General features: G+C 69.2%; 67 protein-coding genes (1 of these 67 cut by a window edge). 23 read left to right on the forward strand and 44 right to left on the reverse strand.

Annotated features, from left to right (window positions below; all coding sequences use genetic code 11):
- The 5 genes in view from EXE42_RS01065 to EXE42_RS01085 are tightly spaced (at most 26 nt apart) and all read left to right on the forward strand, a layout consistent with a single transcriptional unit that may run on beyond the window.
- A protein-coding gene (locus EXE42_RS01065; protein ID WP_092919945.1) for a translation initiation factor IF-2 subunit gamma crosses the window boundary here: on the forward strand, nt 1-132 show its end. The gene continues 1,113 nt to the left of window position 1, outside the view; 132 of the gene's 1,245 nt are visible here — the last part of the coding sequence; the start codon falls outside the window, past its left edge; it ends in the stop codon at nt 130-132.
- Nucleotide 133: 1 nt separating this feature from the next.
- Nucleotides 134-604, forward strand: coding sequence for a PIN domain-containing protein (locus EXE42_RS01070; RefSeq protein WP_137705734.1), 471 nt, complete (start codon nt 134-136; stop codon nt 602-604).
- A 21-nt stretch (nt 605-625) separates the two neighbouring features.
- Nucleotides 626-1,201 carry a DNA-directed RNA polymerase gene (locus tag EXE42_RS01075; protein WP_092919943.1) on the forward strand — a complete coding sequence of 192 codons (576 nt, stop codon included), beginning with the start codon at nt 626-628 and terminating at the stop codon, nt 1,199-1,201.
- Nucleotides 1,201-1,398, forward strand: coding sequence for a transcription elongation factor subunit Spt4 (gene spt4, locus EXE42_RS01080; protein ID WP_092919942.1), 198 nt, complete (start codon nt 1,201-1,203; stop codon nt 1,396-1,398). The genes EXE42_RS01075 and spt4 overlap by 1 nt, the downstream gene beginning before the upstream one ends.
- 26 nt (nt 1,399-1,424) lie before the next feature.
- The gene (locus tag EXE42_RS01085; protein WP_137694750.1) at nt 1,425-2,048 is read left to right on the forward strand and encodes a GTP-dependent dephospho-CoA kinase family protein; all 624 of its coding nucleotides are present in this window, start codon (nt 1,425-1,427) and stop codon (nt 2,046-2,048) included.
- Between the two features lie 17 nt (nt 2,049-2,065).
- On the opposite strand, the gene EXE42_RS01090 is transcribed toward EXE42_RS01085, so the two are convergent.
- Nucleotides 2,066-2,650, reverse strand: coding sequence for a hypothetical protein (locus EXE42_RS01090; RefSeq protein ID WP_092919940.1), 585 nt, complete (start codon nt 2,648-2,650; stop codon nt 2,066-2,068).
- Between the two features lie 149 nt (nt 2,651-2,799).
- Between EXE42_RS01090 and EXE42_RS01095 the strand changes: the two genes are divergently transcribed.
- The 4 genes from EXE42_RS01095 (at nt 2,800) to EXE42_RS20595 (ending at nt 5,534) form a co-directional block, all read left to right on the forward strand.
- A complete protein-coding gene (locus EXE42_RS01095; protein WP_092919939.1) occupies nt 2,800-3,108 on the forward strand; it encodes a 30S ribosomal protein S24e in 309 nt (102 codons plus the stop codon).
- Nucleotides 3,109-3,117: 9 nt separating this feature from the next.
- The gene (locus tag EXE42_RS01100) at nt 3,118-4,893 is read left to right on the forward strand and encodes a bifunctional N(6)-L-threonylcarbamoyladenine synthase/serine/threonine protein kinase (protein ID WP_137705735.1); all 1,776 of its coding nucleotides are present in this window, start codon (nt 3,118-3,120) and stop codon (nt 4,891-4,893) included.
- Nucleotides 4,894-4,988: 95 nt separating this feature from the next.
- Complete coding sequence (locus tag EXE42_RS01105) at nt 4,989-5,288, forward strand: DUF5808 domain-containing protein (protein WP_137705736.1); 300 nt, start codon at nt 4,989-4,991, stop codon at nt 5,286-5,288.
- Between the two features lie 111 nt (nt 5,289-5,399).
- The gene (locus tag EXE42_RS20595; RefSeq protein WP_255510099.1) at nt 5,400-5,534 is read left to right on the forward strand and encodes a hypothetical protein; all 135 of its coding nucleotides are present in this window, start codon (nt 5,400-5,402) and stop codon (nt 5,532-5,534) included.
- Here EXE42_RS20595 and EXE42_RS01110 read toward each other — a convergent pair.
- The 4 genes from EXE42_RS01110 to pyrH all read right to left on the reverse strand — a co-directional run bounded on the left by EXE42_RS01110 (nt 5,518) and on the right by pyrH (nt 9,287).
- Nucleotides 5,518-6,429 (reverse strand): sensor histidine kinase KdpD, encoded by a 912-nt coding sequence (locus EXE42_RS01110; RefSeq protein WP_092919936.1) that lies wholly within the window; start codon nt 6,427-6,429, stop codon nt 5,518-5,520. The genes EXE42_RS20595 and EXE42_RS01110 overlap by 17 nt on opposite strands.
- 105 nt (nt 6,430-6,534) lie before the next feature.
- Nucleotides 6,535-6,789, reverse strand: coding sequence for a zinc ribbon domain-containing protein (locus tag EXE42_RS01115; RefSeq protein ID WP_092919935.1), 255 nt, complete (start codon nt 6,787-6,789; stop codon nt 6,535-6,537).
- On the reverse strand, nt 6,790-8,571 hold the full coding sequence (gene lysS / locus EXE42_RS01120; RefSeq protein WP_137705737.1) for a lysine--tRNA ligase: 1,782 nt from the start codon (nt 8,569-8,571) through the stop codon (nt 6,790-6,792).
- On the reverse strand, nt 8,568-9,287 hold the full coding sequence (pyrH, locus tag EXE42_RS01125; protein ID WP_137694550.1) for a UMP kinase: 720 nt from the start codon (nt 9,285-9,287) through the stop codon (nt 8,568-8,570). Before pyrH ends, lysS begins: the two co-directional genes overlap by 4 nt.
- Before the next feature lie 132 nt (nt 9,288-9,419).
- On the opposite strand from pyrH, the gene EXE42_RS01130 reads away from it, so the two are divergent.
- The 4 genes from EXE42_RS01130 (at nt 9,420) to EXE42_RS01145 (ending at nt 13,105) form a co-directional block, all read left to right on the forward strand.
- Nucleotides 9,420-10,292, forward strand: coding sequence for a molybdopterin synthase (locus EXE42_RS01130; RefSeq protein ID WP_137705738.1), 873 nt, complete (start codon nt 9,420-9,422; stop codon nt 10,290-10,292).
- A gap of 357 nt (nt 10,293-10,649) precedes the next feature.
- The gene (locus EXE42_RS01135; protein WP_004597322.1) at nt 10,650-10,910 is read left to right on the forward strand and encodes a hypothetical protein; all 261 of its coding nucleotides are present in this window, start codon (nt 10,650-10,652) and stop codon (nt 10,908-10,910) included.
- 211 nt (nt 10,911-11,121) lie between these two features.
- Entirely contained in the window at nt 11,122-12,270 is a 1,149-nt protein-coding gene (locus tag EXE42_RS01140; protein ID WP_092919931.1) for a site-2 protease family protein, read from the forward strand.
- Nucleotides 12,271-12,277: 7 nt separating this feature from the next.
- A complete protein-coding gene (locus EXE42_RS01145; protein WP_137705739.1) occupies nt 12,278-13,105 on the forward strand; it encodes an FkbM family methyltransferase in 828 nt (275 codons plus the stop codon).
- A 17-nt stretch (nt 13,106-13,122) separates the two neighbouring features.
- Here the strand turns inward: EXE42_RS01145 and EXE42_RS01150 are convergent, their stop codons facing one another.
- The 4 genes from EXE42_RS01150 to EXE42_RS01165 form a co-directional block, all read right to left on the reverse strand.
- Complete coding sequence (locus EXE42_RS01150; RefSeq protein WP_092919929.1) at nt 13,123-14,796, reverse strand: AarF/ABC1/UbiB kinase family protein; 1,674 nt, start codon at nt 14,794-14,796, stop codon at nt 13,123-13,125.
- A gap of 3 nt (nt 14,797-14,799) precedes the next feature.
- Nucleotides 14,800-15,174: an Hsp20/alpha crystallin family protein gene (locus tag EXE42_RS01155; protein ID WP_092919928.1), complete on the reverse strand. Its 375-nt coding sequence runs from the start codon at nt 15,172-15,174 to the stop codon at nt 14,800-14,802.
- Between the two features lie 98 nt (nt 15,175-15,272).
- Entirely contained in the window at nt 15,273-15,968 is a 696-nt protein-coding gene (locus EXE42_RS01160) for a DUF2391 family protein (RefSeq protein ID WP_137705740.1), read from the reverse strand.
- Nucleotides 15,969-16,058: 90 nt separating this feature from the next.
- A complete protein-coding gene (locus tag EXE42_RS01165) occupies nt 16,059-16,829 on the reverse strand; it encodes an alpha/beta fold hydrolase (RefSeq protein WP_137705741.1) in 771 nt (256 codons plus the stop codon).
- A gap of 201 nt (nt 16,830-17,030) precedes the next feature.
- Here EXE42_RS01165 and EXE42_RS01170 point away from each other — a divergent pair, with 201 nt between their 5' ends.
- Both EXE42_RS01170 and EXE42_RS01175 read left to right on the forward strand, forming a co-directional pair.
- Complete coding sequence (locus EXE42_RS01170) at nt 17,031-17,282, forward strand: Hsp20/alpha crystallin family protein (RefSeq protein WP_092919925.1); 252 nt, start codon at nt 17,031-17,033, stop codon at nt 17,280-17,282.
- Nucleotides 17,279-19,546 carry a CDC48 family AAA ATPase gene (locus tag EXE42_RS01175; protein WP_137694545.1) on the forward strand — a complete coding sequence of 756 codons (2,268 nt, stop codon included), beginning with the start codon at nt 17,279-17,281 and terminating at the stop codon, nt 19,544-19,546. Before EXE42_RS01170 ends, EXE42_RS01175 begins: the two co-directional genes overlap by 4 nt.
- A 25-nt stretch (nt 19,547-19,571) precedes the next feature.
- On the opposite strand, the gene EXE42_RS01180 is transcribed toward EXE42_RS01175, so the two are convergent.
- Nucleotides 19,572-19,814, reverse strand: a complete 243-nt coding sequence (locus tag EXE42_RS01180; RefSeq protein ID WP_092919923.1) for a hypothetical protein — start codon at nt 19,812-19,814, stop codon at nt 19,572-19,574.
- Nucleotides 19,815-20,237: 423 nt separating this feature from the next.
- On the opposite strand from EXE42_RS01180, the gene EXE42_RS01185 reads away from it, so the two are divergent.
- On the forward strand, nt 20,238-23,393 hold the full coding sequence (locus tag EXE42_RS01185) for an adenosylcobalamin-dependent ribonucleoside-diphosphate reductase (RefSeq protein WP_137705742.1): 3,156 nt from the start codon (nt 20,238-20,240) through the stop codon (nt 23,391-23,393).
- 145 nt (nt 23,394-23,538) lie between these two features.
- Here EXE42_RS01185 and EXE42_RS01190 read toward each other — a convergent pair whose 3' ends face one another.
- The 4 genes from EXE42_RS01190 to EXE42_RS01200 form a co-directional block, all read right to left on the reverse strand.
- Nucleotides 23,539-23,988 carry a hypothetical protein gene (locus EXE42_RS01190; RefSeq protein ID WP_092919921.1) on the reverse strand — a complete coding sequence of 150 codons (450 nt, stop codon included), beginning with the start codon at nt 23,986-23,988 and terminating at the stop codon, nt 23,539-23,541.
- Between the two features lie 103 nt (nt 23,989-24,091).
- Nucleotides 24,092-24,247: a hypothetical protein gene (locus EXE42_RS19180; protein WP_167603287.1), complete on the reverse strand. Its 156-nt coding sequence runs from the start codon at nt 24,245-24,247 to the stop codon at nt 24,092-24,094.
- Between the two features lie 94 nt (nt 24,248-24,341).
- Nucleotides 24,342-25,319 carry an aldo/keto reductase gene (locus EXE42_RS01195; RefSeq protein WP_092919920.1) on the reverse strand — a complete coding sequence of 326 codons (978 nt, stop codon included), beginning with the start codon at nt 25,317-25,319 and terminating at the stop codon, nt 24,342-24,344.
- 80 nt (nt 25,320-25,399) lie between these two features.
- Nucleotides 25,400-25,597 carry a hypothetical protein gene (locus EXE42_RS01200; protein ID WP_092919919.1) on the reverse strand — a complete coding sequence of 66 codons (198 nt, stop codon included), beginning with the start codon at nt 25,595-25,597 and terminating at the stop codon, nt 25,400-25,402.
- 132 nt (nt 25,598-25,729) lie between these two features.
- On the opposite strand from EXE42_RS01200, the gene EXE42_RS01205 reads away from it, so the two are divergent.
- Nucleotides 25,730-27,439 carry a cryptochrome/photolyase family protein gene (locus EXE42_RS01205; protein WP_137705752.1) on the forward strand — a complete coding sequence of 570 codons (1,710 nt, stop codon included), beginning with the start codon at nt 25,730-25,732 and terminating at the stop codon, nt 27,437-27,439.
- A gap of 19 nt (nt 27,440-27,458) precedes the next feature.
- Here EXE42_RS01205 and EXE42_RS01210 read toward each other — a convergent pair whose 3' ends face one another.
- On the reverse strand, nt 27,459-27,704 hold the full coding sequence (locus EXE42_RS01210) for a hypothetical protein (RefSeq protein ID WP_092919917.1): 246 nt from the start codon (nt 27,702-27,704) through the stop codon (nt 27,459-27,461).
- 96 nt (nt 27,705-27,800) lie between these two features.
- Entirely contained in the window at nt 27,801-27,980 is a 180-nt protein-coding gene (locus EXE42_RS01215) for a hypothetical protein (protein WP_092919916.1), read from the reverse strand.
- A 122-nt stretch (nt 27,981-28,102) separates the two neighbouring features.
- Between EXE42_RS01215 and eif1A the strand changes: the two genes are divergently transcribed.
- Together eif1A and EXE42_RS01225 are read left to right on the forward strand one after the other, a co-directional pair.
- Entirely contained in the window at nt 28,103-28,393 is a 291-nt protein-coding gene (gene eif1A / locus EXE42_RS01220) for a translation initiation factor eIF-1A (RefSeq protein ID WP_092919915.1), read from the forward strand.
- 473 nt (nt 28,394-28,866) lie between these two features.
- Nucleotides 28,867-29,799: a RimK family alpha-L-glutamate ligase gene (locus EXE42_RS01225; RefSeq protein ID WP_137705743.1), complete on the forward strand. Its 933-nt coding sequence runs from the start codon at nt 28,867-28,869 to the stop codon at nt 29,797-29,799.
- A gap of 39 nt (nt 29,800-29,838) precedes the next feature.
- Here the strand turns inward: EXE42_RS01225 and EXE42_RS01230 are convergent, their stop codons facing one another.
- Nucleotides 29,839-30,219: an Hsp20/alpha crystallin family protein gene (locus EXE42_RS01230; protein WP_092919913.1), complete on the reverse strand. Its 381-nt coding sequence runs from the start codon at nt 30,217-30,219 to the stop codon at nt 29,839-29,841.
- 228 nt (nt 30,220-30,447) lie between these two features.
- Between EXE42_RS01230 and gap the strand changes: the two genes are divergently transcribed.
- A complete protein-coding gene (gene gap / locus EXE42_RS01235) occupies nt 30,448-31,500 on the forward strand; it encodes a type I glyceraldehyde-3-phosphate dehydrogenase (protein ID WP_092919912.1) in 1,053 nt (350 codons plus the stop codon).
- Between the two features lie 101 nt (nt 31,501-31,601).
- The gene (locus EXE42_RS01240; protein WP_137694540.1) at nt 31,602-32,828 is read left to right on the forward strand and encodes a phosphoglycerate kinase; all 1,227 of its coding nucleotides are present in this window, start codon (nt 31,602-31,604) and stop codon (nt 32,826-32,828) included.
- Between the two features lie 54 nt (nt 32,829-32,882).
- Here EXE42_RS01240 and lrp read toward each other — a convergent pair whose 3' ends face one another.
- A complete protein-coding gene (gene lrp, locus EXE42_RS01245; RefSeq protein WP_092919910.1) occupies nt 32,883-33,341 on the reverse strand; it encodes an HTH-type transcriptional regulator Lrp in 459 nt (152 codons plus the stop codon).
- Nucleotides 33,342-33,467: 126 nt separating this feature from the next.
- Between lrp and glnA the strand changes: the two genes are divergently transcribed.
- On the forward strand, nt 33,468-34,835 hold the full coding sequence (gene glnA / locus EXE42_RS01250) for a type I glutamate--ammonia ligase (protein ID WP_137705744.1): 1,368 nt from the start codon (nt 33,468-33,470) through the stop codon (nt 34,833-34,835).
- Nucleotides 34,836-34,871: 36 nt separating this feature from the next.
- Here the strand turns inward: glnA and EXE42_RS01255 are convergent, their stop codons facing one another.
- The 3 genes from EXE42_RS01255 to EXE42_RS01265 all read right to left on the reverse strand — a co-directional run bounded on the left by EXE42_RS01255 (nt 34,872) and on the right by EXE42_RS01265 (nt 38,476).
- On the reverse strand, nt 34,872-35,879 hold the full coding sequence (locus tag EXE42_RS01255) for a phosphatase PAP2 family protein (RefSeq protein ID WP_092919908.1): 1,008 nt from the start codon (nt 35,877-35,879) through the stop codon (nt 34,872-34,874).
- Nucleotides 35,880-35,957: 78 nt separating this feature from the next.
- A complete protein-coding gene (locus EXE42_RS01260; RefSeq protein WP_137705745.1) occupies nt 35,958-37,283 on the reverse strand; it encodes a YihY/virulence factor BrkB family protein in 1,326 nt (441 codons plus the stop codon).
- A 62-nt stretch (nt 37,284-37,345) separates the two neighbouring features.
- The gene (locus EXE42_RS01265; RefSeq protein ID WP_092919906.1) at nt 37,346-38,476 is read right to left on the reverse strand and encodes a tRNA (guanine(26)-N(2))-dimethyltransferase; all 1,131 of its coding nucleotides are present in this window, start codon (nt 38,474-38,476) and stop codon (nt 37,346-37,348) included.
- Nucleotides 38,477-38,668: 192 nt separating this feature from the next.
- Here EXE42_RS01265 and EXE42_RS01270 point away from each other — a divergent pair, with 192 nt between their 5' ends.
- Entirely contained in the window at nt 38,669-39,502 is an 834-nt protein-coding gene (locus tag EXE42_RS01270; RefSeq protein WP_092919905.1) for a hypothetical protein, read from the forward strand.
- A 267-nt stretch (nt 39,503-39,769) separates the two neighbouring features.
- Here EXE42_RS01270 and secY read toward each other — a convergent pair whose 3' ends face one another.
- Genes secY through rpl4p form a run of 23 tightly spaced genes read right to left on the reverse strand, consistent with a single transcriptional unit; the run spans nt 39,770 to nt 52,231 of the window.
- Nucleotides 39,770-41,251 (reverse strand): preprotein translocase subunit SecY, encoded by a 1,482-nt coding sequence (gene secY, locus EXE42_RS01275; protein ID WP_092919904.1) that lies wholly within the window; start codon nt 41,249-41,251, stop codon nt 39,770-39,772.
- 1 nt (nt 41,252) lies between these two features.
- Complete coding sequence (locus tag EXE42_RS01280; RefSeq protein ID WP_092919903.1) at nt 41,253-41,750, reverse strand: uL15m family ribosomal protein; 498 nt, start codon at nt 41,748-41,750, stop codon at nt 41,253-41,255.
- Nucleotides 41,747-42,211, reverse strand: a complete 465-nt coding sequence (locus EXE42_RS01285; RefSeq protein WP_137705746.1) for a 50S ribosomal protein L30 — start codon at nt 42,209-42,211, stop codon at nt 41,747-41,749. Before EXE42_RS01285 ends, EXE42_RS01280 begins: the two co-directional genes overlap by 4 nt.
- Nucleotides 42,211-42,858, reverse strand: coding sequence for a 30S ribosomal protein S5 (locus tag EXE42_RS01290; protein ID WP_092919901.1), 648 nt, complete (start codon nt 42,856-42,858; stop codon nt 42,211-42,213). The genes EXE42_RS01285 and EXE42_RS01290 overlap by 1 nt, the downstream gene beginning before the upstream one ends.
- A complete protein-coding gene (locus tag EXE42_RS01295; RefSeq protein WP_092919900.1) occupies nt 42,851-43,408 on the reverse strand; it encodes a 50S ribosomal protein L18 in 558 nt (185 codons plus the stop codon). The genes EXE42_RS01290 and EXE42_RS01295 overlap by 8 nt, the downstream gene beginning before the upstream one ends.
- Entirely contained in the window at nt 43,408-43,869 is a 462-nt protein-coding gene (locus EXE42_RS01300; RefSeq protein WP_137705747.1) for a 50S ribosomal protein L19e, read from the reverse strand. The genes EXE42_RS01295 and EXE42_RS01300 overlap by 1 nt, the downstream gene beginning before the upstream one ends.
- Nucleotides 43,862-44,569 (reverse strand): 50S ribosomal protein L32e, encoded by a 708-nt coding sequence (locus EXE42_RS01305; RefSeq protein ID WP_137705748.1) that lies wholly within the window; start codon nt 44,567-44,569, stop codon nt 43,862-43,864. Before EXE42_RS01305 ends, EXE42_RS01300 begins: the two co-directional genes overlap by 8 nt.
- A 3-nt stretch (nt 44,570-44,572) precedes the next feature.
- Nucleotides 44,573-45,106 carry a 50S ribosomal protein L6 gene (locus EXE42_RS01310; RefSeq protein ID WP_092919897.1) on the reverse strand — a complete coding sequence of 178 codons (534 nt, stop codon included), beginning with the start codon at nt 45,104-45,106 and terminating at the stop codon, nt 44,573-44,575.
- Between the two features lie 2 nt (nt 45,107-45,108).
- Nucleotides 45,109-45,501, reverse strand: coding sequence for a 30S ribosomal protein S8 (locus EXE42_RS01315; RefSeq protein WP_004047215.1), 393 nt, complete (start codon nt 45,499-45,501; stop codon nt 45,109-45,111).
- A 2-nt stretch (nt 45,502-45,503) separates the two neighbouring features.
- The gene (locus EXE42_RS01320; protein WP_004597423.1) at nt 45,504-45,677 is read right to left on the reverse strand and encodes a 30S ribosomal protein S14; all 174 of its coding nucleotides are present in this window, start codon (nt 45,675-45,677) and stop codon (nt 45,504-45,506) included.
- Nucleotides 45,674-46,198, reverse strand: a complete 525-nt coding sequence (locus EXE42_RS01325; RefSeq protein WP_092920474.1) for a 50S ribosomal protein L5 — start codon at nt 46,196-46,198, stop codon at nt 45,674-45,676. The genes EXE42_RS01320 and EXE42_RS01325 overlap by 4 nt, the downstream gene beginning before the upstream one ends.
- A complete protein-coding gene (locus EXE42_RS01330; RefSeq protein ID WP_092919896.1) occupies nt 46,191-46,916 on the reverse strand; it encodes a 30S ribosomal protein S4e in 726 nt (241 codons plus the stop codon). Before EXE42_RS01330 ends, EXE42_RS01325 begins: the two co-directional genes overlap by 8 nt.
- Nucleotides 46,913-47,269, reverse strand: coding sequence for a 50S ribosomal protein L24 (gene rplX, locus EXE42_RS01335; protein ID WP_092919895.1), 357 nt, complete (start codon nt 47,267-47,269; stop codon nt 46,913-46,915). Before rplX ends, EXE42_RS01330 begins: the two co-directional genes overlap by 4 nt.
- A 2-nt stretch (nt 47,270-47,271) precedes the next feature.
- Entirely contained in the window at nt 47,272-47,670 is a 399-nt protein-coding gene (locus EXE42_RS01340; RefSeq protein ID WP_004597429.1) for a 50S ribosomal protein L14, read from the reverse strand.
- Nucleotides 47,670-48,011 (reverse strand): 30S ribosomal protein S17, encoded by a 342-nt coding sequence (locus EXE42_RS01345; protein WP_092919894.1) that lies wholly within the window; start codon nt 48,009-48,011, stop codon nt 47,670-47,672. The genes EXE42_RS01340 and EXE42_RS01345 overlap by 1 nt, the downstream gene beginning before the upstream one ends.
- Nucleotides 48,002-48,460, reverse strand: coding sequence for a ribonuclease P protein component 1 (locus tag EXE42_RS01350; protein WP_137705749.1), 459 nt, complete (start codon nt 48,458-48,460; stop codon nt 48,002-48,004). Before EXE42_RS01350 ends, EXE42_RS01345 begins: the two co-directional genes overlap by 10 nt.
- Before the next feature lies 1 nt (nt 48,461).
- Nucleotides 48,462-48,680 carry a 50S ribosomal protein L29 gene (rpmC, locus tag EXE42_RS01355; RefSeq protein WP_092919890.1) on the reverse strand — a complete coding sequence of 73 codons (219 nt, stop codon included), beginning with the start codon at nt 48,678-48,680 and terminating at the stop codon, nt 48,462-48,464.
- A 1-nt stretch (nt 48,681) separates the two neighbouring features.
- On the reverse strand, nt 48,682-49,620 hold the full coding sequence (locus EXE42_RS01360; protein WP_092919888.1) for a 30S ribosomal protein S3: 939 nt from the start codon (nt 49,618-49,620) through the stop codon (nt 48,682-48,684).
- A complete protein-coding gene (locus tag EXE42_RS01365; protein ID WP_092919886.1) occupies nt 49,620-50,084 on the reverse strand; it encodes a 50S ribosomal protein L22 in 465 nt (154 codons plus the stop codon). Before EXE42_RS01365 ends, EXE42_RS01360 begins: the two co-directional genes overlap by 1 nt.
- Before the next feature lie 3 nt (nt 50,085-50,087).
- Complete coding sequence (locus EXE42_RS01370) at nt 50,088-50,513, reverse strand: 30S ribosomal protein S19 (protein WP_092919884.1); 426 nt, start codon at nt 50,511-50,513, stop codon at nt 50,088-50,090.
- Nucleotides 50,510-51,232, reverse strand: coding sequence for a 50S ribosomal protein L2 (locus EXE42_RS01375; RefSeq protein ID WP_004047227.1), 723 nt, complete (start codon nt 51,230-51,232; stop codon nt 50,510-50,512). The genes EXE42_RS01370 and EXE42_RS01375 overlap by 4 nt, the downstream gene beginning before the upstream one ends.
- A gap of 1 nt (nt 51,233) precedes the next feature.
- Nucleotides 51,234-51,488: a 50S ribosomal protein L23 gene (locus tag EXE42_RS01380; RefSeq protein ID WP_092919882.1), complete on the reverse strand. Its 255-nt coding sequence runs from the start codon at nt 51,486-51,488 to the stop codon at nt 51,234-51,236.
- Complete coding sequence (rpl4p, locus tag EXE42_RS01385) at nt 51,485-52,231, reverse strand: 50S ribosomal protein L4 (protein ID WP_137694782.1); 747 nt, start codon at nt 52,229-52,231, stop codon at nt 51,485-51,487. The genes EXE42_RS01380 and rpl4p overlap by 4 nt, the downstream gene beginning before the upstream one ends.
- Between the last annotated feature and the right edge of the window lie 2 nt (nt 52,232-52,233).

A 52,233-nucleotide genomic window follows, 5' to 3' on the forward strand; every position in this document is an offset into this window, starting at 1 on the left:
ACGAGCGCGCGCGACGGCGAGTGCGAAGTGAGCCTCAAACGGCCGGTCTGCGCGGAGGCGGGCGCCCAGATCGCGATCAACCGGCGCGTCGGCGCGCGCTGGCGACTCATCGGCGTCGGGACGCTGACGTAGCGTGGCCGACGACGCCCGCGCGGACCGTCCGGAGTCGAGCCCCGCGGGCGACGCGCGCGCCGAGGGCCTCGCGGGAGACGGCTCCGAGGGAATTCCGGTCATCGCGCTCGACGCGAGCGCCCTGATGGCCCCGGTCGAGGCCGATCTCCGACTGTTCGAGGAGTTGGATCGGCTCCTCGGGGGCTACGAAGTCGTCGTTCCGGCGGCGGTGATCGCGGAACTCGACGGCCTCCAGGGCGGCAACGGCGCGGCGGCGACCGCCGCGAGCGTGGGCGCGGACCTCGCGGAGCGGGCGGAGACGGTGGCAACGAACGAATCGTACGCCGACGACGCGCTCGTCGCCCTGGCCGCGGCCGGCCGGGTCGACGGCGTCGTCACGGTCGACGGACCCCTCGCGAACCGGGTGCTGGCCGCGGACGCACCAGTAATCGGTTTAAGGGGTCGGAACACACTGGCGATAACGGAACCCTAGCGGCCGCGGACAACCAACAACATGTACAAACGAGTTCGACTCAAGGACACGGTCGAGGTCCCGCCGAAGCACCTGGCGGACGTCACCGACGAGCGGGTGAAAGCGCTGCTTCAAGACAAGCTGGAAGGACGGATGGACGAGGACGTCGGCAGCGTCGTGAGCGTCATCGAGGTTCACGACATCGGCGATGGCGCGGTGTTACACAACCGCCCCGGCGTCTACTACGAGGCGGAGTTCGACGCGCTCACCTACGACCCCGACATGCAGGAGGTCGCGGACGGCACCGTCGTCGAGACGGTGGAGTTCGGGGCCTTCGTCGGGATCGGCCCGGTGGACGGGCTGCTCCACGTCTCGCAGATCACCGACGAGTACCTCACGTTCGACGGCGCGAACCAGCAGCTCGCCTCGTCGGACTCGGACAAGACGCTCGGCGTCGACGACGCCGTGCGCGTCCGCGTCGTCACCAAGAGCATCGACGAGCGCAACCCGCGCGACTCGAAGATCGGGCTCACGGCGAAACAGCCGGGCCTCGGCAAACACGACTGGCTCGAGGGGCAGCGGAAACACCGCGAACAGACCGGTGAGGAGGCCGACTGATGGCCGAGGACCGCCTGGCGTGTCGCGAGTGTCACCACGTCAACGACCCGGACGCCCAGACCTGCGCGCTCTGCGGGTCGTCGTCGCTGACGGAGGACTGGGCGGGCTACGTCATCATCACCAAGCCCGCGGACAGCCAGATCGCCGAGGAGATGAACGTCTCCGAGGCGGGCGCGTACGCGCTCAAGGTCCGGTAACCCACGCGGCGACGCCGGAGGAACCGATGACCGACGCACCTGACCCGCTTGTCACGCTGCCCGAATCGCTGCGCGACGCATTCAAGGAGCCGCTGGGACCGGTGACGACGGACGCCGCCGCCCTTCTAGATGGCGTCGACGAGACCCGCGAGCGACACGGCTCGCCGGAGGAGGGGCCCCCACAGCTGATCGCGGTCGGCGACGTGGTCACCTACCACCTCCGGGAGGCCGGTCGCGTCCCGGACGTCGCGCTGGTCGACGGGAAGACGGAGCGCGAGGCGGTTCGCGAGGAGATCGAGACCGCGCTCGCGGCCACGGAGGAGCGGCGCATTCCCGTCGGGAACCCGGCTGCCGCGCTGTCGGCGGCGCTGCTCGGCGCGCTCGCCGAGGCGCTCGCGACGGACGAGCCGGTGACGATCGAGGTGGCCGGCGAGGAGGACCTGGCGGCGCTGCCGGCGATGCTGGCGGCGCCGCTCGGGTCGACGGTCGTCTACGGCCAGCCCGGCGAGGGGATGGTCCGGGTCGCGGTCACGTCCGAGGCCCGTCGGCGGGCGCGGGACCTGTTCGAGGGGCTGGCAGGCGACACGGCGGCCGCGTACGACGTTCTCGGCGTCGACCCGGACGGGTTCGACGACGGCGACGGGGGGTAGGGGACGGCCGGTCGGCGTCACTCGCGGTCGACGGCGACGACGGTCGCCGCGAGGACGGCGAGCCCGGCCACCAGCCCGACCCCGGTCACCAGCCGCGGCGTCACCGGGACCGTCGAGACGGAGAGGTACGGCTCGACGCCGCTGCGCCGGAGCCCGGCGAGCGCCTCGACGCCCCAGTGCCCACTCGCCAGCAGGGCGAGGCCGACGCCGACACCGAGGCCGCCGGTGACGAACCCGACCCCCGTGAGCGCGTCCTCCATCGCGAGGAACGACCAGACCGCGTCGTCCGTCGGCTCGGGGCCGCGCGCGAGGCGCCGGTGGAGCGCGACGAGCCCGAGGCCGGCGAGGCCGGCCGCGACGGTGCCGGCGAGCGCGACGGCCGCGACGCCGAGAGAGGTCGTGACCGGCGGCCCCGCGAAGTTCGCCTCCCGGACGGCCGCGGGGAGGGTCGCGACGACCGGGGCGGCGAGCGAGCCGAGGAGCGCCAGCGCGCCGCAGATCCGAGCCTTTCGGAGCGGCGGCATCGGGACGATGACGTTGGCCGACCTGGTGAGCTCGTACTCCGAGCGCTCGGTCGGGTCGAATCGGGGGTCGTCGGACATCCACGTCGTAACGCAACCCACGGCCCGGAGAAGTGAAACCCTGACGCCGAACGGGGCGTTCGGTCGACGGTCGGCGGACGGTTCGGCGGCGACACCCCCGCTTCGAAATCCTTTTACAGCTTTCGGGGGGATATACGCCCAACTGAACCATGGACGTCGATATCATCTCCGAGGACGAGAACCCGATGTTGCACCGAACGGACATCCGTTTCGAGACGACGCACGAGGAGGCCACTCCCTCGCGGCTGTCGGTCCGCGACTCGCTGGCGGCCAAGCTCGACAAGGACTCCGAGGAGGTCGTCGTCCACGAGCTCGACACGAAGTTCGGGATGCGCAAGACGGTCGGCTACGCGAAGGTGTACGACTCGGCCGCCGACGCGCTGGACGTCGAGCAGGACCACATGCTCGAACGCAACAAGATCGGCGACGAGGCCGACGCGGACGCCGAAGAGGCCTAACGCCGCCGGATGCGCGTTCTCGGCATCGAGGGTACCGCGTGGTGCGCGAGCGCCGCGCTGTACGACGCCGAGACCGACGCAGTTCTCATCGAATCCGACCCATACGAACCGGACAGCGGCGGCATTCACCCGCGAGAGGCCGCCGAACACATGTCGGAGGCGATCCCCGAAGTCGTCGACGACGTGTTGACCGCGGCCGAGGCGGAATACGGCCCGAACGCGGTCGACGCGGTCGCCTTCTCTCGCGGCCCGGGACTCGGGCCCTGCCTCCGAATCGTCGGGACAGCGGCGCGGGCACTCGCCGGGACGCTGTCGGTGCCGCTCGTCGGCGTCAACCACATGGTGGCGCACTTAGAGATCGGTCGCCACCGCTCCGGCTTCGACAACCCCGTGTGTCTGAACGCCTCGGGGGCGAACGCGCACCTGCTCGGCTACCACGACGGTCGATACCGCGTGCTCGGTGAGACGATGGACGCCGGCGTGGGCAACGCGCTCGATAAGTTCACCCGCCACGTCGGGTGGAGCCACCCCGGCGGACCGAAGGTGGAGGCGGCGGCCGCGGAGTTCGCGGCGGCCGCGGGCGGACGCGGGGACGGGAGCAGAGACGGGGACGGAGACGGGAGCAGAGACGGGGACGGGAACGGAAATTCCGGCTCGGTCGCCGCCGCCGACCTCCTCGATCTGCCGTACGTCGTCAAGGGGATGGACTTCTCCTTTTCCGGAATCAGCTCGGCCGCCAACGACGCCGCGGACGACGGCGTCCCCGTCGAGGAGATCTGCTTTTCGCTCCAAGAACACGTCTTCGCGATGCTCACGGAGGTGTCGGAGCGCGCGCTGTCGCTGACGGGCGCCGACGAACTCGTGTTGGGCGGCGGCGTCGCGCAGAACGACCGGCTCCGCGAGATGCTGGCCGCGATGTGCGAGGCCCGCGGCGCCGAATTCCACGCGCCGGAGCCGCGCTTCCTCCGCGACAACGCCGGCATGATCGCCGTGTTGGGCGCGAAGATGGCCGCTTCCGGAGACACGATCCCGATCGCGGAGTCGAGGGTCGACCCGGACTTCCGGCCGGATCAGGTGCCGGTGACGTGGCGGTCGGGCGAGTCGGTGGCACGGGAACGCGGGGGGAGCGAACCGGACGGTGCCGAGCGCGACCCGGAGGCGGACCGCCGCGGCGCGGAGGCGACCGTCACGGTCACCGGGACCGGCGACGAGCGCCGCGTGATCAAGCGGCGCGTGGAGAAGGCGTACCGACACCCGGAACTGGACCGGACGCTCAGGCGCGACCGGACCGTCGCGGAGGCGCGGCTGACGAGCGAGGCGCGGCGCGCGGGGGTCCCGACCCCGCTCGTGTACGACGTCGACCTCTCAGACGCGACGCTGACCCTCGGGTACGTCGGGGAGCGCGACCTCGCGGCCGCCCTCGACGAGCGCCCGATCGAGGCGGTCGGCCGCTACCTCGCACGGCTTCACGGCGCCGGGATCGTCCACGGCGACCCGACCACTCGGAACGTGCGGGTGTCGCCCGGCGGCGAGAAGGTGGGGCGGTCCGTGGGAGGGCCGGAGGCGACGCCGGAGACGTACCTCATCGACTTCGGGCTCGGCTACCACACCGGGCACGTCGAGGACCACGCGATGGACCTCCACGTGTTCGAGGGGTCGATCCGAGCGACCGCGACCGATCCGGAGCCGCTGATAGCGGCGTTCGAGGCCGGATACGACGCGGCCGGCGACGGCGAGGTCCTCGACCGGCTTCGAGACGTGGCGGACCGCGGTCGCTATCGCTGACGACGGTCGCGGTCGACGACGGCAGTCGGGCTCCGCGGCGAAATCGGAGAGCGATTGCGCCACGATTTATGGTGCCGGCGGACAGAGGAACGGGTATGGCAGACAAACCGTCGTCCGGAGAGATCCTCGGGGTTCCGTACAACTTCGAGCGTCCGAGCCTCGGGCGGCTGCTTTCGTCGTACTGGCAGCCCGACAAGGGAATGCTCGTCGAGAAGCCGTTCGGCATCGGCTACACCCTGAACCTCGCCAACTGGCGGTCGTGGATCGTCCTCGCGGTCGCGGGCGGGCTCTACTACCAGCAGCAGTCCGCCAGGGGCGCCCCGGCCGGCGACGCCGACGAGGAGGCCACGGAGGACGACGACGGCCCCGTCGAAGTGATCGTCGACGACGACTGACGGCGCCGGCGACCGGGCCGGAATCCGTGGGCCGTGATAGCACGGGAACCGAGTTTCAGCGGTGATTCCTCGTCGGTTTCTTTTAAATATCAGAAGTACATACGTCCGGTAATGGAAGTCCAGTTCGAGTGCTCGTGTTCGGAGGAGATCTCCGAGTTCACCCGCGGCGAGACCAGCCGCGGGGTCCACGTCGAATGCGGGAACTGCGGCGCGGTGTACGCCGTGACGATCACCGAGTTGGACTAGCCGGCTGGCCCGCCGACTCGAACCGGAGGCGGACCGTGGTGCCGTCGTCGTCCGTCTCGAACCGGACGGTGCCGCCCTGCGTCTCACACATCCACTTGACGAGCCACAGCCCGATGCTGCTCGCGTGCGAGAGCGGCGTCTCCTCTTCGGCCTGTAACACCGCGCGCTCGTCCGGCGGGATCCCCGGTCCGTTGTCGGTGACCTCCAGACAGGTGGTCGTTCCGTTCTCGCGGATCGTCGCCTCCACGCGGCGGGTCGAACCGTCGTTGTGGGTGACCGCGTTCTCGAACACCTCGCGGATCGGGAACTCCACGGAGTCGTCCGCACGGATCCACGCCTCCGAGGGCGTCTCGACGGTGACCGCGGCGCCCTCGGCGTCGACGACCCCGATCGCCTCGTGGACCGCGGCGACGAGGTCGACGTGACCGTCCGGACGCTCGGGCGACGCGTCCTCGATCACCCGGAGTTTCTCGCTGATGGCGACGACGTCGTCGGTGGTCTCCCGGATCGTCTCCAGGCACTGTCGGCTCCGCTCGTCGTCGACCCGATCGGACAGCAGGTCGGTGTACCCCTGAATCACGTTGAGGTCGTTGCGGACGTTGTGCCGGAACACGCGGCTCAACACCTGGAGCTGCTGGTTGGAGGTTTCGAGGTCCCGTCGAGCGGTCTCCGCCCGGTTCCGGTGGTGCGTGACCGCGCCGTAAAGCAGTCCGCCGGAGCCGGCGACGAGCAGCCAGTCACTGACGAGACGCGTCGGGGTCCAGACGGCCGCGGATCCGCCCGCGGACGCGACGGCGAAGTCGATGCCCACCGCGAGCAGCGCCCCGACGAGGACGTACACCGCCGTGATCGCTGCCGCCGACCGTCCGTAGAGGTGTTCCGAGATATCCTTCATTTATATTTAACTCAACATCCGACGGATTTTCCTCTCGCTGAACACCTCGACGGCCGATGGCTTAAATTTTGACCGCCGGACTCCGCTGGAGCGCCGATGTCGGACTCACCACGAGGCGCAGTCGGCACAGACGAAGTCGTCGCCGTCGCGCCAGCGACGCTCGACCCGCTGACCGCACTCGGCACACGCCGCGCCGTCGCCGTGCCACGTCGAGGTGGCGGTCGCGGGCTCGACTTCGTCGGAATCGTCGGGACCGGACTCCGTGGTATCGCCGTCAGCGCCGACCGACCCGTCCGTCGGCGCCTCGCCGCTGGCGTCGTCCGCCTCGGCGAAGTCGTCGAGGGAACGGTCCTCCGGCATCTACGCCTCCCGGCGGAGCCGGTCGACGACGTAGTCGCGCTCCAGTTCGCCGAGGAACTCCCCGAGCCGCGGCCCCTGCGTGTCGTCGAAGAACAGCCGGTAGCCCGCCGCGAAGAACTCGCTCACCTCGACGTCGTGGTCGCGGGCGGTCTCGTACATCGCCCCCTGAATCGCCTCGCCGTCGTGGCCCGCGGCGACGAACTCCGCGAGGTCGTCGAGCGCGGCCGCGACCTCGTCGTCGAACTCGACCGCCGGGAGGTCGGTCTGAAGGCGGTAGTCGTACTCGTTTTCGGTCCGCTCGGCCCAGTTTCGAGCCTGGTCCACGCGGGCGAGCGCGGCGTCGACCGCCTCGGGGGAGGCGTCCTCGGGGATGTGCCCCTCGTCGCGGGCGAGCCGCTCGCGGAAGTCGGGGTCGTCGACCATGCCGAGGACCGCCGCGAACGTGTACGGGAGCCGGATCGGCTTCTCGGTCGGCGGGTCGTCCGCGCGCCCGACGACGAACGGGTAGGCGCGCTCGGCGAAGGCGGTGAGGTCCGGGTCGTCGACCTCGCCGAAGTAGGCGCGCTCGAACCGGTCGAACCGGTCGACCAACTGGTCGAGCCGCCCGATATCGAGGTCGCGGGCCTTCTTCGGGTGGAGCGCGAAGAAGTAGCGCAACACCGCGGGCTCGAGCAGCTCTAACAGCTCCTGCACCGTGACGACGTTCCCCTCGGAGGAGGAGAACGCCTCGCCGTTGAGCGTGAACCACTCGTACACCATCGGCACGGGCGGCTCCTCGCCGAAGACGTTCCGCGCGACGTCGACGCCCGAGGGCCACGACCCCTCCGCGTGGTCCTTCCCGAACGGCTCGAAATCGACCCCGAGGACGCCCCACTGGGCGGGCCACTCCAGCCGCCACGGGAGCTTCCCCTCGCGGAACGTCGCGGTGCCCTCGTGGCCGCAGCCCTCGATGGTGTTGCCGCCGGCGTCCATGTCGGTACAGACGTAGTCGACGGTCTCGCTTTCGAGGTCGATCCCCGTCACCGTCTCCGTAATCTTCCCGCACGCCTCACAGACCGGGTTGAAGGGGACGTACTCGTCGTCGACCTTGTCCTGATACGGCGAGAGCACGTCCCGGACGCGGTCGAGGTCACCGAGGACCGTCCGGACCGCGTCGTCGAACGCGCCGTCGGCGTACAGGTCGGTGTTCGAGAGCATCTCGACCGGGACGTTCAGGCGGTCGGCGTCGGCCTTCAGCAGCCCCGCGAAGTGGGCCGCGTACGACTCCGCCTCCCCGAACGGGTCCGGAATCGACGTGTACGGCACCCCGAGGTTGCGGCCGAGCGCGCCCGCGTCGACCTCGCCGAGCCCGACGATCTCGCCGTCCGCGTTCGCCAGCTTCCGCGGCACCTTCCGCAGGGGATCCTTGTCGTCGGAAGTGAACACCTGCCGGACCTCGCGGCCCCGATCGCGGAGCACCTCGGCGACGAAGTAGCCGCGCATGATCTCGTTGAAGTTGCCGAGGTGAGCGACGCCGGAGGGGGAGACGCCGCCCTTGATCACGATCGGTTCCTCGGGGTCGCGCGCCTCGATCTCGTCGGCGACCACGTCCGCCCAGAAGGCGTGGAACGCCTCCGCGGACCCGTCGGCCGCCTCCTCCCGGTCGTCGGACGCGCCCTCGCCCCCGCCGGTCGGTCCATCCCCGAGCGCGGACTGCTCGGAGAGGATGTGCGGGGAGTCGGCGGCGGGCGCGTCGTCAGTCCCGGACTCGGTCGGCTCGTCGGCCGCGCCGTCCGCGCTCATCGCTCCCCCGCCCAGTCGCTCGGTTCGTCACCGTCGATCGGGACCACGTCGGTCCCCGTGTGGTCGCCGCGCAACACGGCGTCGACGACGGCGGTCGGGTCGGTCCCGTCGAGGACGATCGAGCGTATTCCGGCCCGGTCGATCAGCTTCGCCGCGAGCAGGTCGACTGGCGCGGACGCGCCGGCGTCGCGGCTCATCGGGAGGACGACCTCGACGAGTTCGGCCGGCGACAGCGACGCGAACTGGGTCGCGTCGGGGTCGGCGTTGGGGTCGGCGTCGTACACGCCGTCGGCGCTCGTGGCGTAGACGAGCAGGTCGGCGTCGACCGACTCGGCGAAGGCGGCCGCGACCGCGTCGGTGGTCTGTCCCGGCGTCACCCCGCCCATGACCGCTACCTCGTCGCGGCGGAGGGCGGCCGCCGCCTCCTCGTAGTCGGTCGCGGGCGCGAGGCTCGCGTGGTCGCCGAGCGCGGCGATCAGGAGCCGGGCGTTGAGCCGGGTCGTCCCGATGCCGAGCCGGTCGAGCTCGACCTCGTTGGCCCCGATGTCGCGGGCCGTCTGGATGTACTCGCGGGCGACGCCGCCGCCGCCGACGACGACCCCGACCTCGCAGCCGGCGGCGGCCAGCCGTTCGATCGCCTCGGCGTACGCGGCCACGCGCTCGGGGTCGAGGTCCGGCGCGAGCACGCTCCCGCCCACGGAAACGACGACTCTCATTGCCGACGAGTATCCCTGTCGCGGTCTTAAGGATTGTCAAGCCCGGCCGCGACCGAGCCGGCGCCGGGACGCCGATCGGGGACGACGGGCCGACCGGGAAACGCCTAAGCCCGTCGCGCCCCGCCCTCGGGTATGCGACCGATATCGATCGTCGGCGACGGGGCCCCGGAGCTGGCTCGCCGGCTCGCGGCGCGGCTCGACGGCCGGGTCGCCGTCGTCGAGCGGGAGGGCGGTTCGGGCCGGGAGGCTCGGAGCGAGCCGGACGGGAGCGACCCGGCCGCCGACGGCGGGGTCGTCGACGGCGGAGTCACCGACCCCGTACAGCGACCGGACGCCGACACCGAACTCGCGTTCGACGCGGACAGGAACTGGAGCGGCCGAGGGAGCGTCGACGGCTTCGACGACCTGCTCGACGGACTCGCGCCGGATCACGACTATCTGCTAGCCGTCGGGGAGTCGCGACTGCGCGTGTCGGCGGTCCTCCTCGGCGCCGATCCGGATCCCGAAAGCGTACCGGGAACGGTCCTCGCGACCGCGGAACACCCGGACGCGGTCGACCTCGACGACCTCGTCGTCGACCTCGACGCGGCGGAGCCGTGGATCACCCGCGAGACGCTGGTGGACCGCGTCGAGGCGTCTGCGGACGCGGACCGGTCGGGTGCGATCGCGACGTTCACCGGGCGCGTGCGCGCCCGCGACGCCCCGGACGACGACCGGACGACGCACCTCGCGTTCGAGAAGTACGAGGGAGTCGCCGCGGAGCGGATGGACGCCATCGCGGAGGAGCTCGCGGGGCGCGACGGCGTCTTCGACGTGCGGATGCACCACCGCACCGGCGTGATCGAGGCGGGCGAGGACATCGTGTTCGTCGTCGTCCTCGCCGGGCACCGCCGGGAGGCGTTCCGGACGGTCGAGGACGGGATCGACCGCCTGAAAGACGAGGTGCCGATATTCAAGAAGGAGGCGACGGAGTCGGAGACGTTCTGGGTCCACCGCCGGGACTGAACGGCCCGCGGAGAGAGTCCGAGTCGGTGCGCCGCGGAGATTCGAGACCCGGATCGCGACCGCGGACGGCCCGACGCGAGGGGCGCGCCGGCGCTCCGAGGCGGTGTTAATCGGGATATTTTGCCGCTAATCGTCCGACGAGCGCGGCGGGGACGGGTTACTCGCGTACCGAGTTATCGGCGGCAGAAACGCCCTCAGATTCGATTATAAAATATCTACGACGTTTTGAAATCGTTGTAAAGAGTCCGTCAGACACGTTTTAGCTCGGTAGGATCAGTGAAACGCCCTGAAACCCCCTGAACGTCGCCCAACGGTGTTACCTTTATAACATCCTCCGGCAGCAAGCGTGGGGTGTACATGAGCGCGACAGCGAATCCCTCCACGAACGCGAGCGCGAACGACGACCGCAGCAAGGAAGAGCGGCTGAAGCAGTACCTGCTCGACCGGGCGCAGGACGGTGAGATGTACTTCAAGGGGAAGTTCATCTCGGAGGACGTCGACCTCTCGCCGAAGGAGATCGGCGCCCTGATGGTGAAGCTCCGCGACTCCGCGACGGAGCTCACCGTCGAGAAGTGGTCGTACACGGGCGCGACGACCTGGCGCGTCGAGCCCGCCTGAGGGCCCCGTTCCGCCGACCGACGCTCGCAGCACCGCCCGCGACGCGCACCGCCACACCGGATCCCGCGGTTCGGTCCCCGACTCGCGCTTTCTGACCGCACACGCGTCCGCCGCCCGAGGCGAGCGAATGACCGGTCCCCCCGTTTCTCGGTTCCGGTTCGCGCACCCGCCGACGCGGGGTTTATACTCGCCGACCAGTTACGACGTGACGATGCCTGAACACGAGGACGCGGCGGCGGCCGGCGACGGCGCGCCGCGTCCGGAGCCGCTCCGGACGTTCTTCCGGATCGACGAGGTCCGTCGCGAAGACGGTCGCGTGCGGTACCGCGGCGAGTCGTACGTCCCGGAGCGAACGCTGTTACGCAAGCTGACCCCGCACTTCCGAGAGGCGGGCTACGAGGTCGACATCGAGGTCGTCGACGGCGGTCACGTCGTCGTCGCGACGCCGTTCGACCGCGGCCGCGACGGGATCCCCTGGGTGAACGTCGCCATGTTCGCGGCCACCGTGCTGTCGACGCTGTTCGTCGGCGCGTACGGCTGGTACTACGTCCCGCTCGCGGAGATCCAGTCGAACCCGCTGGCGCTGCTCCGGGCGTGGCCGTTCACCGCCGCCGTCCTCGGGGTCCTAATGACCCACGAGCTCGGCCACTACGCCGCCGGGCGCTACCACGGCGTCCCCGTCTCGCTGCCGTACGTCATCCCCTTCATCTTCCCGTTCGGCACGCTCGGTGCGGTGATCCGGATCCGGGGGCGAATGCCCTCGCGGAAGGTCCTCTTCGACATCGGCGCCGCGGGGCCGATCGCGGGACTGATCGCGACGCTCGTCGTGACCGCGATCGGGCTCTCGCTCGACCCGATCCGGGTGCCCGCGGAACTGGCGAACGCGTCCGGGACGATGATCCGTTTCAACAATCCGCCGCTCTTGGACCTCATCGCCCGGGTTCTCGGCGAGCGAACGAGCTACGGCGACTCGGCGCTCACCGCCCACCCGGTCGTGATCGGCGGGTGGGTCGGGATGTTCTTCACGCTCCTGAACCTCCTGCCGGTCGGCCAGCTCGACGGCGGCCACATGGTCCGGGCGATGCTCGGGCCGCGACAGGAGACGGTGGCGGCGCTCGTCCCCGGCGCGCTGTTCGGTATCGCCGCCTACCTCCACTTCTGGCGGGGGCTCGGCCTGAACGAGTCGGTCGGGCTGTGGGCGTTCTGGGGCGTGTTCGCGACGGTGATCGCGTACAACGGCCCGGCGAATCCGACCGACGAGGAGCGGCTGGGGCTCCCTCGGCTCGCGGTCGGCGCCGCCACGTTCGCCGTCGGGGCGCTCTGTTTCCTGCTCGTGCCGATCCAGGTCGTCGGGGCGTGACGCCGCGATGGCCGGACTCCTCTCCCGAATACGCGCGCGAGTCGAGCGCCTCGGCTTCCGGGCGCTGTACCGGCTCGCGGACCTGACGTACGCGCTCGGCGTCGCGACCCCGAAGCGGACGGTCGCGGGGACCTACTGGAGCTACGAGCCGACGAACCCCCACGGCGACGACCCCGGGCTGGCCGCGCTCGACCGGCTTCCGAACGACGCGGTGATCTTCGACGCGGGCGCTCACGCCGGCGAACACGCGATCCCGCTTGCGCGCGACACCGACCGGCGAGTGATCGCGTTCGAACCGAACGGCGAGAGCGCGGATCGGTTAGCCCGGAACGCCGAGCGAAACGGAGTCGGCAGCCGGGTCGATCTCAGGCGGGTCGGCCTCGGGGACGCGAGCGCGACGCTGACGTTCTACCGGTCGACGTTCTCGAAGTGCTCCGCGTTCGACCGCGAGTCAGCGACGAGGTGGGGCGCGAGCGTCGCGGGCACGGAGTCCGTCCCGGTCCGGCGGCTCGACGACCTCGTCGAGGGAGCCGGCGACGGGCGGTCGGACGAGGTGGACCCCGTCCCGCCGCCGGACGCGTTCAAGGTCGACGTCGAGGGGCACGAGGCCGCGGCGCTCCGGGGCGCGACGGAAACGCTCGCGGCCCATCGACCGCTGCTCGTCGTGGAGGTCCACGAGGCGGGAGCGGCGGGCGGGGACTCGCCGGAGGAGACCGCGTCGGACTCCGGGCCCGCCGACCTGCGCGAGTGGCTGGACGCGCGGGGCTACGCGGTCGAGGAGGCGGACGACGTGTGGATCTGCCGGCCGCGGGACGGCGTGCCCCCCGAGGCGTGAGCGGCGCGCGGCCGCCCTCAGTCGTCGCGTCGCTGTTTCATGCCCTGTCGGGTGAACTGCGGCGTGGCCCGGAGCCCGCGCTTCTTCCGGAACGACCGGTACAGGGCGATAGCGAGCGGCGCGGCCAGAACGAGGACGACCGCCGCGAGCCGCCAGTCGTTCGCGAACGAGTAGAGGATCGTCGCCGAGAGGACGCCGACCGCGAGCAGCACCGAGTAGGCGATCCGCATCGCCAGCTTCTCTAAGACCTTCGTCTCGTCCTCCAACACGACGTTCACCGTCAGGTCGTCGCGGTTGGCGCGGTCGAGGAACTCGTCGGCCTTCGGTGGAACCGTGAACAGCGCCTCGGTGGTCTTCTGGACCTGTCTCCCGGCGTCCTCCGCGAGGTCGCGGGCGGTCTGTTCGTAGTACCCCTCCTCGCGGAGGTAGTCGGTCGCCGTCGAGATGAAGTCGAACTCGGGGTCGAGCGTGACGCAGACCCCCTCGACGACGGTGGCGACGCGGAGGACCAAGGCGAGGTTCGGCGGGAGCCGCAGCGGGAACTCGTAGATGGTCGACTCCACCTGCTCGATGATCTGGTTCACCTGGTACTGCTCGATGTCCTCGCCGCTGGCGTCGGCGATGGCCAGCTCCATCACGTTGCCCATCACCTCGCGGTCGGCCTCCGGCGAGAGCGTTCCCATCGAGATCAGCGTGTCGAGGATGGCGTCGATGTCCTGGCGCGCGACCGCGACGTAGAACTCGACGATCTTCTCTTGGATGAACGGGTCCACTCGGCCCGCCATCCCGAAATCGTAGAAGATCACGGTGCCGTCGTCCGCGACGGCGAGGTTTCCCGGGTGCGGGTCGGCGTGGAACACGCCGTCCTCGATGATCATCTGGAGGTACACCTCCTGAAGCGTCTCCGCGATCGCGGTCCGGTCGTGTCCCGCCTCGTCGAGCGCGTCGATGTCGCTGATCTTCGTGCCCGGCACGTACTCCATGGTGAGCACCCGGGGCCCCGAGACCGCCTCGTACGTCTCCGGGATCCGGATCCGGTCCTCGTCCGCGAAGTTGCCGCGGATCTCCTCGAGCATCGTCCGCTCGCGGTCGTAGTCCATCTCCTCGCGGATCGTCTTCGCGAACTCGTCGGCGAGGTTCTCCAGCGAGAACGCTCTGCCGGCGCCGGTGAACCGCTTGATCAGCGGGATCGACCAGCGGATCGTCCGGAGGTCGGCCTCGACGAGCGACTCGATCCCCGGGCGGCGCACCTTCACCGCGACCGGGTCGCCCTCGTACTTCGCGGTGTACACTTGGCCGAGGCTCGCGCCGCTTATCGGGTCGCGGTCGAAGTCGTCGAACGTCCGGTCGACCGGACCGAACTCGTCTTCGAGGACGGCCTTCGACTCCTCCCACGGCGCGGGCGGGACGTCGTCTTGGAGCCCCTCCAGCACGTCGATGTACGCCGGCGGGAGGATGTCGGGGCGCGTCGAGAGGATCTGGCCGAGCTTGATGAACGTCGGGCCGAGCGTGAGCAGGATGTCGAGCAGCACCGCGGCGCGCTCGCGCTGGGTCTCGACGTCGACCTCGCGGCTCCCGCCGAACAGGAAGTATCGGCGGCTGTCACGCCAGTAGGCGACGATGAGCGGCGAGAACTGCCGGAGAACGACGACGAACCGCCAGTAGGCGCGAAGGTTGACCAGCGTGACCACCCGTCAGGCGTCGCCCTCGTCGTCCGCGCCGTCGACGGGGATGGTCCGGGAGACTTCGCTCGCGCGCTTGGGCAGCGAGATCTCGAGGACGCCGCGGTCGATCTCGGCGTCGGCGCCCGCGCCGTCGGCGTCGTTCGGGATCGGGAGTTCCGCGTCGAGGAACAGCGGGCGGTCCTCGCGGACGTACTCGAACCCGTCGGGGACGGCCTTCTCGCGGCGCCCCTCGATGTCGATGCGCCCGTCCTCGACGAGCACCTCGGTCGTCTCGGGGGTCGCGCCCGGGAGGTCGACGACGAGGACGTACCCGTCGTCGGACTCGAGTAGGTCCGCAAACACCGCGTCCGGGAGATCGCGGAGCGCGTCGCGTAGGGCTGACATAACCGTTGGTAGGGTCGCCGCGGCGAAAAACCTGTGGAAAGGGCGGGTCCGGTCGGGGGACACGAGACGGTCGATCGGCCGCGGTCAGCGACGGCGGATCAGTCGTCGTCGCCGATGTCGAGGTCGAACTTCCCGAGGTCTTCGCCCTGCGATTCGCCGGGGAGGATGTCGCCCAGCCCCGCGCCGAACGCGGCCGCGGCCCAGACGACCGCGACCCTGCCGACCCGTTCGAGCGCGGTCGGGTCACCCTCGTGAAGCCGGCCCCAGAACAGCAGCATGGCCGCCGACGTGGTCAGCGAGACGAGGAGGACGCCGGCGTACCGGCGGGGGATGAGACCGAAGATCGGGTGTCTGATCGCGATCTGTCGGAAGTCAGCGAAGTAGAGGAGCCCGGCGGTCGCGAGGAAGATGAACCCGACGTGCGCGATCAGGAGGACCGGGACGCCGGCGACGGTCGTCGCCGCGAACCAGGCCGCGATCTCGAAGACGCCGCCCTCGACGAGCAGGGGGAGCGCGAACAGCACCGCGCCGACGAACGACTCCGCGAGGTCCCGCGAGGTGTACTTGGTGATCCGCTCGGCGAGCGCGCCGGTCCCGGGCATCCGCTCGACGAGCGAGATGGTCTGTCGCACCTTCTCGCGCTCGTGTCCCTCGTCGACGGTGTCGCGCAGGGCGTCGAGCTTCGCGAGCAGGTCGTCGATGTCGGGCTCCGCGGGGGGGCTTGCGGCCTCCGTCCGCCCCCCGGAGCTGTCCGCCCGACCCGTGTTCGGGTCCCGTTCGTCGCTGTCGACCATGTCCCCCGCGACGCGCGAGCGACCTAAAAGGGTACCTTCGGGACCGCCGCCGCGCGCGGAGAGGGCGGTCGACCCGGCCGCCGCGGCGGCCTACAGTCGACCGAGGAACGCCGCGAGCGCCTCGTTGAACGCGGCCGGGCGTTCGAGCATCGCGAGGTGGGCAGCGTCCGGTATCTCGGTCCACTCCCCCGCCGGGATCTCCGTCGCGAGGTACTCGTGGTACGCCGGCGGGGTGAGCCCGTCGCGCGCGCCCACGACCGCGAGCGCCGGGACCTGGACCTCGCCGAGGCGGTCGCGCACGTCGAAGCGGTGGCACGTCAGGAAGTCCCGTTCGGTGACCGCCCGCCCGCACGCGCGCATCGCCGCCGCCGAGAGCTCGACGTACTCGGCGGGCGCGTCGCGGAACAGCCGGTCCGGCTCGTGGAGCAGCGAGACCGCCCGGTCGAAGTCGGTCGCGAGCGCGTCGCGGAGCGGCTCGGCCACCGCGAGCTTCGCGCCCGTGCCCGCGAGGATGAGCCCGTCGAGCGCGAGGTCGTGCTCGAGGGCGATCCGCAACGCGACCGCGCCGCCGAGCGAGTTCCCGCAGAGGGCGGCCGCGTCCGTCGCCTCCGCGACGGCGACGACGTCGTCCGCGTACGCGTCGAGGGTCTCCGGGCCCGCGGGCGTCGCGACGTCGTCGCTGGCGCCGTGCCCGGAGAGGTCGACGGCGACGCCCGGGAACCGGTCGGCGAGCCGCGCCTGCGACTTCCAGACGTCTTTCGTGCCGCCGCTGCCGTGGACGAAACAGACCGTCGGCCCGTCACCGCCGCGGTCGAAGCGGCGGTACGCGGTCTCGCGGCCGTCGTGAGTGACCCGTTCCATACCCGACGGTTCGGCGCCGATCGGAATAAACGGCGGCGGGACCGTCGCGCGCTCGGCGGCCCGACCGACGCCGCGACTCCGACCGCGCGACGGCGGCCGAATCGCTCGAACCGCTACACTACCGTTAGGAAAGAGAATCACTCACGTCTTGCGATTTTGAGGGACAGATTTATATACTTGCGCGATTAACTCGTAGTTAGGATGAATCACATACAGACCCGATCGACTGGGGACGGCGCGCTGCTGCGCCGGTACGAGTACGACGACGCCTGGATCGTCGCCGCCGATCTCGGCGTCGACGACGAGGACGTCAGCGTCGACACCGTCGGTGAAACGGCGATCGTCGTCGTCGAGGGACCGGAAGAGCCGGTCGAATCGGAGTTCGATCTGCCCGGAACGGCCGCGTCCGCGGCCGTGAACAACGGCGTGATCACCGTGGAGGGCGAGCGATGAAGCTCACCGTCAAGCCGCTGAAACAGAAGGACGCCGGTCGGCGCCTCGCGGCGATCGACCGCGTCGCGGCCGACGAGCTCGGGCTCTCCGGCGGGGACATCGTCCGCGTCGAGGGCGCCGACGGGGCGGCGATCGCCCGCGTCTGGCCCGGCTACCCCGAGGACGACGGCACCGGCGTGATCCGGATCGACGGCCGGCTCCGTCAGGAGGCCGACGTGGGGATCGACGACCGCGTGACCGTCGAAGACGTGGACGTCTCGCGGGCGGACGCGGTCACGATCGCCTTCCCGAGCCAGCTGCGGGTGCGGGGCCAGATCGCCCCGTTCATCCGCGACAAGCTCTCCGGCCAGCCGGTGACGGAGGGACAGACCATCCGCACGTCGCTCGGCTTCGGGCTGATGGGCGGTCAGTCGCAGGCGGTCCCGATGAAGATCGCCGAGACGAGCCCCGGCGGCACGGTCGTCATCACCGACGAGACGGAGATCAGCATCTCCGAGATCTCCGCCGAGGAGATCGCCGACCGCGGCGAGGCCGCGGGCGGGACCGGCGAGGGGCCGGACGTCACCTACGAGGACATCGGCGGGCTCGACGACGAGCTCGAGCAGGTCCGCGAGATGATCGAGCTGCCGATGCGCCACCCGGAGCTGTTCAAGCGCCTCGGGATCGACCCGCCGAAGGGCGTCCTGCTCCACGGCCCGCCGGGCACGGGGAAGACGCTGATCGCGAAGGCGGTCGCCAACGAGATCGACGCGAACTTCCACACGATCTCCGGCCCGGAGATCATGTCGAAGTACTACGGCGAGAGCGAAGAGCAGCTCCGCGAGGTGTTCGAGGAGGCGTCCGAGGAGTCGCCGTCGATCATTTTCATGGACGAGCTGGACTCCATCGCGCCCAAGCGCGAGGAGGCCGGCGGCGACGTTGAACGCCGCGTCGTGGCCCAGCTCCTCTCGCTGATGGACGGGCTCGAAGAGCGCGGCGAGGTCGTCGTCATCGGGGCGACGAACCGCGTCGACGCCATCGATCAGGCGCTCCGACGGGGCGGTCGCTTCGACCGCGAGATCGAGGTCGGCGTCCCCGACCGCGACGGGCGCAAGGAGATCCTCCAAGTCCACACGCGGAACATGCCGCTGACCGAGGGGGTCGACCTCGACGAGTACGCCGAGAACACCCACGGCTTCGTCGGAGCCGACCTCGAGTCGCTCGCGAAGGAGTCCGCGATGCACGCGCTGCGGCGCATCCGCCCGGAGATAGACCTCGAGAGCGACGAGATCGACGCCGACGTGTTGAACTCCATCCAGGTGACTGAGTCGGACTTCAAGGAGGCGATCAAGGGGATCGAACCCTCCGCACTCCGCGAGGTGTTCGTCGAGGTCCCCGACACCACCTGGGAGGACGTGGGCGGCCTCGAGGACACCAAAGAGCGGCTCCGCGAGACGATCCAGTGGCCGCTGGAGTACCCCGAGGTGTTCGAGGAGCTGGACATGCAGGCCGCGAAGGGCGTCCTGATGTACGGCCCGCCGGGCACGGGGAAGACCCTGCTCGCGAAGGCGGTCGCCAACGAGAGCGAGTCGAACTTCATCTCGATCAAGGGGCCGGAGCTGCTGAACAAGTACGTGGGCGAGTCCGAGAAGGGCGTCCGCGAGGTGTTCAGCAAGGCCCGCGAGAACGCGCCGACGATCGTGTTCTTCGACGAGATCGACTCGATCGCGACCGAGCGCGGCAAGAACTCCGGCGACTCCGGCGTCGGCGAGCGCGTCGTCTCCCAGCTGCTGACGGAGCTCGACGGGCTCGAGTCGCTGGAGGACGTGGTCGTCATCGCGACGACCAACCGCCCGGACCTCATCGACTCGGCGCTGCTGCGCCCCGGGCGCCTGGACCGGCACGTCCACGTGCCCGTCCCCGACGAGACGGCGCGCCGCCGGATCTTCGAGGTCCACACGCGGAACAAGCCGCTGGCCGACGACGTCGACCTCGACGCGCTGGCCCGCAAGACCGACGGGTACGTGGGCGCCGACATCGAGGCGGTCGCCCGCGAGGCGTCGATGAACGCCTCCCGGGAGTTCATCGGCAGCGTCACGCGCGAGGAGGTCGGCGAGTCCGTCGGCAACGTCCGCGTGACGATGGCGCACTTCGAGAACGCGCTGAACGAGGTGAACCCCAGCGTCACCCCCGAGACGCGCGAGCGGTACGAGGAGATAGAAAAGCAGTTCAAGCGGTCCGAGGTCGACCGCACCGAGGCCGAGCCGGGCGCCGCGTTCCAGTAAGCGGACGGCGCGGCCGAACGATTTTTTATATTAATCCGAGCGTCGACAGCAGGTAGAACGCCGCGACGAGGACGATACCGATCGTGACCAGCCGCCAGGCGAGCTTCAACACGAACTTGCCGACGACGATGATCAGCGCGACGGCGACGAGGGCCACCAACAGCTGCCCCACCTGACTGCCCAGCAGCGCGGCCTGTGCCGGCGCGACGAGCCCCGCGAGTGCGAGCGACGTTGCGGTCATATTCGGGGCCACGGCGACGCCGGGCATAAGCTTGTGGGACGAGACTGATCCCGGTTATTGATTCTTGATATGTCTGCGGCAAGAACCGCGTCGACTCCGGACGTGTGCTCGTCGAGGCGACGAGCGTAGGGCGGCTAGTGCCCGGTATCACGGGTGGAATCACCGCCCAATAACCCCCCTTCTGTTCCGGTGGGAAACCGCCTTCGTACCGCGGTTTGCTCGGTCAGAGATCAGTTTCACTCCGGTCTACCTACGCTTATGTGTACAGAGTCCGTTCTTCACCGACGTACCGGATTCAACGTCAGACGCGCCGCATCGACGTTACATAGCAGATCGGACACGTAAAGCCGGCCGGGTCCCGACATCCGAACGTACAAGGGCCCGCCTCACCAGTACACCAACACTACAGATGATCCATATTCCACGCCAACCGAGCGGGGTGGCCGCCGAATGAGCGGTGTCACCGCCGACAACCTCGAACTGCCGATCAAACGCACCACGGGCGACACCATGGAGGAGCGCCTCACGGCCAACGCCTACCACAACATCCTGCCCGCGCGCTACCTCCGGAAGAACGCGGACGGGGAGCCGATCGAAGATCCCGAGGAGCTGTTCGACCGCGTCGCGCGCAACGTCGCGCTCGCGGAGGCGGTCTTCGAGGCCGAAAAGCGGGGCGTCGAGATCACGGTCACGCCCGACCAGGTCAAGCCCGACCACCCGCGCCGAGACGAGCTCGCCGAGGAGGTCTTCGGCGCGGGGACGACGGTCGACGACGACGTCGAGACGACGCTCACCGCCCGCAACGTCAACAAGTTCGCGTACGACACGGTCGTTCCCGAACTGCCCGAGGGCGTCCGCGACCACGTCGAGACGACCACCGAGACGTTCCGCGACGGGATGGAGTCGCTTTCGTTCATGCCGAACTCCCCGACGCTGATGAACGCGGGCGACGAGCTGCAGCAGCTCTCCGCCTGCTTCGTCGACTCCCCCGACGACGACATCACCGACATCCACCAGACCGCTAAGGAGGCGGCCGAGGTGTTCCAGTCCGGCGGCGGGATGGGGTACGCGTTCTGGAAGCTCCGCCCCTACGGCGACGCCGTCGGCTCGACGGGCGGCATCGCCTCCGGCCCGATCACGTTCATGCGGACGTTCGACCAGATGTGCGAGACGATCGCGCAGGGCGGCGCGCGGCGCGGCGCCCAGATGGGCGTCATGCGCGTCTCGCACCCGGACGTGATCCAGTTCATCCACGCGAAGAACAAGGACATCTCGCTGGCGCACTCGCTGCGCCTGAACGACCCCGACGACTTCACGCACAACTCCTTCGCGGACGCGCTGGAGGAGGCGCGCGACCTCATCGACGAGGACGGGAAGGTGCCCGAACACCTCCGGAACGCGGTCGAGGGCCACCTCTCGAACTTCAACATCAGCGTCGGCGTCACCGACGACTTCATGGAGGCGCTGTACAACGACGAGGAGTTCACCTTCACGAACCCGCGCACGGAGGAGCCGCACGTCGCGACGCCGGAGACGAAGGAGATCTACGACATGTTCGGTCTCGGCGAGCATGTCGAGGTCGGCGAGGAGCTCTCGATCCCGGCGCAGGAGCTCTGGGACGACATGATCGAGGGCGCCCACGAGAACGGCGAGCCCGGCGTCATCTACCTCGAACGGGTGAACAAAGAGCACTCCTTCGACGTCGAGGAGCACCCGGACCACCGGATCCTCGCGACGAACCCCTGCGGCGAGCAGCCGTTGGAGGAGTACGAGGCCTGTAACCTCGGCCACATCAACCTCTCGACGCTGGCGTCGCAGGACGCGCCGGACTGGCGGGTCTGGTCGGACGAACACGCCGACGAGTACGACTCACAGGCGGCGGCGATCGAGGCCTTCCTCGAGGAGGCGATCGACTTCGAGGAGTTCGACGAGCGGATCGAGTACGGCACGCGCTTCCTCGAGAACGTCGTGACGATGTCGGACTTCCCGGTCGACAAGATCGAAGAGAAGGTCCGCGACATGCGGAAGATCGGGCTGGGGGTCATGGGGCTCGCGCAGCTGTACATCCAGCTCGGGATCCAGTACGGCACCGAGCCGGGCCACGAGGTCGCCCGCCAGCTGATGACCCACATCAACCACGCGTCGAAACAGACCTCCCACGAGCTCGCGACGGAGCGCGGGACGTTCAACGACTGGGAGGACTCGAAGTACGCGAACCCCACCGAGTACCGCGACTGGTTCGAGCACTACACCGGCCTCGACGCCGACGAGTGGGCGGACGGCTTCCCGGTCCGCAACCACAACACGACGACGATCGCGCCCACGGGCACGACGTCGATGATCGGGAACACGACGGGCGGCTGTGAGCCAATCTACAACGTCGCCTTCTACAAGAACGTCTCCGACGACGTCCAGGGCGACGAGATGCTCGTCGAGTTCGACGACTACTTCCTGCGCACCTTAGAGGCGAACGACGTCGACGTCGACGCCGTCAAACAGGAGGCCCAAGAGCAGATGGCGCAAAACGAGTTCGACGGCGTGGACGGGTTAGAGACGGTCCCGGAGGCCATCGGCGAGCTGTTCGTCGTCACCGGCGACCTCTCGGGCAAGCAGCACGCGGCGGTCCAGTGCGCCTGCCAGGAGGGCGTCGACTCCGCCATCTCGAAGACGTGTAACTTCCCGAACGACGCCACCGCCGAGGAGATGGAAGAGGTGTACCGCTACATCTACGACCACGGCGGCAAGGGCGTCACCGTCTACCGCGACGGCACCCGCTCGAAGCAGGTGCTCACGACCCGCGCGAAGAACACGGAGTTCGCCGACGAGAGCGAGGCGGCCGAGGCGATCGTCGAGCAGATCGGCGAGGTGTTCGGCGGCATCGAGTCGTTCCTCGACAACGAGGACGTCCAGGCGGCGATCGACGCGGAGATTTCGGACCTGCTCGAAGCCAGCGAGCAGCCTCGTATCGACTACAGCGAGCGCAGTCCCCGCCCCGACTCTCTGAACGGCGTCACACAGCGCGTCGAGACGGGCTACGGAAAGCTGTACGTCACGATCAACGAAGACGACAACGGCCTGCCGTTCGAGCTGTTCGCGAACATCGGTCACTCCGGCGGCTACACCAACTCCTTCACCGAGGCGCTCGCGAAGGTCATCTCGACGGCGCTCCGCTCGGGCGTCGACCCCGAGGAGATCGTCGACGAGCTACAGGGCACCCGGAGCCCGAAGGTCGCGTGGGACAAGGGCGAGCAGATCCAGTCGATCCCGGACGCGATCGGCACGGCGCTGCGCCGCTACCTCGACGACGACGTCGACAAGGGGATCCCCCAACAGCAGAGCCTCGACGACGTCGAGGAGACCGCGTCGGGCGCGAGCCGTCCGAGTCAGACCGACGGCGGCGCGGTCGACGCCGGCCCGGCGACCGACGCCCCGAGCGCGGACGGCTCCGGTCCGGCGGCGAAGGACGACGCCGCCGGCGCCGACGACTCGACGCAGGAGCTCATCGCGGCGGGCGAGTCGCCCGAGTGCCCCGACTGCGGCGGCATGAACCTCTACTACTCCGAGGGCTGCAAGACGTGCGAGTCGTGCGGCTGGTCGGAGTGTTAGACGGGTAGCGAGCGACCGACGACGCGGTTTTTTTGCGGGACGCGGATGCCGTCACGCGCGCTCATCGCTGCGTGGGAGACGGACGGACGCGCCGCTGTTCGAGTCGGAAAACTGGAGGGAGCCGCCGCGGAGAGCGACCGGCGAGTCAGTCGTCTTCGAGCGCCTGCGCGATGCGCTGGAGCTGGCGGGTCGCGTCGCGGACCTCGTCGCGGAGCTGGCGCACCTCGCGGACGAGCTCCTCGTTGCCGCCGTCGTCGCCGCGGCCGCCCTGCTCCCCCTGCGCGCCGGGACCGCCGCCGCCCATGCCGGGCGGGCCGCCCGCGCCGCCGGGGCCGCCGCCGCCCATCATGCCGGACATCATCTGCGCGAAGGGGTTGCCGCCGCCGCCACCGCCGCCCATTCCCGGCGGGCCGCCGCCGCCCATCATCTCTTCGGGGTCGGGCCGGTCGCCCTCCTCGCGCTCCTCCTCGCGTCGCTCGCGAATCTCCTCGACGCGCTCGCGGAAGGACTTCTCTTCGCCGTCGTCGCCGTCCGGGGAGTCGCCCTGTTCGCCGGCCTCGCCGTTCTCGGGGTCGGTGACATCGTCGTCTGGCATGGGCCACGATTCGGCGGCGCGGCCGAAAAGGGTTGCCGTGGGGCCCGCGACGGAGGGTTTATAAGTCGGGAGAGAGCGGCGGCCCGGTTCTCCCCCGCCGGCGTCAGGTCCGAACCATGCGGTGGCAGTTCGGACACTCCGCGGGCTCCCCGTCGCCGCCGGCCGCCGGTACGCGGTCACCGCAGTTCGGACAGCGCGTCCGGGTGCGCGCGTACTCGGTACGCGACCGGACCGCGGAGCGGTCGGTGTCGTCACTCATATGCGGTTGTTATTGTTTAGCATACAAATAGGTTACCGATATATCCCTAAAACACGACTTAGGGCGTCGAGCGCGGGCCGTCCGCGCGCCGGCCTCATTCGTGGCCGGAGACGCGGACCGGTTCGTAGGGCGCTTCGAGCCACTCGATGTCCGAATCAGAGAGGTCGATATCGAGCGCCTCGACCGCGTCTTCGAGGTGGTCGACGCTCGTCGTGCCGACGATTGGCGTGTCGACCGAGTCCTTGTGGAACAGCCACGCGAGCGCGATCTGCGCCATCTTGACCCCCTTCTCGGCGGCGAGCTCCTCGACGCGCTCGTTGATCGCCCGGCCGCCGCCCTCGCGATACGGATGGGCGTAGAGGTGGTCTTCGGTCCGTCCTCGAAGGGTCGCGTCGACGTCCTCGTGCGGGCGCGTCAGGTACCCGCGCGCGAGGGGGCTCCACGGCATCACGCCGACTCCCTCCTTCTCGCACAGCGGAAGCATCTCCCGTTCCTCCTCGCGGTAGGCGAGGTTGTAGTGGTTCTGCATCGTGGCGAACCGCTCGTATCCCTCGCGGTCGCTGACGTGGAGCGACTCCGCGAACTGGTGGGCCCACATCGACGAGGCGCCGATGTAGCGTACGTCGCCGCGCCGCACCGCGTCGTCGAGCGCGGCGAGCGTCTCCTCGATCGGCGTCTCGTCGTCCCAGCGGTGGATCTGGTAGAGGTCGATCGTGTCCGTCCCGAGCCGGTCGAGCGAGTTTTCGAGCTCCTGTTCGATCGCCTTCCGCGAGAGCCCGCCCGAGTTCGGGTTCGACTCGTCCATCTGGAAGTACCCCTTCGTGGCGACGACGAACTCGTCGCGGTCGTACCCGTCGAGCGCCTCGCCGAGGACGCGCTCGCTCTCGCCGTTCGAGTACATGTTGGCGGTGTCGAAGAAGTTCACGCCGAGGTCGATCGCGCGCTCGACGAGCTCCCTGCCCTCCTCCTCGTCGAGGACCCACTCGCGCCAGTCGGAGTCGCCGAAGCTCATACAGCCGAGACAGATCTTCGAGACGGTGGTACCGGTGTTCCCGAGCGTCGTGTACTCCATACTCGTACCAGTTCGAGGCGGGACAAAAAGCTACGCGCGGCGGCGGGGATCGCGGGGGTGGACGTCTCGGACCGGGAGGGTCACAGGTCCCGGAACGACGCCGTGTACACGAGGAACGCCCCGGTGAGGATGACGAACGCGAGGAAGGTGACGAGCGCGAGCACGTTCGCGACCGGCGCGAGCGGGGCGAGGAAGGGCTCGCCGGTCGAGTCGAGTACCAGCACTGCGAGGAGGGCGGCGATCAGGCCGAGCAGCCAGTTCGTGAGAATGTCGTCCATGGCTCGCCCGTCACGCGGGGGCGACAAAAAGCCGCGGATGCGGCAGCGACGCGCGGGAGAGCGGCGGCGGTCGGGGCCGCGGCCGCGCGGGGCGCCGCCGGAGCTATGGCGCTCGCACCCCTGATTCGGGACGTGAGCGACCGGACCACTTGCTGGCTGCTCGGCGACCAGCTCAACCCCGACCTCGACGTCCTCGACGACGCCGACGACGTGCTGCTGATCGAGGCGCACGGCTTCGCCGACCGGAAGCCGTACCACGCCCACAAGCTGACGCTCGTGTTCTCGGCGATGCGGCACTTCCGCGACGAACTTCGCGAGCGGGGCCACGACGTGACGTACCTGCGGGCCGAGTCGTTCGGCGAAGGGCTCGACGAGTTCCTCGCGGAACGCGGGAGGCAGGGGGACGACGGCGACAGCGACGACGAGGGGCCGCGCCTGCGACTCATGCGCCCGGCGAGCCACGGCACAGGCAAGCGGCTCCGGGAGCTCGTCGCCGAGCGCGGCGGGAGCCTCGAACTCGTCGACAACGAACTGTTCTGGACGACCCCGACCGACTGGCGCGCGTGGGCCGGCGAGGAGGAGACGGAGATCGGTCCGGACGACGCCGCCGAGCGCACCTACCGACAGGAACACTGGTACCGCCACGTCCGCCGCGAGACGGGCGTGTTGATGGACGACGGCGAGCCGGTCGGCGGGGAGTGGAACTACGACGATCTGAACCAGGAGACGCCGCCGGACGACTGGGAACCGCCCGGGCGGCCGACGTTCGAGCCGGACGCGCTGACGCGCGAGACGCACGCCTGGGTCCGCGAGCGGTTCGACACGTGGGGGAGCGACTCGCTCGACGGGTTCGCGTGGCCGGTCACGCGCGAGGAGGCGCGCGAGTCGCTCGAGCAATTCGTCCGCGAGGGGCTCCCCGCGTTCGGCCGGTACCAGGACGCGATGGTCGGCGGCGAGCCGTTCCTGTCGCACTCGCTGCTCTCGCCCGCGATCAACCTCGGGCTGCTCGACCCGCGCGAGCCCGTCCGGGCGGTCGAACGCGCCTACGCGGAGCGCGGGGTCGAGCCGGGCGGGTACGACCCCGCCGAGCACGGCGAGGTCGGCGCGGGTGCGGAGGCGACCTCGCTCGACGAGTTCGGCGGCGACGGGGGCGGCGAGGCGAGGGCGGAAGCGGCGGCGGATCCCGCCCCAGTCCCGCTGAACGCCGCGGAGGGGTTCGTCAGGCAGGTGATCGGCTGGCGGGAGTTCGTGCGCCACGTCTACCGCGAGGCGATGCCCGAGCTGGCCGACGCGAATCAGTTGGCGCAGTCGCGGGACCTGCCGCCCGCCTACTGGGACGGCGACACCGACATGCGGTGTCTCTCGGAGGCGGTCGGCCACGTCCGCGAGTACGGCTACGCTCACCACATCGAGCGGCTGATGGTGTTGTCGAACTTCGCGTTAGTGTATGGCGCCGACCCGGCCGAGCTGAACGAGTGGTTCCACCTCGGCTTCGTCGACGCGTACCACTGGGTGACGACGCCGAACGTCGTCGCGATGGGGTCGTTCGGCACCGACGTGCTCTCCTCGAAGCCGTACGCCTCCTCGGGGAGCTACGTCAACCGGATGAGCGACCACTGCGCGGACTGCCGGTACGCCGTCTCGCGGACGACCGGCGAGGGCGCCTGCCCGTTCAACGCGCTCTACTGGGACTTCTTAAAGGAGAACGAGAAGACGCTGCGGGGCACCGGGCGGATGGGGCTGATGTACTCGCACGTCGACGGGAAAGACGACGAGGAGTGGAGGGCGATCCGCGAGCGCGCGGCCCGGGTGCGCGAACGAGCGGCCGAGGGAGAGCTGTAAGGGTCGGGGGCTCCCCGTCCTACTCGCCGCTCGCGAGTCGGCGCAGCCGCGGGAGCGCCTGCTCGTAGCCCAGCCCGACGACCCCGACGTACAGCGCGAGCAGCCCCATGCCGACGGCCCAGGCGCCGAGGACGAGGTCGCCGCCCGAGACCGCGGAGAGTCCGAAGCGTTCGAGGACGACGCCGACCGCGGCGGCCGCGCCGGCCCCGAGGGTGACGGCGAGGAGTTCCACGAGTTCGACTGCGACGGCGGGTACTTCGACCATACTCGAGGGGAACGGCCGGCGATTATGACTCTTTCGGGAGAACGGTGAACGTCGAGCGGGCGCCGACGACGGCGAGGGCGCTCGGGTCGCGCCCGGTCACTTCAGTCCGAACGACCGCATGGCGGTGTCGACGAGCCCCTTCGCGATCAGCGCGAGGCCGGCGAGGAGCACCATCACGGCGCCGGCGATGACGGGGTCGCGAACGGCGATGATACCGACGGCGGCGACGACGGCGAGGAGGCCGGCGATGCCTTCGAGTCCGAGCGTGTCACGCATGTCGTCGGGTGGTCGTCGGTCGTGGTTAAAAGGGGCGGATGCGCCGCGGGCCGCCGGCGACGCGGGGCACCCCGACTGAGAGCGGCCCTTTTATTTTCGGGAGCGCGTATCACCGCGTACGCATGAGCAACGGAGACGGCGGCGGTCGGAACGACCTCCGGATGCCCGACGACGACGAGGTGTTCGCGGAGGTCCTCGAGATGCTCGGCGCGAACCGCGTCAAGGTCCGCTGTGCGGACGGGAAACAGCGGACCGCTCGCATTCCCGGTCGGATGCAAAAGCGCGTGTGGATCCGCGAAGACGACATCGTCCTCGTCGAGCCGTGGGACTGGCAGGACGAGAAGGCCGACATCTCGTGGCGCTACGAGAAGAGCGAGGCGGAGCAGCTTCGCGAGGAAGGCCACTTACAGTAAGTCGTCGAGAGTGAGTTGGCGATTGAATCCTTCGGGTGTCGGACCATTTATAAATAAATAACCGGCCGCGGATCGGTGGTGAACACTGCCAAAGCCCCAGCCGCGAGGGCTCGATGGGCTCGCTGCGGTCCTCGTCGCTCACTACGTTCGCTCCTGCGGTCCTTACGTCGCCCGTCTTCGTCCTCGCGGCAGCGTGGCGCGACGCGCCACGGGCAGCCGGCGGCGAAGCCGCCGGCGACTGCCCCTTTGAGTCCCGCCTCGCACGGCACCGCACAGCACCTCACGCCTCCCCAGCCTCGTCGCCGGCACCCTCCGCTTCGCTTCGGGAGCCGGCGACTCCCTCGCGCGTGCTGTCTCGCGGCCGCCGGAGGCGGCCGCTCGCAGGCACGCGCCACGGCGTCTCGTGTCGCGTTGGTGTCGCCGTCGTCAACCGCCCACGCGGTTTTTAAGTCCGAACGGGCCCCAGCGAGCGTATGCTCCGGCTCGCGATGACCACCGACGCTGAGACGTTCGAACGCGTGCGCGGGCCGCTCGGGGACCGCGGCATCGACGTCGGCCACGTCCGGGCGAAAGAGCGGGCGCTGCGCGTCTCGGGCGGGGAGTCGCCCGGATCGGGACCGGAGTCGCCCGGATCGGGACCGGACTCGCCCGCGGCCGACCCGGACGAGTTCGCCGGCTTCGACGTCGGTCTCGTCTACCCCACCCGCCTGATGGAGGGCGCGGTGGTCGACGAGCGCCTCGGCGTCCCGTGGGTGAACGGCCGCGACGCAGTCGTCGCCTCGCGGAACAAGGCGGGGGTGCTGGCGAGACTGTCGGCGGCGGGCCTGCCGACGCCGAAGACGACGCTCGTCTCGAACCCCGTCGACGAGTCGGTGGTCGTCGACGCCGCCGAGGGGTTCTCGTACCCCGTCGTCGTGAAGCCGAACTCCGCGACCCGCGGCGTCGGCGTCGCGACCGCGACCGACCTCGACTCGCTCCTGGGCGTCGTCGACTACCTGAACCTGATCCACGACTACCGCGCCACCGGCGACAAGTCGTTCCTCATCCAGGAGTTCCTGTCGGACGCACGCGACTACCGCGCGATGGTCGTCGACGGCGCGTACGCCGGGGCGGTGGAACGCGAACTCGACGCCGAGGCGCTTGAAGCCGGGCGGTGGAAACACAACGTCCACCGCGGCGCGACGGCCCGCGGCGTCGACCTCGACCCCGAGGCTCGCGACCTGGCGGAGCGCGCGGCCGAGGCGCTCGGTATCGACTACCTCGGCGTCGATCTGCTCGCGACGGGCGACCGACTCGTCGTCAACGAGACGAACGCCCGGCCGACCGTCGACGCCGCGACGAAGTACGAGGACGACTTCTACGACCGGCTCGCGGGGCTGATCCGGCGAACCGACGAGGGGGAATGAGGAGAGGAACCGGGAGGGGGCCGAGACCGGCCTGCGGACTCAGGCCAGATCGATCGACGCGCTGTCGTCTGCGCGGTCGAACGTGACCTCGAGGACGCCGTTGTTGAACGTCGCGTCCGCGGAGCGCTCGTCGACGGGCGCGGGGAGGTCGACCGTCTCGTCGTACTCGCGCCGGTCGGAGACCGCGGAGATGGTGAGCGCGTCGCCGTCGCAGCGCAGCGAGAGGTCGTCCTTCGAGACGGCGGGGAGATCGGCGACGAGGCGCACCGACTCCTCGGTGGTGTACGCGTCGACGTGGGTGTCGGAGCCGAATCCCGCGTCGTCGGCCGACGGGGCGTCGCCGGTGGCCATCTCGTTCATCATCCGCTCGATCTCCTCGAAGAAGTCTCCGAACGGATCGTCGCGGTCGTCTCTGTCCATACCTCCCGTGAGGTCGGTGATCCCGATAAGCCTTCTGTCGGTCCCCGTATCGGCCGGTATCCCCCAGCGCCGCGGGGACGACGAACGGCGGTGCGAGACGGCGACCGCCCGAACTCGACTCGGAACCGCCCGCGCTCGACGACACCGCCCGTAACAAATTCGAACGATTATGACTATCTCGCGGCGACTGAGCCGGATTTAAGTAGTTGGGGCTCGCCTTTTTCGAATATGAGTAAATCGTATCTGGCCGCCGGCGACGACGTGAGCGACGACGAGGTCGTGCGGGTGGGGCTCAACGGCTTCGGGCGCATCGGGCGCAACGTGTTCCGCGCGGTGCTGGAGAGCCCGCGGATCGAACTCGTCGGCATCAACGACGTGATGGACTTCGACGACATGGGGTACCTCGCGAAGTACGACACCGTCATGGGCCGGCTCGACGGCGTCGAGCGCGACGGCGAAGAGCTAACGATCGGCGGCACCGCCGTTCCCCTGTTCAACGTTCAGGATCCCGCCGACCTCCCGTGGGACGAACTCGACGTCGACGTCGCCTTGGAGTGTACGGGCATCTTCCGCACCCGCGACGACGCGAGCGCGCACCTCGACGGCGGCGCGGACACCGTGATCATCTCGGCGCCCCCGAAGGGCGAGAAGCCGGTCAAACAGCTCGTCTACGGCGTCAACCACGACGAGTACGAGGGCGACGACGTGATCTCGAACGCCTCCTGTACGACGAACTCCATCACGCCGGTCGCGAAGGTGCTCGACGCCGAGTTCGGCATCGACGCCGGTACCCTCACGACCGTCCACGCGTACACCGGCTCCCAGAGCCTCATCGACGGCCCGATGAGCAAGCGCCGCCGCGGCCGCGCGGCCGCCGAGAACATCGTCCCCACCTCCACCGGCGCCGCGGGCGCCGCCCAGGAGGTCCTCCCGCAGCTGGAGGGGAAAATCGACGGGATGGCGATGCGCGTGCCGGTCCCGACCGGCTCCATCACCGAGTTCGTCGTCAGCCTCGACGAGGACGTCACCGAGGAGGAAGTCAACGCCGCCTTCCGCGACGCCGCCGACTCCGGTCCGCTCGCGGGCGTGCTCGGCTATACCGACGAGGAGGTCGTCTCCTCGGACATCGTCGGACTTCCGTTCTCCAGCTACGTCGACCTCCGGTCGACGAACGTCATCGCCGGCGGGAAGCTGCTGAAGATCCTCACCTGGTACGACAACGAGTACGGCTTCTCGAACCGGATGCTCGACACCGCCGCGTACGTTCACGACGAAGCCTGAACGCCTGACCGCGACCGACGGACGACGCCGGACCAGACCCCCGGCGGCAACGTTCCCCCGGAGCGCCACCGCTTAACTATCTCATCGACGACCACTCACTCATGCCCACGTTCGACACCATCGACGACCTCCCGGCCGACTCGCGCGTCCTCGTCCGACTGGACCTCAACTCCCCGATCGAGAACGGCGAACCGCAGGACAACCGCCGCTTCGAGCGTCACGCGGAGACCGTTCGCGAACTGGCAGACGCCGGTCACCGCGTCGCGCTGCTGGCTCACCAGGGGCGACCCGGCCGCGACGACTTCACGTCGCTCGCCGGCCACGCCGAGATCCTCGCCGGCCACGTCGGCCGCGACGTGGCGTTCGTGGCCGACACGTACGGCGACGAGGCGCTGGCGGCCGTCGACGCGCTCGGCGCGGGCGAGGTCCTCCTGTTGGAGAACACCCGGATGTGCGACGACGAACTCCCGGAGGAGTCGCCGGAGGCGAAGGCCGAGACCGAGTTCGTTCGGGCGTTGGCGCCGCGCTTCGACGCGTACGTCAACGACGCCTACTCGGCGGCACACCGGAAGCACGCCTCGCTCGTCGGCTTCCCGATCGTCCTTCCCGCGTACGCGGGCCGCGTGATGGAGACGGAGTACGAGGCGAACACCGCCATCGCGACCCGCGAGTTCGACGGCCCCGTCACCATGGTCGTCGGCGGCACCAAGGCGACCGACGTGATCGGCGTGATGGACGCCCTCGACGACCGCGTCGACCGCTTCCTCCTCGGCGGCGTCGCGGGCGAACTGTTCCTGCGCGCCGCGGGCCACCCGGTCGGTCACGACTTGGAGGGAATGGACCTGTTCGACGAGCAGTGGGCGGCGAACCGCGAGCTGATCGAGTCGGTCCTCGACGAGCGGGGGGACGCGATCCGGCTCGCGACCGACCTCGCGTACGAGGGGGAAGACGGCGCCCGCGCGGAGGTCGCCGTCGACGCCATCGAGGAAAAGGAGACGGGGTACCTCGACGTCGGCTCGGCGACGGTCGCCGACTACGAGCCGGCGATCCGCGAGTCCGACGCGGTCTTCGTGAAGGGCGCGCTCGGCGTCTTCGAGGACGAGCGGTTCGCGGACGGCACCGTGGGCGTCTTAGAGGCCATCGCGGAGACCGACTGCTTTTCGGTGGTCGGCGGCGGCGACACCTCGCGGGCGATCGAGATGTACGGGCTCGATGAGGACGACTTCTCGCACGTCTCCATCGCGGGCGGCGCGTACATCCGCGCGCTGACTGGCGAGCCGCTCCCGGCGGTAGAGGTCCTGACGGCGGCGGCGGAGCGGCGGCGGTAGAGCGGGGGATCTGAGCGGCGGCGACCGGATCCGAGCGGCCGAGAGTGACAGGTCCTACTCCTCGACGTCGAGGTCGAACTGCTCGTTCTCCGTGACCGCGTTCAGGACGACGCTCGTGTTCGACTCGCGGATATCCGCGTCCGTGAGGATCGATTTGATTTGGTCGTTCATCCCGTCCGTGTCGGTGAACTTCCCGATGGCGATCACGTCGTAGTCGCCCGTGACCTCGTAGACGCTCACCATCTGTTTCTCCTGACGGAGCTTCTCGGTGACGTCCGGCAGGGCGCTCCCCTCGACCTTGAGCTGGAGCACGGCCGTCACGTCGTAGCCGAGCTTGTCGTAGTCGACGACGGGGGTGTACCCGTCTATCACGCCGCCTTCTTCGAGATCGCGGAGGTGGTTCGAAACCGTCGTCACCGAGACGTCGAGTTCGTCGCCGAGACTTCGGAGGCTCGCGCGTCCGTTGCTGAGCAAGGAGTTGATGAGCTTCGCGTCGAGGTTTTCGTACGTCATCACACCTAACCACGCTTTCGGGGCTTTAGAATTTTACGAACGTCCAGCAGTTTTCCCCGTCCGGCGGTTCATGCGCCAAGCGATAAGGCCTTTATACTGGCAGATAACGAATGAAGCGTCCAGAACATGACGGACGAACACACGAAACCGGACGGCGGCCTCACGGCCGAGGAACAGGCGGTACTCGACGAGATCGAAGAGCAGAACGTCGATTTCCTGCGGCTCCAGTTCACCGACATCCTCGGCGTCGTGAAGAACGTCTCCGTCCCCGCCCACCAAGCGGAGAAGGCGTTCACCGAGGGCATCTACTTCGACGGCTCCTCCATCGAGGGGTTCGTGCGCATCCAGGAGTCGGACATGCGGCTCGTCCCCGATCCCGACACGTTCGCGGTGCTCCCGTGGCGTAACGACGGTGACTCCGGTGCGGCGCGGCTCATCTGTGACATCGTCGACACCGACGGCGAGCCGTTCATCGGCGGTCCGCGCCAGGTCTTGAAAAGCGTCCTCGATGACGCCGAAGAGATGGGCTACTCCGTTTCGGTCGGTCCGGAACCGGAGTTCTTCCTGTTCGAGAAGGACGACGAGGGCAACGCGACCACCATCCCGCACGACAACGGCGGCTACTTCGATCTCGCGCCGAAGGACCTCGCGTCCGACGTGCGCAAGGAGATCATCTTCACCCTCGAGGAGATGGGCTTCGAGATCGAGGCCTCGCACCACGAGGTCGCCGAGGGCCAACACGAGATCAATTTCAAGTACGACGACGCGCTCGGCACGGCGGACAACATCGCCACGTTCCGCGCCGTCGTCCGCGCGGTCGCCGAGCAGCACGACCTCCACGCGACGTTCATGCCCAAGCCGATCGCCGAGATAAACGGCTCGGGGATGCACAGCCACATCTCGCTGTTCGACGAGGACGGGAACAACGCCTTCGCCGACGACTCGGACGAGTTCAACCTGAGCGAGACCGCCTACCAGTTCATGGGCGGCGTCCTGAATCACGCGGAGGCGTTCACGGCCGTTACCAACCCGACGGTGAACTCCTACAAGCGCCTCGTTCCCGGCTACGAGGCGCCGATCTACGTCGCGTGGTCCGACACGAACCGCTCGGCGCTCGTTCGCGTTCCCGACGCCGCGGGCGTCTCCGCGCGCTTCGAGGTCCGCAGCCCCGACCCGTCCTGTAACCCCTACCTCGCCTACGCGGCGCTCATCGCCGCCGGGCTCCACGGGATCGAGACGGACGCCGACCCCGGCGACCCGGTCCAGGAGGACATCTACGAGTTCGACGACGAGAAGCGCGAGGAGTACGGCATCGAGACGCTGCCGCCGAACCTCGGCGCCGCGGTCGAAGAGCTGGAGGCGGACGAGGTCATCTCCGGCGCGCTCGGGCCGCACGTCTCGGAGAAGTTCCCCGAGGCGAAGTCCCAGGAGTTCAGCGAGTACCTCACCCAGGTGTCGCAGTGGGAGGAGGACCGCTACCTGGAGACGTTCTGAGTCCGGCCCGAGGCGGACGGTCCGCGACCGCTTTTTTTACGCGCCGCGCGACCCGCCGAGCGCCGGCTGGACCCGTTCCGCCAGCGCCGGCAGCGCGACGACGGCGACGACGGCGGCGGTCGTCGCGACCAGCGTCACCGGAAGCGTTCCCGCGAGCGCGTACGCGCCGACCCAGAGCCCGCCGGTGACCGCGAGCGCGGGGACCGCGATTCGGACGGGGACCGCCGGCTCGTCGCCGTCGACGAGCCGCCAGCCGACCGCGCCGCCGGCGCCGGTGGCGATCCCGATCCCCGCCTCGACGACCTCGCCGGTGTGCCCGCCCGCGACGGCGACGGCCAGCGCGCCGGCCGAGACGACGGCCGCGAACAGGAACGCCGGCTCGGGGTTCAGTTCGGCGGTCGGATCGGACGCCGGGTCCGAGGCCGCCGACTCCGAGACCGCTGACCGCCGAACTCGCGGATCGCCCGCGAGCCACAGCGCGCCGACCACGACGCCGCCGCCAACGATCAGCCCCGCGAACACGTCGACGAGGTAGTGGACCTGGATGACGACCCGCGAGACCGCGACGGCGACGGCGACCGCTCCGGCCGCGAGGTAGCGGGCGCGGTCGGTCCAGAACCGGTCGTACAGCAGCGCCAGCGCGAGGTACGCCGCCGCGCCGCCGGTCGCGTGGCCGCTCGGGAAGCCGAAGCCGTCCGAGAGCACCTGCGCCTCGTACCACCCCGTCAGGAGCGCGGGGAGCCACGCCGGGACGTCGGCGGGGGGCATCGCGCCGGGCGGGCGTGGGACCGCGAACCACGCCTTGCCGAGCGCCGTCGCGGCGTACGCGCAGGTGACGGCCGCGACCGCCGTCGCGCCGGCGCGGCGCGGCGACCCCGCGGCGCCCTCGCTCGCGAACCAGTAGCCGACCGCGAGCAGCCCGAAGAGGAACCAGGGGTCCGCGAGGTGGGTGACGGCCGCGAAGAGGACGACGACGAACTCCGGGAGCGCGTCGACGAACGCGGTCTCGCCGAGGCCGCGCTCGGCGCCGACGAGCCCGGTCACGCGTCGACCGCCTCGGGAGCCGTCGCCGGCGCGGAGGTTCCCGTCGGTCCGAGCGGTGCCGACGCGGAGGTCGCCGCGTTAGTCATCGCCGCGGCGGCGGGCGTAGTCGAGCGCCTTGCCGGGCGTCTCGATCAGGTTGAGGCCGATGCCGACGACGACGAAGATCGTGTACAGGCCGAGCGTCGACAGCCCGAGGACGACGATGGCGCCGACCGCGTAGATCCCGTCGAGCGAGGTCAGCGCGGCGAGCGTCAGCACGGTCCCGTACAGCAGCACGAGGTACGGCCCCCAGCCGCGGGCGTGGCCGCGGCGCATCCGCGATCGGACGTACCGCTTCAGCTCCGACTCGACCTCCGGCTTGTCGACCGTGCGGCGTTCCACGTCGCCTTCGAACTCCTCGAGCTGTGACCGCAGCTCCCGGACCTCCGCTTCGAGGGCGGCGACGTCCGGCGCGCCCCGCGGCCGTTCGTCGTCCCCCTCGTCGCGGTCCGACTCGCCGTTCATACCCGTGGGTCGGCCGCGGTCCTGTTGTAACTGCCGGTCTGCGGCGTCGTCCCGGGAACCGACCACGCCGGCGCTTCCCCCGTCCCGAGTGTCGTCGGCGCCGTCGTCGGGAGCGTCGACCCGTCCCGCGAACACCACGTTGACGACGCCGCCGAGGACGACGACGACGGCCGCGAGGTACAGCCACGTGACCAGGAGCAAGATCCCGCCGATGACGCCGTACACCTGATACTGCGCGGCGCCCGCGGCGTACACCTGAAACCCCGCCTGGAGCAGCGTCCAGCAGACCGCCGCGAACACCGCGCCCGGGAGGGCATCGCGGACGGTGAGCGTCGGCTGCGGGAGGAGGTAGTACATGGGGAGGAAGACCGCGGCGAGGAACGCGGGCAACGCGAGGACGCTCGCCGTCTCGACCAGCGGGACCGCGTCCGCGGCCGCGACGAACGCGCCGACGACGACCATCACGCCGATACCGACGCCGACGGCGACGACGACGGACGCGGCGTCGGCGACCTGCCTGAGGAATCCGGGCGTCTCGTCGCCGCCGTACAGGGAGACGAAGGCGGTGTCGAGCCCGCGGAACACCTTCAGCGTCGACCAGAGCAGCACGCCGAGGCCGAGCAGGCTCGCGCCGGTCCGGCCGCCGGCCGAGGAGACCGCGGCGACGACCGCCTCCTCGCCGACCGGCGTGAGGAACTCCCCGGTCGACGCGACCAGCTCGGCGGCGATCGTCTCGCCGAAGACGGCGGTCGCGACGACGACGAGCAGCAGGAGCGCGGGGACGAGCGAAACGAACGCGTAGTAGGCGATGGCGGCGGCGAGAAACGTCACCTGTCGGTCGATCGCGAGGTCTACGACGCGCCGAACCGTGCCGAACGCGGAACGCGAGTGTCGGAGCACGCTCCGCGGTTCGGTCGATGAGGGCAAAAACCGGTCGGGTACGGAGACGGAAGGAAACGCCCTCAGCTCGCGTCGTCGCCGAGGACCGCCTCGCGCATCTCGGGGACCGACGCCGTGCTCTTCACCGCGGTCCCGCGGTAGTGCGCGCGGCTGGCCTCGTGACCGGCGCCGCGCAGGCGCTCGACGAACTCGTCCATCCCGATCGCGGGCTCGCCCCACTCCTTGTACAGGCGGTGTTGGTCGTAGTGCGTCGGCGTGTCGAGTTCGCGCGCGACGGTCCCGAGCAGCTTGCGGGCGCGCTTCGCCTCGCCCATGTCGTCCGTCACCTCGCGGCGGACCGCGCGCGCGAAGTCGGGGTCCGCGATCGGACCGAGCCAGATCGGGCCCGCCGTGAGGACGCGGTCGCTCCCGCACTCCGGGCAGGCGTCGACCGGGTCGGCGATGTGCCCGCGCGTCGCCGCGCGCCAGAGGCAGTCCTCGCAGCCGTCGACGTGGCCTACGGCCTCGAGGCAGTCGTCGGCCGCGCGGGCGCCCGACTCCAGTTCGAGGTAGGTCCGCGCGTAGTGACGGGAGACGTGCGAGAGGATCGGCGTCGCCGCCTTGTCGTAGCGCGCGGCGGTCCGGACGAGCGCCGAGATCAGCGTTCGAAGCCCCATCTCCGGGTGGTAATCCGTGTTGCGTGGGACCGCGCCGTACTTCCGGATCCCGCTGTTGAGGTGGGCGCCACACAGCGGCGCGGTGTCGGTGGCGGTGACGCAGACCAGGTTTCGGCCGTTCGCGAACGCCGCGTCCGCGAAGGGGATCGGCGTGCCGTACGGGTCGAGATCGACCACGTCGAACGGCCCCTCGTCGTACAGCAGGGCGTTGACGTCGCGGTGGACCGCCTCGCCGTCGAGGCCGTTGGCGTCGAGGTTCGAAGCGGCGAGCTCGACCGCGTCCGCGTCGACGTCGGCGCAGGTGACCTGATACCCCTCCGCGGCGGCGCGGACGCCCCGGATCCCCGAGGCCGCCATCGCGTCGAGGTACGAGGCCGCGCGCGGCTCGCGGTCGCGGTAGGCGCGCAGCGTCGCGACCGTCACGTCGCGGTTCAGCTCCTGGGTCGGGTTGAAGAAGACGCCGCCGCCGGTGCCCTCGCTGGCGCCGTCGCGGGCCTCCGGGACGGAGACGGTGAGTCCGCCCTCCTCGATGTCCATACCGCCGATTCGGCTATCCGAACTAAAAGGGCCTCGCTCCCGAACACCGACGAACCGAGACACGGTCGAGCGCGGCCGTCGACGGCGACGACAATGAGAGGCTTTTACGCCGCGAGCCCGATATAAAAGTATGAACGGAGAAGCCACGCAACAGCGACGTGACGCGGCCGACGCCGAGACGGAGGGACGACGATGGTGAGTCCGGCGCGGATCGACGGAGCCACCGACATCGCGTACGGCGCACTGATCGCGCTCTCGATCGTGCTCATCGCGACGCTTCAAGTGAGTAACGTGGGGATTGCGTTCGGGGTCGGCGTGTTCGCCTCCTACGTGGTCCACGTCGTCTGGAAGATGGCGCGGTTCGACCCGGACTGGATGACCCGCGAGGTCGCAGACCAGGTCGGCAAACAGGTCGAGGAGAGCGTCGGCGAGACCGTCGACAAAGAGGTGGAAAAGAGCGTCGGCGAAACGGTCAGCAAGGAGGTCGAGAAGACCGTCGAGGAAACCGTCGGCGAGCAGGTGAGCAAGGAAGTCGAAAAGAGCGTCGGCGAGACCGTCAACAAGGAGGTCAGCGGGGTCGCCGACGACGTCAGCAACACCGTCAGCGAAGAGGTAACGGGGAAAGTCGAGGAGACCGTCGGCGAGACGGTCGAGAAGACCGTTGAGGAAAAAGTCGGTGAAACCGTTGAGGAAAAAGTCGGAGAAACCGTCGAGGAAAAAGTCGGTGAAACCGTCGAGGAGACCGTGGAGGAGACAGTCGGCGAGACGGTCGAGAAGACCGTGGAGGAGACCGTCGAGAAGACAGTCGGCGAGAAAGTGGAAGAGACGGTCGAGGAGACGGTGGAAGAGACGGTCGAGGAGACAGTCGGCGAGAAAGTGGAAGAGACGGTTGAGGAGACAGTCGGCGAGAAAGTTGAGGAGACGGTCAGCGAGACGGTGGAGGAGGCGGTCGACGAGAAAGTAGACGAAAAGGTCGAAGAAACCGTTACGGGGCAGGGCAACGGCGCGGACGGACGGGAGTCGTGAACCGCTTCGGAGCGCTCGCCTCGTTCCCTCTGTAGACGCAGTTGCGTCGAGTGGCGTATCCGCACTCGGCCGGAGACCGTCGGCTTCCGTCTGCTCAGCCGATGGCTGGATCGACTGAGGCCGATCGTCGGTGACCGCCTCGGCCTCGTCGAGCTGCCTGAAGAGGTCGTCCGGGTCGGTCACTGCGACCACCCCCAGATGGGAGCCAACAGAGGACGGAGCGGTCGCTCAGGGTCGAAAAAGAATTGAAAGGGGCGTCGATGTTCGTTACTCGTTCCCGAACATCTGGCGCATCATCGGATGCATCTCCATCAGCTGCTCTTCGGCGATCTCCTCGTACAGCTTGTACGTGATAGAGACGGCCAGCAGCAGCCCGGTCCCGGAGACGCCGCCGATAGTGCCGAGCAGGTTCGCCATCACGGCGAGGAACCCGACGAGGGCGCCGCCGATGACGGTCACCTGCGGGATGTACCGCTCCATCACCTTCTCGACGACCTGCGGGTTCCGGCGGAATCCGGGGATCTGCATCCCGGAGTTCTGGATCTGTTTCGCGGTCGCCTCCGGCCCCATACCGGTGGTTTCGACCCAGAAGATCGCGAAGATGGCGCCGCCGACGATCATGAACGTGAGGTCGACACCGAGCCGGACCGCGATCATCCACGGCTCGACCGAGGCCGGGATCTCCCCAAGGAACCACATCCACTGGCTGCGGCTCTGGATGGGGTTCAGGTAGTAGAACAGCCCGGAGATGGGCTGGCCCTGCGCGCTGTACTCGCCCAGGAACGCCGGCATCCCCGCCCACTGCGAGGAGAGGATCTGACCGAGGAACTGGATGTTCGCCTGCAGCGCGCGAACGAGGATCATCGGCAGGACGGACGCGTAGATGAGCTTCACCGGGAAGCGTCCGCGAGCGCCTTTCACGCGGGCGTGCGACAGCGGGATCTCGACGCGGACCGACTCCGCGTACACGACGATCCCGAAGATGAACACCGTGGTGAAAAGCGCCAGAATGTTCCCGGGATCGAAGAGTAGGTTCTGGAGCCCCTCCGCGGTAAACGGCGACATCGACGCCGGCACGCTACCGACGATGACGCCGTACCAGTTCGCGAAGAAGCCGGACGCGCCGAGCGCGGAGAAGCTGAAGAAGCCGCCGACGATCTGCTGGCTCACCGACGCGATGATGAACAGCCCGACGCCGGAGCCGACCCCCCACTTGCTCACGATCTCGTCCATGAACAGGATGAGGATACCGCCGACGAATATCTGCGCGAATATCAACAGCTGGACGCCGAAGGTGCCGATCCCGAGCGCGCTCGCGACCGCGTCGTCGGCCGGAAGGAAGCTACCGGTGAACACCATCGGCGCCGCCGTCAGGGCGGCGATGATGATGACGAGGAGCTTCTGGAGGCCCTGATAGAGGACCTGGTCGCGCGGGTCGTTCTCCGTGTCGAGCCCGAGGAGGTTCGCACCGCCCAACAGCTGGAGGACGATGGACGCCGTGACGATCGGTCCGATACCGACCTGTAACAGCGACCCGGACGACCCGGCGAGCACCGACCGGAACTGCCCGAAGAAGTCAGAGCCCTGACCGACGGCCAACCCGAACGGGTTAATGTTGGTCAGGAAGAAGTAGACGATCAGGATTCCGGCCGTCCACGTGAGCTTCCGTCTGAACGGGACGTGTCCCGCGGGCCGCTCCACGACGGGCATCCGCGAGAGCACCGGTTCGGCGGCCTCCTTCCAGCTCATATTACGCCTCGTCGTTCTCGTCGTCTGAAGTGTTTTCCGGTTCGTCAGCGGCGTCTTCGGCGCGCTCGGAGAGCGTCGCCTCGCCGCCGGCCTCCTCGATGAGCTCGACCGCACCGGCCGTGAACGCGTCGGCCGTGACGCGGAGCTCGCGACGGACCTGTCCGCCGCCGAGCACCTTCACGACGTCCGCCTCGTGGCCGTCCTCCACGACGTCGCGCGCGTCGAAGACGTACGCGTCGCCGTCGGCCTCGGCGAGGCCGTCCGCGGCGTACAGCGCCGCGTCCTCGTCGAGCTTCTGTACCTTCACCTCGAGGACCTCCGTCTGGGCGTCCTCGGGACGCTTGAACCCGTGCTTGCCGAGCGGGCCGTAGTTGTGGTACTCGTGTTTCGCGCGACCGGCCGCGCCGCGGCCGCCGCGGTGCCCGGCGCCGCGCCGGTTCTTGTGCGTGCCGCCGCCGTGCGTCCGAGAGCCGCGCTGTCGTCGTTTCTTGCTCGTCATCGCATGGCCTCCAGGAGACTGTCGATCTCCTCGGTGGTGTGTTTCCCGAGTTCGCCGCCCTCGATCACGGGGTGTTTAATTCCCTCGTGACCGCCGCGGGGCGCGTGGAGCCGCAGCGTCGGCGAGAGACCCTGATCGCGCAGGGTCGTCTCCTCGTCGACGAGCGCCTCGGCCAGCGCCTCCAGACCGGCGTAGTCGGTGTTGTCGTCGATCCACTCGTCGTCGATGTCGGCCGAGCTCTCCAGGGGCTCGCCGCGCAGCGAGACGGTCCGCGCGACGGCCTCGACGCTCGGTTCCCCGAACGCGACGACGTCGTTGACCTTCGTGATCATGCCGCGGTACGACTCCGTCTCGGGGACGAACGTCGCGTGGTTGACGCGCCCGACGTTCAGCATGTCGAGCGTGTCCTCGACGCCGTACTCGAGGTTGACGTCGCCGCGGAGCTGAACGATCGCCTGCATCACTCGCTCACCTCGTCGTAGTGGACTTCGCGGGCGTGCTGCGGAGTGCGGGACTGCGCCGCGTTCTCCAAGGCGTTGAACGTCGCCTTCGCGAGGTTCACCGTCGTACGGGTGTTGCCGTCGGAGTTCGTCCAGGCGTCCTCGACGCCGGCGAGCTCCAGGATGTTGCGGACCGTCTCCGCCGCCGCGAGGCCCAGCCCCTGCGGAGCGGGCTTGATCTCGACGGTGACGGAGCCGGCCTTCCCAGTCGCCGTGCGAGTCAGGGAGTTGGTGCCGCCCGGCTGGTCCTCCCACGAACCCGAGCCGCGGTCGACCGAGATGACGTTCAGCTTCGCGACGTCGATCGCCTTCTGGATCGCGCCGCCGACCTGGTCGTCGCGGGCCTGCGCGTAGCCGAGGTAGCCGTCGCGGTTGCCCACGGCGACCACGCAGCGGAACTTCACGCGGCGGCCGGAGTCGGTCATGCGCTGGACCATGTTGATGTCCAGCACCTCGTCTTCGAGCCCCGGAAGGAGCTGGTCGACGATCTCCGCCTCCTTCAGCGGGAGCCCGGAGTTGAGCGCCTGTTCCATCGACGTGACGTCGCCGTCCTGTACCTTGCGGCCGAGTCGCGTCCGCGGTTCCCAGCCGTCGTTGTGTCTACTCATGGTCCTCCTGGATTGTCGCGAGCACGTCGTCGAAGTGCTCGGGTAGCTCGCTGGCGTCGAACTCGCCGCTGTACAGCGGCTCGTCGAGCTGCTCGGCGTAGTCGGCGATATGCTCGCCGCGCGTGCGCGACCAGTCGGCCAGCACGTCGTCGTTGTGCGGGATCTCGAGCCCCGCGTCGATCGCTCCTTCCTGTACCGCGAACGTCTTGTTGCCGGGCGTCGCCGTGTTGAGCCCGATGTCGAGGACGGCCTCGTCGAGGCCGGCGTCGACTGCGCGGGCGCCCGCGAGGAAGCCGGTGAGGTACGCGCTGGGGAGGTTGCCCGTGGGGGCGTCCCAGCCGTACTCGCCGAGCTCCTCGCTGGAGGCGGCCGCGTGGGTCTCGTCGCCGTCCGATCCGGGGGTCACCAGCTGCGCCCTGACGTGAGCGTTGCTCACCCGAGCGACCAGGCGAGGCTTGCCCGATTTCAGCAGGCGCAACCTCTGATGGTAATCCGTCCGGACCTCGCGGCGGCGCCGCATCGGCACCTTGTATCGTGGTCCTGTCGCCATTAGTCCGTCACCTCGTAACCGTACTGCGTCCGAATGTACGCCTCGAGACGGGCGATGTCCTCGAAGTCTCCGCCGCTCGCCTTGTTGTAGAGCGTGCGGTACTCGGAGGCGTCGAGCACGTCTTCCTCGTCGCGAAGCTCCTTCAGGCGCGCCCGCTGCGCGCGGATGCGCGCCTTCCAGTCGTCCTTCGTGTCCTGCCGCGCGCCGGAACGGCCCTTGCGGGAGCCGGCGCCGGACTGGTGTCCGTACGAGCGCTTGTCGGCGCGCTCGCGGGCGCGACCGCGCGAGTTCGTCTTCTCGTCTTTCGCGCGGATCGTTCCCTGTTCGATGAGTTCACGGACGTCCTCGCGGGTGATCGCGTCCGCGATCTCCTCCTGTGCGTCGGGGTCGAGCCAGACGCGGCCCTTGCCGACGTCGAGCTCGTCCGCCGCGAGCCGTTTCTGCGCTTTCAGGTCACTCATCGTCGACCTCCACTTCGACGTAGGTCGGGTTCAGCACGCGGATATCGCGCTCCTCCGCCTCGTCTTCGATCAGTTCGCGCTTGCGACCGCCGACCTTCGAGGCGATACGCACCGCCTGCGTGTCGCCGTCGACGCCCTCGAGGTCGTCCGTGTTGTGAACGCGGACCTCCTCGAAGCCGCTCGGGTGCAGGTCGCGCGACGCCGTCGGCGAGCGGAAGCCGGCCTCGACGACCGGGCCCTTCGCCTTCATGCGGCGTCGCTGCTTGGAGAGCCCGCCGCGCGGCTTGCGCCACGACGTCGGGATCCGCTTTTTCTTGTGGTAGTCCTGCCGGTTGAACTGCGGTTTCCCCTCGCGGTGCTTCTGCGCGAGCGCGCGAGCGGTCTCGTCGTCCAGTTCCGGCGTCTTGTCGGCGTGCCCGCGGGGGCGAAGCTCCGTCTCGACGGTCTCGTCGGCGTCGGCCTCGTCGGCCTCCTCCTCGTCCGTCTCGTCTTCGATCTCCGCGTCCGCCTCCTCGTCGACCTCCAGCCCGCCGACATCGGCCTTGATACGCGCTGCGAGCGCGTTGCCGACGCCGTCGACCTCGGAGAGCTCCGACTGGGAGGCGGCCTTCACGTCCTCGACCGTCTCGTAGCCGGCCTCGCGAAGCGCGTCCGCCTTCGAGGGACCGACACCGCTGATGTCTTCCAGTTCGTCTGCCATCGGTTAGGCACCTCCGGTGGGCTTCTCGACGATGTACACGCCGTCCTGGAAGACGCGCGTGTCCTTGTCGGTCACCTTCGTCAGCTGTTCGATGTCGGCGGCGGTCTGCCCGACGGCCTCCTTGTCGGAGCCCGAGAGCGTGACCGTCTCGCCGTCGATCTGTACGTCCGTGTCTCCGCGGATCGGAGTGCGCCGCGCGGCGCTCTCTCCGAGGAAGTTCTCGATGACGACCTCGTCGCCCTCCACGGTCACTTGCATCGGGAAGTGGGCGTAGTACACCTCCATCGCGTACTCCCAGCCCTCGGTGACGCCGTGGATCATGTTGGCGACGTGGCTCTCGAAGGTGCCGACCGTGGCGTTGGTCTTCGCGTCCTCGTTGTCGGCGGTGATGACCACCGCGCCGTCCTCGACCGCAACGTCGACGTCGGGGTACCAGAGGCGTCGCGTGACGCTTCCGTTAGGCCCTTCGACGGTGAGTTCGAGGTGGTCGGTCTCGGCGGAGACGTCGTCCGGAATCTCGATTTCGACTCTGTTCATTGTTAGTAGACGTATGCGATCACTTGGCCGCCGATGCCCTCCTCGCGGGCCTCGTAGTGGCTCATGACGCCGTGGCTCGTCGTGACGATGAGCGTCCCGTAGTCGCGGGCGGGGAGGTACCGCTTCTCCCACTTCTCGAACTCGTCTGCGCCCGCCGAGTAGCGGGGCTTGACGGCGCCACACTCGTTGATCGCGCCTTTCAGTTCGACCTCGAACTTCCCGGCCTTCCCGTCGTCGACGTACTCGAAGCCGTCGACGTACCCGCGGTCGTAGAGGACCTCGAGGACGGAGCCGATGATGTTCGAAGCGGGCTCTACCGTGTACGACAGGTGGCCAACGCTCTCGGCGTTGTCCATGCCGGCGAGCGCGTTGGTGAATGGATCGTTTCCCGTCATGATCAGCTGTACTTCTCGAATCCCATGTCTCGGGCGACCTCGCGGAAGCACTGCCGGCAGAGGTTGATGTCGTACTTGCCGACGAGTCCCTGCTCGCGGTCGCACCGCCGGCACGTGTGCCGGGAGTCGGTGCGCTTCGCGGCGTGCTCGCCCGTGTCGTTGTTCGCTTCGCTCATTCGGTTACCTCGACGTCGAAGTTCGTTTCGAGGAACGCGGCCGCGTCCTCGGCTGTCATCCGGTGGCGGGCGGGGATGGTCCCCGTCGCCTTGTCGCGTTTCGAGACGCGGTAGCCGGGACGGACGATCGTCGTCGTCACGTCGAGGCCGTAGATCCCGGTGTTGGGGTCGTACTCCTGGCTCGGGAAGTCGGTGTGGTCCTCGACCCCGAAGCTGAGGTTACCCGTGTCGTCGAACTGGCTCCGGCCGATCTCGACCAGCTCCAGCGCGGTCTCGAGGAACGCGTGCGCGTCCTCGCCCCGCAGCGTCACCTTGACGCCGATCGGGTCGCCCTTGCGGATCCCGAACTCGGCGATGGTGCGCTTCGAGGTGGTCCGGACCGACTGCTGGCCCGTGATCTCCTCGATGATCTCCTCGGCGTCGGCGAGGGGTTCACCGCCCTGCCCGACGCCCATGTGGACGACGACCTTCTCGAGGTACGGCTCGCGCATCTCGTGGTCGGCGCTCTCGGCTTCACTCATCGGAACCACCCGCCTCGTCGGCGTCGTCGTCGGTGAAGTTCTCGTCGATGACGACGACGTACTCCTCGACCGTCTCGTAGCCGCCGTCCTCGCTGGCGACGGTCACGGTGTTGTCGCCGGAGCCGAGCGTCACGTCGATGTCGTCGACCTCGCCGATCTGCCCGGCGTGCTGGCCGGCGACGGCGGTGACGAGGGCGCCCTCCTCGTACTCGAAGTGGGCGACGATCTCCTTCGTCTCGGTGTCGACGACGATCGAGTCGTTCGTGTCGTAGCCCGCGTCGTCGTCGACGCGGACGTTCGTCCCGTCGTGGAGCGTCAGCTGGACGACCCCGCCGGGGACGACGGTCTTGTTCGTGATCTTCCCGAGCCGGCTGCCCGCGGCCTCCTCGTCGACGGGCGTCAGCGCGAGCCGACCGCCCTCGTCGGGGAAGACGCGGAAGTACTCCCCGCGCTCGGGGAACGCCAGGATGTCGAACATCCCGATCGGACGCTGTTCGTCCGAGACCGCGTCCCCGTTGACGAGGATCGAGTCGTTGTTCAGCGCGTAGCGCGCCTCCTTCGTCGAGTCGACGTAGCCGAGCACGTCCCGCAGCAGGACGACGAGCGGAACGCCCGCCTCGCCGTGCGGGCCCGCGCCCGCCTTCACCGTGAACGTGTCCGTCTTGCGCTCGACCGGCCAGGAGTTCGGTACCGACAGTCGCTTCTGGTGTCGCGTCATTCGTTGTCCTCCCGGAGCCGCGCCTCCCGGCGCTCGTCCTCGAGGTCCAGTTCGGTCACCCGGACGTTGCTCGCCGGGAGGGGGCGGGGAACTTCCTCCCCGTCCGCCTTCTCGACGGTGACGTCCTCGACCGTGATCCGCTCGGCGGACAGGTCGACGGAGACGACCTCCGCCTCCGTCCCGGCCGCGTCGCCGCGAAGCACCTCGACGGTGTCGCCGGCGTTGACGCGGACGTTCCGCTGCCCGTACTCCTCGCGGAGGTCGTCGGTGAGGGTGGCCCGGACCTGATTCTGCCGCTCGTGGAGCGGCGCGGTCTCCGACCGTTTTCGCTGTTTGCGTGGCTGTTTCGTCATAGTTAGACGATCATCGTCGCGGTCGAGGCGATGCTCCCGAACCGTTCGGCGACCTCGCGGGCGACGGGGCCTTTGATCTCCGTGCCCCGCGGCTCCTCGAGGTCGTCGATGATGACGGCCGCGTTGTCCTCGAACTTCACGCGCGTGCCGTCCGGACGGCGGATCGGCTTGCGCTGGCGGACGACGACCGCCTCCAGCACCTGCCGCCGCATCTCCGGCGTCCCCTTGGTGACCGAGACGGTCACCTTGTCGCCGATCCCTGCCTTCGGGTGACGGTTCTTCGTGCCGGAGTAGCCCGACACGGAGATAACCTTCAGCTCACGGGCGCCGGTGTTGTCGGCGCACGTGATGAGCGAGCCCTTCGAGAGCCCCTGCGTGACGTCGGCCTTGAGCGCCTCCATCACCCATCACCCAGGATCTCGACGACGACGTGGGACTTCGTCTTCGAGAGCGGTCGCGTCTCCGCGATTGTCACTTCGTCACCGACTTCGAGCGAGTCGAGCACGCCCGGCACGTGGGCCGGGATGCGCGAGCGACGCTTCATGTACCGATCGTATTTCGGTACGAACACGTCGTACTCTCGCTCGACGATGACGGTCTTTGCCATATCCGTCGACACGACCGTCCCCTCGCGGGTCTGGCCGCGGACGGAGAGCTGCCCGTAGAACGGGCACTTCTCGTAGTCGTAATCCTCCGGGTTGTCTGGCTCCGGAGGCGTGGGTACGTCGATTCCTATCGCCATTGTGTGGCACCTCGTTCGGTGCGTTCGGCGGGCCGATGTCGCAACCGATCGCCATCCACCGTCGCGTAGACCGCGTCTTTGCACTCGCCTCGTCGGCTCGCCGGACCCGCGCCGTCACCGTCGACGACGCTTTCGGACCCGGACGGGCCAGACTGACGGGGGCGGACCCCCGTAGTATCCGACCCGAGTTGGGACGCGGACCCCGGCGACTGGTCGTCGCCGGCGGCTTCATCTGTGCGAGCGGTCGGCGTCTCGACGACGCCGAACTCGAACGTCGCGCCCGACTTGGGCACGCGCTTGTCCCCCGACGCCGTCCGGACCACGAGGGTGCCGAACGTCTCGTCGAGCACGCGACCGGCGACGCCAACGCGGGCGTCGCTGTCGGCGTCGGCCACCCGAACCGGGAGGCCGACGAGCTCGTGTCGAACGATGTTGTCGGGGGCGATCATCTCACTGGTCCTCGTCGTCGAAGTCGCCTTCTTCCGTCTGGATCGTCTTGATCCGCGCGATCGTCTTCTTCAGCTCGTTGACGCGGCCCGGGCTCTCCGGCATGCCGCCGGCCGCCCGCTGCGCCTTCGAGTTGAGCAGCTCGGTCTCGAGCTCCTCGAGTTCGACCCGTCGCTCCGCCGCGGTCATGTCGCGGATCTCGTCGGTGTAGAGGATCGCCATATTACTCGTCCTCCTCGTCTTCCTCGTCGGCCGCCTCCATCTCCGCGACGAGGTCGGCCGCCTCGGACTCGATCTCCTCGTCGAGTTCGTCGAGCTCGTCGGCGTCGACGTCCTCGTCGACCGGTTCCTCCGCCGCGACGTCGGTCGCCTCGGCGGCCGTCCCCTGCGTCTCCTCGACGACCTCTTCGACGACCTCCTCGTCGATGACCTCCGCGGGGTCCTCGTCGGGCACGTCGACGTCGTCGTCGGCGTCCGGGACCTCGTCGGGCTCCTCCTCGAGGAGCGACTCGACGCCCTCGTCGGCGTCGGCGTCGACCGCCGCCTGCTCGACCTCCGGCACCTCGGCGTCCTCGCGGACCTCGAAGTCGTCGGGGAGGGTCGCGCCCGGCGGGATGATCTTCACGTTGACGCCGATCGTCCCGAGCTTCATGACGGCGACGCCCTGGCCGTGGTCGACGACCTCCTCGGCGGGCTCGCCGTTGTGCTTGATGTAGCCGCGGTTGAACTTCTCGACGCGCGAGCGCGCGCCGGTGACCTTGCCGGATAAGACGATCTCGGCGCCGAGCGCGCCCGCGTCCATGATCCGGTCGATCGTGGTGTGGCCGGCCTTCCGGAAGTACCAGCCGCGCTCGAGGGCGTTCGCGAGACGGTCCGCGACGATCTGGGCGTTCAGGTCGGGCTCGTCGACCTCCTGAACGTCGATCTGCGGGTCGTCCATGTCGAAGCGCTCCTCGAGCTCGGTGGTGATCTTGCGGATGTTCTTCCCGCCCTTCCCGATCACCATGCCGGGCTTTTCGGCCTTCAAGACGATCTGCGTGCCCATCGGCGTCTGGGCGACGTCCATCCCGCCGTAGCCGGCGCGGCCGAGCTCGTCCGCGAAGAACTCGTTGATCTGGGAACGGCGCAGGCCGTCCTCGATGAATTGGTGTTCGTCAGCCATTAGTTGTCAGCCTCCGGCTCCTCGATGATCAGTTCGACGTCCGCGAGCGTGGTGTTCCACTCGGTCGCGCCCGCGGCGCGCGGGTTCCGACCGGGTCGTTCGCCGACCTTGTGGGGGGCGACGTGTTTGATAACCATCTCGTCGCCGTCGAACCCCTGCTCGGTCGCGTTGTTCTTGACGTTCTCCAAGAGCTTGAGGAAGTCCTTGGCGGCCTTCTCGGGGTACCGGCCCGCGTCCCAGCCGTCGATGTCGGAGCGGTGGCCCGCGCCGGCGTTGTGCTGGCGCATCGGCACCGAGGTCTCCTCGTCGATGACCTCCCGGAGGAACTCCTCGGCGTCGGCGACCGTCTCGCCTTTGATCTCTCGGGAGATCTCCTTGCTGTCCTTCACGCTGATGGGCCGATCGCGGAGCATCCCCTTGGCGGTGGTCTCCGGGTCGGCCTCGACGCTGTAGTTGATTCCCATGGGTTACTTGAGGGGCACGAACTTCGAGGACCGGGTCGCGCCGATGCCGGCCTGACCGTGTTCGACGGTGCTTCGCGTGAGGTGGAACTCACCGAGGTAATGCCCGATCATCTCGGGCTCGACCTGAACGCGCTCGAAGCTGTGTCCGTTGTACACGGAGAAGGTGACGCCGACGAACTCCGGCAGGATCGGCATGTCGCGCAGATGCGTCCGGATCGGGTCGTCCGCCGTCGTCTCCTTGTCGCGGCTCCGGGCCGTCTCCAGCAGCTTCTGCTGTTCGGTGCCCAGTCCGCGAACGATGGTTCGCCGCTGGCGTGCGGGGAGCAGTTCCGCGACCTCGTCTACGTCCATCTCCTGCAGCTCGTCGAGCGAGTGACCGCGGTAGGCGAACTCCTCGTCCTCGCGGCCGGTTCGGTAATCTGAACTCATTTGTTGCCACCTCGTCCGGTTCGCTTGGATGCGATGTCACCGACCTTGCGTCCCGGCGGGGCGTCCCGCGAGACGGACTTCGGCTGGCCGGGGTGTTGGCGACCACCGCCGCCGAAGGGGTGGTCGACGGCGTTCATCGCGACGCCGCGCACGCGCGGGTATTTGGTGCCGCGCGCCTTCATCTTGTGGTGCTTGTTACCGGCCTTGACGAAGGGCTTCTCCGTCCGGCCGCCGCCCGCGACGACGCCGATCGTGGCGCGGCACTGGGGGTCGAGCCGCTTCACTTCGCCGCTGGGGAGCTGAACGACCGCGACGTCGCGGTCGTGGGTGAGCAGCGTCGCGGACACGCCGGAGGCGCGCGCGAACTTCCCGCCGTCCCCGCGATTGCTCTCGACGTTACACACCGGGACGCCCTCGGGGATCTCCGCCAGCGGGAGCGTGTTGCCCGGCTTGATCTCCGCCGAGACGCCGACCTGAATCGTCTCGCCCACGCGAACGCCTTCCGGCGCGAGCACGAGCCGACGGTCGTCGTCCTCGAACTCGATCTCCGCGAGCGGAGCCGAGCGAGCGGGGTCGTGTTCGATCCCGACGATCTCGCCGGTGATCGTGTCCACGTCTTCGAGCTTCTTGTGCGACAGTTCAGCCTTGTAACGGTGGGAGGGGGCCCGGAACGTCGGGCCGCCGCGTCCGCGCCGTTGTCCTTGAATTCGTCGTCCCATCTTAGAACACCCCGATGCGCGAGGCGATTTCGGTCGCGTCGTCGTCCGCGGAGAGGGTGACGATCGCCTTCTTCTCGCCCTGCGGCGTCACCTGCGTGTTCACGTCCACGACGCCCACGTCGTAGCGGTCGGCAACCTCGGACTCGATCTCCGGTTTGGTCGCGTCCACGTCGACGAGGAACAGCAGCTTGTTGTTGAAGTCCATCTCGTTCATCGCCTGTTCGGTGACGATCGGATGCTCGATGATCGAGTTCATCGGTCCGCCACCTCCTCGACGGCGCTTTCGGTCCACAGCGTGAGTCGGCCCGGGTGCGCGCCCGGCGCGAGGTCTTCCGCGTTGACCTCGCCCGCGGTCGCGACGTCGACGCCCGCGAGGTTACGGGCGGCGCGGGACGGCTCCTCGCTGGTGACGACGAGGACGGACTTCGGCTGGCGGTACTTGCGGCCGCGGGCCTTCCCCTGTCCGGCGCGGACGGAACGGCCCTCCTCGGAGCGCTCGATGTCGGCGTCGACGCCGACCGCTTCGAGCACGCCCAGGGCCTCCTGCGTCTTCTCGAGGGACTCGAACTCGTCGCTCACGACGAGCGGGAGGTCGAGGTCCTCGTCGAACGCGTGGCCGCGCTCGGCGACGAGCTCGGCGTCGGTCGTGGCCGCGATGGCCGACCGGATGGCGAGCTGTCGCTCCTTGTCGTTCAGTTTCTTCGTCTGGTCCTTCTCGGCCTTCGGCGGGTGCGCGGCGCGGCCCGACACGGCGTGCGGGACGCGACGGGCGACGTTCTCGGAACGGGGCACGTGCGCGAGCCCGCGGCCGGAGCCGAACGACTCGGCGGGCGTCCGCAGCCCGGCGAACTCGTCGGCCCCGTAGGCCTGCTTCCGGTTTGCCTGGGCGGCGCCGACCGCGCGACCGATGAGGTCCGGTCGGAACGCGGTGTCGAAGACGGCCGGCAGCTCGACGCTGCCCGCCTCGTCGCCGTCCAGGTCGTGTACTGTTGCGTTCATTG

This window comes from Halorubrum sp. SP3 (assembly GCF_005435195.1).
GTDB lineage: Archaea > Halobacteriota > Halobacteria > Halobacteriales > Haloferacaceae > Halorubrum > Halorubrum sodomense.

Excerpts from the sequence above, each read along its gene's own strand:
- EXE42_RS01185 (WP_137705742.1), top strand. The coding sequence starts at position 20,238 with ATGAGCGGTGTCACCGCCGACAACCTCGAACTGCCGATCAAACGCACC.
- EXE42_RS01330 (WP_092919896.1), bottom strand. The coding sequence starts at position 46,916 with ATGACGCGACACCAGAAGCGACTGTCGGTACCGAACTCCTGGCCGGTC.
- EXE42_RS01180 (WP_092919923.1), bottom strand. The coding sequence starts at position 19,814 with ATGCCCGGCGTCGCCGTGGCCCCGAATATGACCGCAACGTCGCTCGCA.
- EXE42_RS01195 (WP_092919920.1), bottom strand. The coding sequence starts at position 25,319 with ATGGAGTACACGACGCTCGGGAACACCGGTACCACCGTCTCGAAGATC.
- EXE42_RS01105 (WP_137705736.1), top strand. The coding sequence starts at position 4,989 with ATGGCAGACAAACCGTCGTCCGGAGAGATCCTCGGGGTTCCGTACAAC.
- EXE42_RS01315 (WP_004047215.1), bottom strand. The coding sequence starts at position 45,501 with ATGACGGGAAACGATCCATTCACCAACGCGCTCGCCGGCATGGACAAC.
- EXE42_RS01130 (WP_137705738.1), top strand. The coding sequence starts at position 9,420 with ATGCGACCGATATCGATCGTCGGCGACGGGGCCCCGGAGCTGGCTCGC.
- EXE42_RS01090 (WP_092919940.1), bottom strand. The coding sequence starts at position 2,650 with ATGTCCGACGACCCCCGATTCGACCCGACCGAGCGCTCGGAGTACGAG.
- pyrH (WP_137694550.1), bottom strand. The coding sequence starts at position 9,287 with ATGAGAGTCGTCGTTTCCGTGGGCGGGAGCGTGCTCGCGCCGGACCTC.
- EXE42_RS01240 (WP_137694540.1), top strand. The coding sequence starts at position 31,602 with ATGCCCACGTTCGACACCATCGACGACCTCCCGGCCGACTCGCGCGTC.
- EXE42_RS01265 (WP_092919906.1), bottom strand. The coding sequence starts at position 38,476 with ATGGACATCGAGGAGGGCGGACTCACCGTCTCCGTCCCGGAGGCCCGC.
- EXE42_RS01190 (WP_092919921.1), bottom strand. The coding sequence starts at position 23,988 with ATGCCAGACGACGATGTCACCGACCCCGAGAACGGCGAGGCCGGCGAA.
- EXE42_RS01280 (WP_092919903.1), bottom strand. The coding sequence starts at position 41,750 with ATGACGAGCAAGAAACGACGACAGCGCGGCTCTCGGACGCACGGCGGC.
- EXE42_RS01215 (WP_092919916.1), bottom strand. The coding sequence starts at position 27,980 with ATGCGTGACACGCTCGGACTCGAAGGCATCGCCGGCCTCCTCGCCGTC.
- EXE42_RS01200 (WP_092919919.1), bottom strand. The coding sequence starts at position 25,597 with ATGGACGACATTCTCACGAACTGGCTGCTCGGCCTGATCGCCGCCCTC.
- EXE42_RS01375 (WP_004047227.1), bottom strand. The coding sequence starts at position 51,232 with ATGGGACGACGAATTCAAGGACAACGGCGCGGACGCGGCGGCCCGACG.
- EXE42_RS01085 (WP_137694750.1), top strand. The coding sequence starts at position 1,425 with ATGACCGACGCACCTGACCCGCTTGTCACGCTGCCCGAATCGCTGCGC.
- glnA (WP_137705744.1), top strand. The coding sequence starts at position 33,468 with ATGACGGACGAACACACGAAACCGGACGGCGGCCTCACGGCCGAGGAA.
- EXE42_RS01095 (WP_092919939.1), top strand. The coding sequence starts at position 2,800 with ATGGACGTCGATATCATCTCCGAGGACGAGAACCCGATGTTGCACCGA.
- EXE42_RS01115 (WP_092919935.1), bottom strand. The coding sequence starts at position 6,789 with ATGCCGGAGGACCGTTCCCTCGACGACTTCGCCGAGGCGGACGACGCC.
- EXE42_RS01345 (WP_092919894.1), bottom strand. The coding sequence starts at position 48,011 with ATGGCGATAGGAATCGACGTACCCACGCCTCCGGAGCCAGACAACCCG.
- EXE42_RS01165 (WP_137705741.1), bottom strand. The coding sequence starts at position 16,829 with ATGGAACGGGTCACTCACGACGGCCGCGAGACCGCGTACCGCCGCTTC.
- EXE42_RS19180 (WP_167603287.1), bottom strand. The coding sequence starts at position 24,247 with ATGAGTGACGACACCGACCGCTCCGCGGTCCGGTCGCGTACCGAGTAC.
- EXE42_RS01175 (WP_137694545.1), top strand. The coding sequence starts at position 17,279 with ATGAAGCTCACCGTCAAGCCGCTGAAACAGAAGGACGCCGGTCGGCGC.
- EXE42_RS01270 (WP_092919905.1), top strand. The coding sequence starts at position 38,669 with ATGGTGAGTCCGGCGCGGATCGACGGAGCCACCGACATCGCGTACGGC.
- EXE42_RS01325 (WP_092920474.1), bottom strand. The coding sequence starts at position 46,198 with ATGAGTGAAGCCGAGAGCGCCGACCACGAGATGCGCGAGCCGTACCTC.
- gap (WP_092919912.1), top strand. The coding sequence starts at position 30,448 with ATGAGTAAATCGTATCTGGCCGCCGGCGACGACGTGAGCGACGACGAG.
- EXE42_RS01170 (WP_092919925.1), top strand. The coding sequence starts at position 17,031 with ATGAATCACATACAGACCCGATCGACTGGGGACGGCGCGCTGCTGCGC.
- EXE42_RS01140 (WP_092919931.1), top strand. The coding sequence starts at position 11,122 with ATGCCTGAACACGAGGACGCGGCGGCGGCCGGCGACGGCGCGCCGCGT.
- EXE42_RS01295 (WP_092919900.1), bottom strand. The coding sequence starts at position 43,408 with ATGGCGACAGGACCACGATACAAGGTGCCGATGCGGCGCCGCCGCGAG.
- EXE42_RS20595 (WP_255510099.1), top strand. The coding sequence starts at position 5,400 with ATGGAAGTCCAGTTCGAGTGCTCGTGTTCGGAGGAGATCTCCGAGTTC.
- EXE42_RS01350 (WP_137705749.1), bottom strand. The coding sequence starts at position 48,460 with ATGATCGCCCCCGACAACATCGTTCGACACGAGCTCGTCGGCCTCCCG.
- lysS (WP_137705737.1), bottom strand. The coding sequence starts at position 8,571 with ATGAGCGCGGACGGCGCGGCCGACGAGCCGACCGAGTCCGGGACTGAC.
- EXE42_RS01310 (WP_092919897.1), bottom strand. The coding sequence starts at position 45,106 with ATGAACAGAGTCGAAATCGAGATTCCGGACGACGTCTCCGCCGAGACC.
- EXE42_RS01110 (WP_092919936.1), bottom strand. The coding sequence starts at position 6,429 with ATGAAGGATATCTCGGAACACCTCTACGGACGGTCGGCGGCAGCGATC.
- EXE42_RS01155 (WP_092919928.1), bottom strand. The coding sequence starts at position 15,174 with ATGTCAGCCCTACGCGACGCGCTCCGCGATCTCCCGGACGCGGTGTTT.
- EXE42_RS01370 (WP_092919884.1), bottom strand. The coding sequence starts at position 50,513 with ATGAGTTCAGATTACCGAACCGGCCGCGAGGACGAGGAGTTCGCCTAC.
- EXE42_RS01225 (WP_137705743.1), top strand. The coding sequence starts at position 28,867 with ATGCTCCGGCTCGCGATGACCACCGACGCTGAGACGTTCGAACGCGTG.
- EXE42_RS01365 (WP_092919886.1), bottom strand. The coding sequence starts at position 50,084 with ATGGGAATCAACTACAGCGTCGAGGCCGACCCGGAGACCACCGCCAAG.
- EXE42_RS01160 (WP_137705740.1), bottom strand. The coding sequence starts at position 15,968 with ATGGTCGACAGCGACGAACGGGACCCGAACACGGGTCGGGCGGACAGC.
- EXE42_RS01300 (WP_137705747.1), bottom strand. The coding sequence starts at position 43,869 with ATGAGTGACCTGAAAGCGCAGAAACGGCTCGCGGCGGACGAGCTCGAC.
- EXE42_RS01285 (WP_137705746.1), bottom strand. The coding sequence starts at position 42,211 with ATGCAGGCGATCGTTCAGCTCCGCGGCGACGTCAACCTCGAGTACGGC.
- EXE42_RS01380 (WP_092919882.1), bottom strand. The coding sequence starts at position 51,488 with ATGAACTCGATCATCGAGCATCCGATCGTCACCGAACAGGCGATGAAC.
- EXE42_RS01340 (WP_004597429.1), bottom strand. The coding sequence starts at position 47,670 with ATGGAGGCGCTCAAGGCCGACGTCACGCAGGGGCTCTCGAAGGGCTCG.
- spt4 (WP_092919942.1), top strand. The coding sequence starts at position 1,201 with ATGGCCGAGGACCGCCTGGCGTGTCGCGAGTGTCACCACGTCAACGAC.
- rpmC (WP_092919890.1), bottom strand. The coding sequence starts at position 48,680 with ATGGCGATCCTCTACACCGACGAGATCCGCGACATGACCGCGGCGGAG.
- EXE42_RS01075 (WP_092919943.1), top strand. The coding sequence starts at position 626 with ATGTACAAACGAGTTCGACTCAAGGACACGGTCGAGGTCCCGCCGAAG.
- EXE42_RS01230 (WP_092919913.1), bottom strand. The coding sequence starts at position 30,219 with ATGGACAGAGACGACCGCGACGATCCGTTCGGAGACTTCTTCGAGGAG.
- eif1A (WP_092919915.1), top strand. The coding sequence starts at position 28,103 with ATGAGCAACGGAGACGGCGGCGGTCGGAACGACCTCCGGATGCCCGAC.
- EXE42_RS01135 (WP_004597322.1), top strand. The coding sequence starts at position 10,650 with ATGAGCGCGACAGCGAATCCCTCCACGAACGCGAGCGCGAACGACGAC.
- EXE42_RS01305 (WP_137705748.1), bottom strand. The coding sequence starts at position 44,569 with ATGGCAGACGAACTGGAAGACATCAGCGGTGTCGGTCCCTCGAAGGCG.
- EXE42_RS01100 (WP_137705735.1), top strand. The coding sequence starts at position 3,118 with ATGCGCGTTCTCGGCATCGAGGGTACCGCGTGGTGCGCGAGCGCCGCG.
- EXE42_RS01290 (WP_092919901.1), bottom strand. The coding sequence starts at position 42,858 with ATGAGTAGACACAACGACGGCTGGGAACCGCGGACGCGACTCGGCCGC.
- EXE42_RS01210 (WP_092919917.1), bottom strand. The coding sequence starts at position 27,704 with ATGGTCGAAGTACCCGCCGTCGCAGTCGAACTCGTGGAACTCCTCGCC.
- EXE42_RS01320 (WP_004597423.1), bottom strand. The coding sequence starts at position 45,677 with ATGAGCGAAGCGAACAACGACACGGGCGAGCACGCCGCGAAGCGCACC.
- rplX (WP_092919895.1), bottom strand. The coding sequence starts at position 47,269 with ATGACGAAACAGCCACGCAAACAGCGAAAACGGTCGGAGACCGCGCCG.
- EXE42_RS01360 (WP_092919888.1), bottom strand. The coding sequence starts at position 49,620 with ATGGCTGACGAACACCAATTCATCGAGGACGGCCTGCGCCGTTCCCAG.
- lrp (WP_092919910.1), bottom strand. The coding sequence starts at position 33,341 with ATGACGTACGAAAACCTCGACGCGAAGCTCATCAACTCCTTGCTCAGC.
- EXE42_RS01145 (WP_137705739.1), top strand. The coding sequence starts at position 12,278 with ATGGCCGGACTCCTCTCCCGAATACGCGCGCGAGTCGAGCGCCTCGGC.
- rpl4p (WP_137694782.1), bottom strand. The coding sequence starts at position 52,231 with ATGAACGCAACAGTACACGACCTGGACGGCGACGAGGCGGGCAGCGTC.
- secY (WP_092919904.1), bottom strand. The coding sequence starts at position 41,251 with ATGAGCTGGAAGGAGGCCGCCGAACCGGTGCTCTCGCGGATGCCCGTC.